The sequence below is a fragment of the Virgibacillus sp. DJP39 genome, from assembly GCF_049310925.1.
Taxonomy (GTDB): domain Bacteria; phylum Bacillota; class Bacilli; order Bacillales; family Amphibacillaceae; genus Virgibacillus_F.
The window spans coordinates 1-54,147 of sequence record NZ_JBMERP010000021.1; the positions used below are offsets into that span (position 1 = coordinate 1).

Consider the following 54,147-nt stretch of genomic DNA (forward strand, 5'->3'; position numbering starts at 1 on the left):
TCCAAATAAAACCAAATTGACACCTGTAAAAAATTGTGATAGAATCTTAAGTTTGCCAAATTGACTGAAAATGGTAGGTATGCTATTCTTTATGGGAAGAAAAGTCTAAATAAAGCTTTATATATGGTTATTTTTTTAAAAAAATAGGTAATACTAGAAGACAGGAGGTGAATATGGTGCTGAAAAAAATTGTGCATTTATTTTTTCTTATTGCAGGTGGTACCATTGGATATTTATATATTCCAGAAATCATTAAATTGTTAAACTTCACGGATGCGAAGTGGGCAGCGTCCCCGTATTTAGGTTTAATCTTAGGTGCAATCATTATATTTCTTGTAACGTACTGGATAGCAGATTATATTGTGGAATTCCTGCGATGGACAGAGGATACGCTAATCAAGGTGCCTGTTGGTGATTTATTGTTTGGTAGTCTGGGATTAATCATTGGTTTGGTAGTTGCATATTTAGTTAATATTTCATTAAAAGATATTGAGATTCAACTGGTTTCACAGGTGATACCGATATTCTTAACGTTTTTCTTGGGATATATAGGGTTTCAAGTTGGATTTAAACGTCGTGATGAGTTTTTAAACTTGTTAATGATGAATAGAAAAGAACGTGATCGCAGGAAAACTGATGATACCGATACTTCTTCTGAGGACATTCAATCGAAGCCTAAAATACTGGACACAAGTGTAATTATTGATGGACGTATAGCAGATATATGTCAAACCAGCTTTCTAGAAGGAACTATAGTTATTCCAGAGTTTGTTTTAGGTGAGCTCCAGCATATTGCAGATTCATCAGATGTATTAAAAAGAAACAGAGGACGACGTGGACTAGACGTATTAAACAGAATTCAAAAAGAAATAGCGGTAAATGTAGAAATTTACGAAGGTGACTTTGAAGAAATTCAAGAGGTTGATAGTAAGCTAATTAAACTTGCAAAGGTTATTAATGGCGTGGTTGTTACGAATGATTTTAACCTGAATAAAGTTTGCGACTTTCAAGGGGTCCATGTTCTAAACATAAATGACTTAGCAAACGCTGTTAAACCAGTTGTGTTACCGGGTGAAGAGTTGATGGTTCAAGTAATTAAGGATGGTAAGGAACAGAATCAGGGAATAGCCTATCTAGATGACGGCACGATGATTGTGGTTGAAGAAGGACGTAATTATATAGGTAAGACTATTGAAGTGTTAATTACAAGTGTTCTTCAAACATCTGCAGGTAGGATGATATTTGCAAAACCAAAATTACTTGAAAAAGCGCAGTAAAAAGGGTATAACTTAAAAAGAAACTAAAAGTGATAACAATCATGTTATCGCTTTTTGCTGTAAAAGAGAAAAGCGGAGGCGACTGTTATGAAGCGGAAGCATAAACAAGAGGCCGTAAAACGCCTGGTTTTTGGCGTTTGGAGTGTCAATTGCTTATGACGGCAGCTACAAGGAGGCGCAACTAGACAGAACGAAAAGCGGAGTGGGGTTTTCCCCATCGTATGACTCGACTGCTAGAAGCTGCAACCAGCCAAGATAAGGGGAAGCAACTGCTCTGAGGGAAACGTTTCCCATTGGTTAAATATAATTAATTAAGCTGTTTTCTAAAAAAAATTGTTGTTTTGACACAAAATGTATAAACTGCGACGTAACTGCTGGATTTATTTTCTACCATCCTTTATTAGATTGGTGCTGATCCAGCGCTGCGGAAAAACACTCGCTTTCCGTGGGGAACGCTTCAGCCTCCTCGGAGCAAAAACCGCTCACTGCGGGGTCTTCAGACTGTTCCTTTCCCACTGGAGTCTCGCATTTTTCCGCAGCTTAGATAGTTTTCTGTTGAAAGGAGAAGAATCCCGTAAAGGCACAGAATTCATGCGTAACTCTCTATCCTAGTGGAGGCAGAATACGAAGACTCCTGCGGGAACAGCGCGAGTCCGAAGGCCCCGGAAGAAGCGCTCTTTGCTTCTGAGGAGACTGAGGCCGTGCCCGCGGAAAGCGAAGTATTCTGCCGGAACGGCGGAGAGAAAGTTTTCACTACGTCTCAGTTTTAAAGCAACACAACTAAACAGCCAAAAATAAAGAGTTTACGGAAGGGGTATCACCATGACTAACGAAGTTCGTGTACGTTATGCACCAAGTCCAACTGGTCATTTACATATTGGAAACGCACGTACAGCATTGTTTAACTTTTTATATGCCAAGCATTTTGATGGGAAATTTATCATCAGAACAGAAGATACTGATGACAAGCGAAATGTAGTTGGAGGCGAAGAAAGTCAGCTGGAATTCTTGAAATGGTTAGGTATTGAGTGGGATGAAGGTGCTGATGTTGGTGGGGATTATGGACCTTACAGACAAATGGAGCGTTTGGATTTATATACTAAATATGTAAACGAGCTTCTTGAGAAAGGGCTTGCCTACAAATGTTACATGACTGAAGAAGAACTGGATGCGGAACGGGAAGAACAAAAAGCTAATGGACAAGTTCCTAAGTATTCTGGAGCACATTGTGACCTCTCAGAAGAACAAATCGCTGCATTCGAACGAGAAGGACGCAAACCAAGCATTCGAATGCGTGTTCCTAAAAATAAAACATATAAATTTAATGATATTGTACGTGATGATATTACTTTTGAATCAAGTGATTTTGGCGACTGGGTGATTGTGAAGAAAAACGGTATCCCTACGTATAATTTTGCTGTTGCCATTGATGATCATTTAATGCGCATTTCCCATGTTTTACGGGGTGAAGAACATATTTCGAATACACCGAAACAAATGATGATTTATGATGCATTTGGTTGGGAAGCGCCAACTTTCGGTCATATGACATTAATCTTAAACGAAGAGCGCAAGAAACTTAGTAAACGAGATCAGCATATTCTACAATTTATCGAGCAATATCATAACTTAGGATATTTACCTGAGGCTATGTTTAACTTTATTACATTACTAGGGTGGTCACCAGTTGGTGAAGAAGAAATTTTTGACAAAGACAAATTAATTGAAATATTTGATCCTGAGCGGTTGTCGACATCAGCGGCCATTTTTGATCCACAGAAGTTGAAATGGATGAATAATCAATATATTAAAACCCTTGACCACGACACAATTGTAGGATTAACATTACCACATTTAATTGAATCTGGTCGCCTTTCTTCGGATATGGATGACGAAAAAAGATCCTGGGTTGAAGATGTGATTTCACTTTATGAGGAGCAGTTGCGATATGGTGCAGAAATCGTAGAGCTAACGGAATTGTTTTTCAACGAAAAGATTGAGTATGATGAAGATGCAATGGAAGTTCTTAAAGGCGAACAGGTTCCTGAAGTGCTGCAGGTTTATACGGATAAACTAATACACCTGGAGGAATTTAATAAAGATACAATTAAAGCTGCTATTAAAGAAACACAGAAAGAGACAAAGCAAAAAGGCAAGAATTTATTTATGCCAATTCGTGTGGCGACTACTGGTCAAACACACGGTCCAGAGCTTCCAATGGCTATACAACTTCTGGGTAAAAAGCTAATTATTAAGCGTCTTGATGAACTTTTAAGTGAATTAAAAGCTTAATTTGTTCACTTTCAGCTGATTATGTAATATAGTAATACTATAATATCGAACGTTGATAAGGAGAAGTAGAAAACCTCTGGCTTATTTAGAGAGAATCATCATCGGCTGCAAGTGATTCTGGGCTACGTTTTTGAAATGCACCTTTGAGTCTGTTATGGAATTTAGTATATAACAGCGGTACTCTGCCGTTATAGAGTAAGTTGGGAGTTTGTTTTTTACTCCAAACAGAGTGGAACCGCGCCAAAAGCGTCTCTGTGTAGTTAATACACAGGGGCGCTTTTTGTATTTGTAAAGTATCAAGAAAAGGGAAGGTATTCATAAGGGGAGGTGTCGGTTTTTGGGTATATTTAAAAGGATGAAATCAGACATGGATGTAGTGTTTGAACAAGATCCAGCTGCTCGTACTTATATAGAAGTAGGATTGACTTATTCAGGTCTGCATGCCATTTGGTCACACAGAATTGCACATGCTTTTTTTAAGAGGCACTTATTTTTTATTGCTCGTGTCATTTCACAAATCAGTCGTTTTTTTACAGGAATAGAAATACACCCTGGGGCTAAAATTGGTGAGCGTTTCTTTATTGATCATGGTATGGGTGTGGTTATTGGTGAAACGTGTGAGATTGGGGATAATGTTACTATCTATCAAGGTGTGACCTTAGGTGGCACAGGGAAGGAAAAAGGAAAACGACACCCTACGGTAAAAGATAATGTTCTAATTGCAACCGGGGCAAAGGTACTGGGGTCAATTGTAATTGGTGAAAATTCTAAGGTTGGCGGTGGATCGGTGGTATTACATGATGTGCCCGCTAATTCTACAGTAGTTGGAATACCTGGCCGTGTCGTAGTGCAAAACGGGGAGAAGGTAAGACGTGATTTGGATCATCATAAATTGCCTGATCCTGTCTCAGATCGCTGCAACGAGTTAGAAACGGAAATACACTTATTAACTGCTGAACTAGCCAAGTTGAAAGAGGGGAATACGAATGACGATCACAATTTATAATACACTAACACGACAAAAGGAAGCTTTTATACCACTTGAAAAAGGAAAGGTCAGCATGTATGTCTGTGGCCCAACAGTGTATAACTATATTCATATTGGAAATGCTCGCCCGGCCATTGTGTTTGATTCAGTAAGAAGATACCTGGAATACAGAGGCTATGATGTAAACTATGTACTGAATTTTACCGATGTCGATGACAAAATTATTAAAGTTGCTAATGAATTAGGTGAGGAAATACCAGATTTGACTAACCGTTTTATCGATGCCTATCAAAAAGATGTCGCTGCACTTGGTGTAAAAAAGGCCACGCATAATCCACGTGTTACAGAGACAATGGATGATATTATATCCTTTGTTGAGACGCTAATTGAAAAAGGTTTTGCTTACGAAGTTGAAGGCGACGTTTATTTTAAACCACGTTCTTTTGATAATTATGGAAAACTCTCGCATCAATCAATTGATGAATTGCGCTCTGGTGCACGAATTCAAATTGGTGAGAAAAAAGAAGATCCACTTGATTTTGCCTTATGGAAAAATGCTAAGAATGAGGAAATTGCCTGGGATTCCCCTTGGGGACAGGGTAGACCCGGATGGCATATTGAATGTTCTGCAATGGCTAAGAAATACCTTGGAGAAACAATTGATATTCATGCTGGTGGTCAGGATTTAACCTTTCCCCACCATGAAAATGAAATTGCGCAATCTGAGGCAATGAATGGCCAGTCTTTTGCCAGGTACTGGATGCACAATGGATATATTAATATTGATAACGAGAAGATGTCAAAATCACTCGGTAACTTTGTATTAACCAAAGAACTAATTGAACAACACGATCCACAAATTATCCGGTTTTTCATGCTAAGTGTTCATTATCGGAATCCGATTAACTTTAGTGAAGAGTTATTGGAAGGTGCTAAAAACAGTTATGTTCGAATCAAAAACGCTTATGACAACTTAGAGCATAGAAAGAAAACAAGTACAGATTTTGATCAGGATACTGATCAATGGAAAGCCAAAATAACACAACTTAAACAAAGCTTTGAAGAGGCTATGGATGATGATTTTAATACAGCGAATGCGATTTCCGTTTTATTTGACCTGACAAAGGAAGCGAATCTTTATTTAAAGTCCAAACATACATCTACAGAAGTTATTCAGTTGTTTAAAGATGCTATATCAACTATTCTCTCTGTGTTGGGAATTCAGATTGATCAGGAGAAAGAGTTGCTGAATGCAGATATTGAAGCATTACTTCAGGAACGGATTGAGGCTCGTAAAAACCGTGATTTTAATCGTGCAGATGAAATCCGCGATACATTAAAGGACAAAGAAATCCTGTTAGAGGACACTCCTCAAGGAACTAGATGGAAAAGAGGTTAAGTGTTATGGGTATGGATGTTAAACAGCTTAAAAGTCTTGCCATGGCATACATGGGGGATGCTATTCATGAGGTGAGTGTTCGTGAACACTTGATTCGTTCCGGACAGGTAAAGCCAAACGACCTTCATAAACAGGCTGTCGCTTTTGTATCTGCAAAAGGTCAGGCAAAGGTTATCAGAAGTTGGTTAGAAGAGAAGGTTTTAACGGATGAAGAAGAACGAATTGTGGCGCGGGGCAGGAATGCTAAGTCAGGGTCAGTACCAAAAAACAGCAGTGTGCAGACATATCGTTACAGCACTGCTTTTGAGGCACTGATTGGCTATCACTATTTACAAAAGAATGAAGAACGCTTAGATCAATTGCTTAAACAAGCAATCTACTTTATCGAGGAAGGGAGTGTCTAAATTGGATCATGAAATCATTATTGGAAAGAACCCGGTATTTGAGGCTTTAAAATCGGGACGCTCTGTAAATAAAGTGCTAATCACAGAGCAATTGAACATTAATGCAAGTAAAAAGGTGAATGAATTGGCAAAGGCAGCCAATACCATCGTTCAAAAGGTACCTAAAAGTAAGCTTGATCAATTGGTAGATGGCAGTCATCAAGGAATTATTGCATACGTGGCTTCTTATCAGTATGCTGACATAGATGACTTGTTCAACGTGGCTTCAGAAAGAAATGAAGCACCATTTTTCGTTATTTTGGACGAGCTGGAGGATCCACATAATTTGGGTTCCATTTTACGTACTGCCGATGCAACAGGAGTACACGGAGTTATTATCCCTAAAAGAAGGTCTGTGGGCCTAACGGCTACCGTTGCTAAAACTTCAGCTGGCGCAATTGAGCATATTCCAGTTGCACGTGTAACCAATATTGCAAACACAATCGAGGAGCTTAAGGAGCGTAATGTGTGGGTTGTTGGAACCGCAGCAGACGGGACAGAAGATTATCGTGCACTGGATGGGACAATGCCACTTGCGTTAGTAATTGGAAATGAAGGAAAAGGGATGAGTCGCCTGGTTCAGGAAAAATGTGACTGGACAGTTAGCTTGCCGTTAAAAGGAAAGGTATCCTCGTTAAATGCATCGGTAGCTTGCAGTTTATTGCTCTATGAAGTATTCCGTAAAAGGTTTCCTTTAGGGGAATAGGTGATGGATGTACTAGTTGTAGACGGATATAACATCATAGGTGATTGGGATGAACTGAAGCGGTTAAAAGACGTTGATCTTGAACAAGCCCGCAACCGCTTAATTGAAAAAATGGCTGAATATAAGGCCTTTAGTGGTTGCCGGGTTATCATTGTTTTTGATGCATATTATGTTCCAGGTACCGTAAACAAATTCAGGGAGTATAAGGTAGAGATAATCTACACCAAAGAAAAGGAAACTGCAGACGAGAGAATTGAAAAACTTGTAAAGGAATTAAAAAATGTAGTAAATCAAGTATATGTTGCCACTTCTGATTACGCAGAACAGCGCACTATTTTTGGTAGAGGCGCATTAAGAAAATCAGCGAGAGAATTATATATTGAATTAATTGATATGGAAAGAGAAATCGAAGAAAGTGTTAAAAAGCATAAAAGGGTAAAGAAACACAGTAAGATCCCATTGAATGATGATGTATTAGAAAAATTTGAAAAATGGCGCAGGGGTAATGGGTAAAGGTGTTAAACGCCGATATAATGCGTTGTCCATCCGATTTCATGTTGACGATATGGAAATGTTTACTGTATAATAATTCTATATATTGACAGTTTTGTGTCGGGAGGTATTTTTGTGAAAATCAAGCAGCTAGAGACAGAAAGCGATCATTTAAATTTGCTTGACGATGATGCTATCATTCATTTGATCCACCAGGGTAACAGTCGTGCGCTTGATTTCTTGATTCACAAATATAAAAACCTTGTTCGAGCAAAAGCGCGCACCTACTTTTTAATTGGTGCTGACAGAGAAGATATAGTTCAAGAAGGTATGATTGGGCTTTATAAAGCTATTCGAGATTTTGATGCGGACAAGCTGTCATCGTTTAAAGCCTTTGCTGAATTGTGTATTACCAGGCAGATAATTACTGCGGTGAAGACCTCGACACGTCAAAAACATATACCGTTAAATTCTTATGTATCACTTGATAAACCAGTTTACGATGAAGAATCAGACAGAACGTTGCTTGACATTATTGCAGGGTCAAGAGCTATTGATCCACAAGAACTACTTGTCAATCGTGAAAAATACAACGATATGGAATCAAAATTGACTGAATTATTGAGCGACTTAGAAAAACAGTCGTTGAATTTATACCTGGATGGTCAATCCTATCAGGAGATTTCGGTAGAATTACAAAGACATGTAAAATCAATTGATAATGCGCTGCAACGAGTAAAGCGTAAGTTTGAACAATTGATAGAATCTCGCGAAATAACTCTGTAAACAAGTATTACGCAAGACGAGCCACTTACAGACTATTGACACATTAATTTAACAATGCTACATTAGTAGAAGTGAAAATACCCTAGTTTGGGGTGGTAGAATGAATAAAAAGGTAACGTTAGCGTGTGCAGAATGTTCGAGTAGGAATTATACAACTAATAAAAACGTATCCACAAAACCTGAGCGGCTTGAAGCCCGGAAGTACTGTAAGAATTGTGGAAAACATACACTGCATCGTGAAACTAAATAAGACGCATCCTTCGGGTATAGTTTGGGGGTCAAACCATGAAGCTTTTCCAATTTTTTAAGAACGTATCACGTGAGATGAAAAAGGTTAGCTGGCCAAAAGGGAAAGAGCTAACAAGTTATACAATTACTGTAATTGCAACTGTAGTATTTGTAGCGGTGTTTTTTGCGGTGATTGATCAACTAATTACGTTGGTATTAAATAGTTTTTAATGATATTGTTGAATAAGAAAGCTTGAGTTATGTTATAATGAAAATAAATAGCGTTTCTTTAAAAAAACCCGACATAGCGGGTTTTTTAATGTTGTAGAAATATTCACTATTTCACCTTTAGAAGATGTATAGGTTAAGGTCAGAGTTACTCAGTTCATTAGGTTTTTGATTTGGTAGATTGTTATAACCCTGCAGGGTGTAACTTCATATAAGGGAGGGAAGGGCAGCTAAGTTGTCCTGTTCAAATGGAGAAAAATTGGTACGTTGTTCATACATACTCAGGGTATGAAAACAAAGTGAGAATGAATTTAGAGAAACGCGTGGAAACAATGGGGATGGAAGACAAGATTTTTCGTGTCATTGTTCCTGAAGATGAAGAAACAGAAATCAAAAACGGCAAAAAAAAGATTGTCAAAAAGAAATTTTTCCCTGGTTATGTTTTAACAGAGATGATTATGACAGATGACTCTTGGTATGTAGTTCGTAATACACCTGGCGTAACAGGATTTGTTGGATCTAGTGGGCACGGTTCTAAACCGACCCCATTGTTGCCTGACGAAGTTGAAACGGTGTTGAAGCGTATGGGTGTTTCGGAGGCGGTTACACAACTTGATTTTGACCTGAAAGAAAGTGTACGAGTTAATGAGGGGCCGTTTGCAAACTTTACCGGTACAATTGAACATATCGATCTTGATAAACAAAAAGTGAAGGTGCATGTAAATATGTTTGGCAGAGAAACACCTGTTGAACTTGAATTCTCGCAGATTGAAAAGCTTTAATGAGGAGAATTCCCGTTTTTCTTGATCCGGTTGCGGCTCCTAACGACTAGCAAATAGTTAGTCCTGATGAACATACGTAAAGATCAACGTACTGTTCCCAGTCCTATCTATTTGTACGTCGCTAATCAGTCGCCTCCACTTTTCTTTTGTCTAGCTGCGAGGGCTAGAGACTCGAGACATAGTCAATAGACACTTCGAGTAAAAAGAGCATTACTCTACGGTCTCTTGTCTATGCTTGTCGTCTCTAAGCAAGCCCTCTTCGCTTTTCTTTTTCACTATGGCTTGCGTTTTTTTTTTGTATATGCTAAAATTCTATTGTTATTTATGTTCTCTTTATATAGAGGAAAATGGCTAATAATGAGTGGGAGGGTGAATACACCCTATTACCACATCACGGACTTTAAGGAGGTGTGTCTCGTGGCTAAAAAAGTAATTAAGATTGTAAAACTACAAATTCCAGCTGGTAAAGCAAACCCAGCGCCGCCGGTAGGACCAGCATTAGGTCAAGCAGGTGTAAATATTATGGGATTCTGTAAGGAATTTAATGCTCGTACGCAAGATGAAGCAGGTATGATTATCCCGGTTGAAATTTCGGTATTTGAAGACCGTTCATTTACGTTTATTACCAAAACTCCACCCGCTGCAACATTGTTGAAGAAAGCAGCAGGTATCGAATCGGGTTCTGGTGAACCTAACCGCAACAAAGTCGCTACTGTTAAACGCGATAAAGTTAAAGAAATTGCGGAAACAAAAATGCCTGACTTAAACGCCGCTGATGTAGAAGCAGCGATGCGCATGGTAGAAGGAACTGCACGTAGCATGGGTATTACAATCGAAGACTAATACCTTTACGCTTTTTAGATACGAGCTGGGTTGCGATAGTGGGATTCCATTTCTCGCAACCTTTTTCGTGAAAAAGCGAAGTTATTAAAGTCTGGGTATGCTTTATAAAAGGTGTTCTTTGCTTTTTATAAGTGGGAGGTATTACCGCTATAACCACAATCGAGGAGGAAACAAAATGGCTAAAAAAGGTAAAAATTATCAAGAATCTCTGAAGCTTGTTGACCGTACTAAATCTTATGATGTTAAGGAAGCTATCACATTGCTTAAAGAAGCTTCTCGTGCAAAATTTGATGAAACAGTAGAAGCAGCTTTTCGTCTGGGTGTTGACCCTAAGAAAGCTGACCAACAAATTCGTGGGGCTATGGTATTACCACACGGAACTGGTAAAACTCAACGTGTACTTGTATTCGCTAAGGGTGAAAAGGCTAAAGAAGCAGAAGCGGCAGGAGCTGATTTTGTTGGAGATCAGGAAATGATTAACAAAATTAACCAAGGTTGGTTTGATTTTGACGTAATCGTTGCTACTCCAGATATGATGGCTGAGGTAGGTAAATTAGGTCGTGTTTTAGGACCAAAAGGACTTATGCCTAACCCTAAAACTGGTACAGTAACATTTGAGGTTGAAAAAGCAGTTAACGATATTAAAGCTGGTAAAGTTGAGTATCGTATTGATAAATCGGCAAACATTCACGTTCCAATCGGAAAAATTTCTTTCGATGATGCAAAACTTATCGAGAACTTTGTAGCAATCACAGAAACACTTGTAAAAGTTAAACCACAAGCTTCAAAAGGTGTTTACATGCGCAATGTATCTGTAACGTCTACCATGGGACCTGGTGTAAAAGTTGATGTTTCAGATTATACGCGTCGTTAAATTTCTTGTTCAATAGGGCTTGACTTTTAATAGACGATTCGATATACTATGTTTTGATATAAATATGAATACGTTGTACCGTAGACAGCAGGTGCGAGAGATCGCTTAATTTCCTGCCGAGGTGTTTAAAAGCAAATGATTTATTCATTTGTTATAAAAAACCTCCATGTCTTCATGGAGGTTTTTCTTATCTTAGACACTAAGTTATGTTTAGTTACAGTGGAACATCCGGTCCGGTTGGGAAGCTTGTGCTTTTCTCTTTTCGGTATACTTATTTTACTAGGAGGTGGAACAATGTCAAATGTTATTGATGCAAAAAAACAGGTAGTTCAGGAAATTGCTGATAAATTCCAAAATAGCCAATCAACTGTACTTGTTAATTATCGCGGCCTTGATGTTGCTGCGGTTACAGAACTTCGTAAACAGCTTCGAGAGGAAAACATCGACTTCAAAGTGTACAAAAACACAATGACACGTCGTGCTGTTGAACAAGCAGAGCTAAATGAATTAAGCGATTCGCTAATTGGGCCTACTGCTATCGCATTTAGTAAAGATGATGTTATTGCACCAGCTAAGATTTTGAGTAAATTTGCGAAGTCTCACAAAGAACTTGAAATTAAAGGTGGCGTAATTGAAGGTAAAATAGCATCACTTGAACAACTGAACGAACTTGCAGAATTGCCAAATTACGACGGTCTAGTATCTATGCTTTTAAGTGTGCTTCAAGCACCTATTCGCAACTTGGCTTACGCAACAAAAGCTATCGCAGAACAAAAGGAAGAGCAAGGAGCATAATATTGCTTCAACGCGATTTTGTGTTTTAAATCTAAATTACATGTAAAATAGGAGGAAATAAAATGACTAAAGAACAAATTATTGAAGCAGTTAAAGAAATGTCAGTTTTAGAATTAAACGATCTTGTTAAGGCTATCGAGGAAGAATTCGGCGTAACAGCGGCAGCACCAGTTGCAGCAGCAGGTGGAGCTGGAGCGGAAGAAGCTGAAGAACAAACTGAATTTGATGTAGTACTTACAAGTGCTGGAGCATCAAAAATTAAAGTTGTTAAAGCAGTACGTGAGATCACTGGTCTTGGTCTTAAAGACGCAAAAGACTTAGTTGATAACGCACCTAAAGCTATTAAAGAAGCTGTATCTAAAGACGACGCTGAAGAAGTTAAAGGTAAACTTGAAGAAGCGGGCGCATCAGTAGAAGTTAAGTAATTGTATATGGGGAGCTCGTCGTTATACGGCGGGCTCTCAATATTATCTTCTGTAATATAAAACACAACAAAGTAGGTGCTGGAATGTCCGAGCATTACTTTTCACAAAAACCCCAATCTAAAAGTTCACCCAAGACATGGAGCTATCAGTTACGAGAAAAAGAGTATACATTTACTAGTGACTATGGTGTTTTTTCCAAAAATGAAATTGATTATGGTTCACGGTTGTTAATAGACCATTTTGTGGAACCAAATAAATCTGGTAGCGTGCTAGACCTTGGCTGTGGCTATGGTCCAATAGGTATTACTATAGCAGATACGTATCCGGATCGAAAAGTGGTTTTCGCTGATGTCAACGAGAGAGCAATTAAGCTTGCTGAACAAAACGCGGAACAAAATAAGGTAAGAAATACGGAGTTTGTAAAGAGCGATCGTTTTTCAAACCTAGCCGACTATACATTTGCATCAATCGTTACGAACCCTCCGATCAGAGCTGGCAAACAGGTTGTTCATGCTATGATAGAAGAAAGCAGGCGGGTATTAGATGAAAGTGGTGAATTTTGGATAGTTATTCAAAAAAAGCAAGGTGCCCCTTCAGCTAAAGAAAAGGTAACAAGTGTATTTGGGAATGTGGAAGTCGTTGCAAAAGATAAAGGATACTTTCTATTTAGAGCCATTAATATTTGACCTTGCAAATTACTTATGATAACATAATAAAATGCTAAGATGGACTTTCTTTGTCAAGAAGAATTTTCATTATATAAGAAACGTATATTTCATCGGTATTCGGAGACAATGGTAAAGAAAAAAACTAAATACACATAAGGTTTTTTCTAGAAAAACCTTTTTTCTTTTTACTTAAGTTAGAAAGAAATAACTAGATCAATTGTGGAAGAATCCTACTTAAACAGTTGATTTTTTGTGCCGATGAAGGATTGTGCCATAAAAGTATGATCTTTACTTTCCGTAAGGTTTAAAAGAGAAAGACTTGTGATTATTTATATTACAAGTTTGTTCAGTATGTGTATAGGGATAGATTGCTTTGCCAAACTAGAGTTCAAAGCAATACATCACATGACATTGTTAAGATCTGAAAAACATTACTAATATATTACTATAACTTTAGTGTGTTTTTCTAATATAATAATCATTTTTCAGCAATGTACCCTGTAAAGGGGAAGGTTGAAGAATGCTTGATTTGAGGGGTGAAGCAGTTGACAGGTCAACTAGTTCAGTATGGACGGCACCGCCAACGCAGAAGTTACGCGCGTATTAGCGAGGTGTTAGAATTACCAAATCTAATCGAAATTCAAACCGCTTCTTATCAGTGGTTTTTAGAAGAAGGTTTGAAAGAAATGTTCAAAGACATTTCACCAATTGAAGATTTTACAGGTAATCTATCACTAGAATTTGTTGATTATAGTTTAGAGGATCCAAAGTATCCTGTAGCTGAATCAAAGGATCGAGACGTTACGTATAATGCTCCACTTCGCGTGAAGGTTCGTTTAATAAACAATGAAACTGGTGAAGTGAAGGAACAAGAAGTGTTTATGGGAGACTTTCCTCTTATGACAGACACAGGGACATTTGTTATTAATGGAGCCGAGCGTGTTATCGTATCGCAACTCGTTCGTTCGCCTAGTGTTTATTATAATGAAAAAATCGATAAAAACGGTAAGCGTGGTGTTACTGCAACCGTGATTCCAAACCGTGGAGCATGGCTTGAATTTGAAACAGATGCTAAAGACGTTGCTTATGTCCGTATCGATCGAACACGTAAATTACCTATCACAGTACTTCTGCGTGCTCTCGGCTTTAGTACAGATCAAGAAATTATTGATTTGCTAGGCGAAAATGAATACTTAAAAAACACCTTAGACAAAGACAATACAGAAACTACTGAAAAAGCATTATTGGAAATTTATGAGCGACTTCGTCCAGGAGAACCGCCTACCGTTGAAAATGCTAAAAACCTGTTAGTTTCACGTTTCTTTGATCCTAAGCGATACGACTTAGCTCGTGTTGGTCGTTATAAAATGAATAAAAAGTTAAATATTAAAAACCGTTTGTTTAACCAGGTGCTTGCTGAACCGATTGTCGATAAGGAAACTGGTGAGGTTCTTGCACAAAAAGGTGATAAATTAGAACGTAGATTATTAAATAAGATTATTCCGTACTTGGAGCAAGAAGAGGATAAAGTTGGCGGGCACGAAGTTGAGCTGCAAGAGGGTGTTATAGATAACCCTATCAAGCTACAAACAATTAAAATTGTTGATCCTACCGACCCAAGTGGAGAACGTGTATTGAATGTAACAGGAAACGCAAATGTAGATAAGAAGATTAAGAACATAACACCAGCCGACATTTTATCGTCTGTTAGTTATTTCTTTAACTTACTACATCGCGTAGGGGATACTGATGATATTGACCATTTAGGTAATCGTCGCTTACGTTCAGTTGGGGAATTATTGCAAAATCAATTCCGTATTGGGCTATCCAGGATGGAACGTGTTGTTCGTGAACGTATGTCAATTCAGGACACTTCAAGCGTTACACCACAACAACTAATAAATATTCGTCCGGTAATTGCTTCAATAAAAGAGTTTTTTGGAAGTTCACAGCTTTCGCAGTTTATGGATCAAACAAACCCATTGGCAGAGCTAACACACAAGCGTCGTCTATCTGCCTTAGGACCAGGTGGTTTAACGCGTGAACGTGCTGGATTTGAAGTGCGAGACGTTCATTACTCACATTATGGTCGTATGTGTCCGATTGAAACGCCTGAGGGACCAAACATCGGACTGATCAACTCGCTATCAAGCTATGCAAAAGTTAATGCATTTGGCTTTATTGAAACACCATATCGTCGGGTTGATCCTGACACGGGATTAGTAACAGCCCAAATTGATTATTTGACAGCTGATGAAGAAGATAATTATGTGGTTGCACAGGCTAATGCTAGGTTAGATGAAACTGGTCACTTTATTGATGATGAAGTAATTTCACGTTTCCGCGGGGAAAACACTGCTGTACCACGAGTAAACGTTGATTATATGGATGTATCACCTAAGCAGGTTGTTTCAGCTGCAACGGCTTGTATTCCATTTTTAGAGAACGATGACTCCAACCGTGCATTGATGGGTGCTAACATGCAACGACAAGCAGTTCCATTAATGCAACCAGAAGCTCCAATTGTTGGAACAGGAATGGAATACGTTTCTGGTAAGGATTCAGGGGCTGCCGTTATCTGTCAAAACCCAGGTATTGTGGAGCATGTTGAAGCAAAAGAGGTTCACATCCGTCGAATATCTGAAGTGGACGGTAAAGAGGTAAAAGGCGATCTAGAACAATATCGCTTACAAAAATATATACGTTCTAACCAAGGTACTTGTTATAATCAACGGCCAATCGTAAGTAAAGGTGACCGTGTAACAAAAGGCGAAATCCTTGCTGATGGACCATCAATGGAAGACGGCGAACTAGCACTAGGCCGCAACGTTCTTGTTGGTTTCATGACATGGGAAGGGTATAACTATGAAGATGCGATTATCATGAGCGAACGATTGGTGAAAGATGATGTATATACTTCGATCCATATTGAAGAATACGAATCAGAAGCCCGTGATACAAAGCTTGGACCTGAAGAAATCACACGTGATATTCCAAATGTTGGGGAAGAAGCATTGAAGGATCTTAACGAACAGGGAATTATACGTGTTGGTGCAGAAGTAACTGATGGTGATATTTTAGTTGGAAAAGTAACACCAAAAGGGGTTACCGAGTTATCTGCAGAAGAAAGGTTATTGCATGCTATCTTTGGCGAAAAAGCCCGTGAAGTCCGTGATACGTCTCTTCGTGTGCCGCATGGCGCAGGAGGAATTGTCTTAGATGTTAAGATCTTCAATCGTGAAGATGGAGATGAGCTGCCACCAGGTGTGAATCAGCTAGTTCGTGCTTATATTGTGCAAAAGCGTAAAATACACGAAGGTGACAAAATGGCTGGACGTCATGGTAACAAAGGTGTTATTTCAAAAATATTACCTGAAGAAGACATGCCGTTTATGCCAGATGGAACTCCAGTTGATATTATGCTTAACCCACTTGGGGTACCATCACGAATGAACATCGGACAAGTGTTTGAGTTACACTTAGGAATGGCTGCACGCGCATTGGGCATACATGTTGCAACTCCTGTATTTGATGGTGCAGGTGAAGAAGATGTATGGGAAACACTGCAAGAAGCAGGCATGCCAAAAGATGCGAAAACAATCTTGTATGACGGAAGATCCGGTGAACCATTTGATAACCGTATATCTGTAGGTGTCATGTATATGATCAAACTTGCACACATGGTAGATGATAAGCTTCACGCACGTTCAACAGGACCATATTCATTAGTTACGCAACAACCACTTGGTGGTAAAGCACAATTTGGTGGACAGCGTTTTGGTGAAATGGAAGTATGGGCTCTTGAAGCATATGGTGCAGCATACACTTTACAAGAAATTCTTACTGTTAAATCAGATGACATCGTTGGTCGTGTGAAGACGTATGAAGCTATTGTGAAAGGCGACAATGTTCCGGAGCCAGGAGTTCCAGAATCATTTAAAGTATTAATTAAAGAGCTTCAAAGTCTTGGTTTAGATGTGAAAATGTTATCAAGTGATGAAAAAGAAATAGAGTTACGTGAGTTAGAGGAAGAAGAAACAGAAGCGGCAAGCAAACTTAACTTAGAAATAGAAGAAAAGTAATAGAAGCAATGGAGCGTTAATCTCTGTAAAATGGCAAGTTTTATAGAGGATAACATCTCCGGCTTTATCATATTATTCTGTTCACCGAAAGTGCAGCTTAAGAAATACCTCGTCATCTATCATTTAAGACAAAGTTAGTGGCGGGTTATTTCTAATAAATGGTAAATTCGGACACTAAAAGGGAGGTTGGCCCCTTGCTAGATGTAAATAACTTTGAGTATATGAAAATCGGTTTAGCTTCACCAGAAAAAATTCGCTCGTGGTCATACGGCGAGGTAAAGAAACCTGAAACTATTAACTACCGTACATTAAAACCAGAGAAAGACGGCTTATTCTGTGAGCGTATTTTCGGACCACAAAAGGACTGGGAATGTCATTGCGGTAAGTACAAACGTGTACGTTATAAAGGCGTTGTCTGTGATCGATGTGGAGTGGAAGTTACAAAAGCGAAAGTGCGGCGTGAACGTATGGGTCATCTTGAGCTCGCAGCTCCAGTTTCACACATTTGGTATTTTAAAGGGATTCCAAGTAGAATGGGACTTGTTTTAGACATGTCTCCACGTGCATTGGAAGAGGTTATCTATTTTGCGGCGTATATCGTTACGGAATCAGGTAATACCCCTCTTGAGAAAAAACAGTTGCTATCAGAAAAAGAATACCGCGCATATTACGATAAATACGGTAAATCCTTTAAAGCTCAAATGGGTGCTGAAGCAATTCGTAAACTTCTACATGATATCGACCTTGAAAAAGAGGTTGTTGGATTAAAAGAAGAATTAAAGACTGCAAAGGGACAACGAAGAACACGTGCAATCAAGCGCTTAGAAGTATTAGAATCATTCCGTAATTCTGGTAATGATACTTCATGGATGGTACTTGATGTGTTACCAGTTATACCTCCGGAAATTCGTCCGATGGTACAGCTCGATGGTGGGCGTTTTGCAACGTCTGATCTTAATGATCTTTATAGACGTGTTATTAACCGCAACAATCGTTTGAAGCGCTTATTGGATTTGGGTGCTCCAAGCATTATTGTGCAAAACGAAAAACGTATGTTACAAGAAGCTGTTGATGCTTTAATAGATAATGGTCGTCGAGGACGTCCGGTAACAGGTCCGGGAAATAGACCATTAAAGTCACTTTCACACATGCTGAAAGGGAAACAAGGTCGTTTCCGTCAGAATCTATTGGGTAAACGTGTTGACTATTCTGGCCGTTCCGTTATCGTTGTAGGACCAAGCTTGAAAATGTATCAGTGTGGACTGCCAAAAGAAATGGCGCTTGAATTATTCAAACCATTTGTAATGAAAGAATTGGTAGGACGTGGATTAGCGCACAATATTAAGTCTGCTAAACGTAAAATTGAACGTGTTCATCCAGAGGTGTGGGATGTTTTAGAAGAAGTAATTCGTGAGCATCCAGTTTTATTAAACCGTGCACCTACATTGCATAGATTAGGTATTCAGGCATTTGAACCAACATTAGTAGAAGGCCGTGCAATTCGTTTGCACCCACTAGTTTGTACAGCATATAACGCTGACTTCGATGGTGACCAAATGGCTGTACACGTACCATTATCTGCAGAAGCGCAAGCTGAAGCACGTATTTTAATGTTAGCTGCTCAAAATATACTAAATCCAAAAGATGGTAAGCCAGTTGTTACGCCATCACAGGATATGGTTTTGGGTAACTATTATTTGACATTGGAACGCGAAAAAGCTGTTGGTGAAGGTAGTGTCTTTAAGGATACAAGCGAAGCATTAATTGCATACCAAAATGGTTATGTTCATCTTCATACTAGAGTTGCTGTTCAAGCAAGTAGCTTAAACAACAAAACTTTTACGGAAGAACAGCAAAACCAACTATTGCTAACCACGGTAGGAAAGTTAATTTTTAATGAGATTTTACCAGAGTCATTCCCTTATATTAATGAACCAACTAAAAGTAATCTTGAGGTTCGTACACCGCCCCATTACTTTGTTGAAAAGGGAACTAACATTAAAGAAGAAATCCAAAAACGCGACACTATTTTACCGTTTAAAAAAGGTATTTTAGGGGATATAATCGCAGAGGTATTTAAACGATTTAAAATCAGCGAGACTTCTAAAATGCTTGACCGCATGAAGGATCTTGGCTTTAGTTACTCAACAAAAGCTGGTATGACAGTTGGTATTTCCGACATTGTGGTACTAAAGGAAAAAGAAGTAATCGTTGAGGAATCACAGATAAAAGTTGATAATGTTCAGAAGCAATTCCGTAGAGGTCTTATAACAGAAGAAGAACGTTATGACCGAGTGATTGCTATATGGTCACAAGCAAAAGACGATATTCAGTCTAAATTGATGAAATCCCTTAACCCGAGAAACCCTATCTTTATGATGAGTGACTCTGGAGCACGGGGTAACGCATCTAACTTTACACAGCTTGCTGGTATGCGTGGACTAATGGCTAACCCGGCTGGACGTATTATCGAGTTACCGATTAAATCAAGCTTCCGTGAAGGCTTAACTGTACTTGAGTACTTTATTTCTACTCACGGTGCTCGTAAAGGTCTTGCCGATACAGCACTTAAGACAGCTGACTCAGGTTACCTAACTCGTCGTTTGGTTGACGTTGCACAGGATGTTATTGTTCGCGATGCAGATTGTGGTACAGATAGAGGACTAAAAGTTTCTGCAATTAGAGACGGCGCGGAATTGATTGAACCACTGATTGACCGCTTGATTGGTCGTACTATATTTGAAACTGTTCGCCACCCAGAGACAGGCGAAGTGATTATAGAAGATGACAACGTGATTTCAGAAGATCAGGCAAAAACTATTGTTGACTCTGGAATTGAGGAAGTAACAATACGTTCTGCATTCACTTGTAATACGAAGCACGGCGTATGTCAGAAATGTTACGGACGTAACCTTGCAACAGGTGATGAAGTTGAAGTAGGAGAAGCAGTAGGTATTATTGCTGCTCAATCTATCGGTGAGCCTGGTACACAGTTAACCATGCGTACTTTCCACACAGGTGGAGTTGCCGGAGACGATATCACACAAGGTTTACCGCGTATCCAAGAGATATTTGAAGCGCGTCACCCTAAGGGTCAGGCTATTATTAGTGAACTTCAGGGTACCGTACATGAAATTAAAGAAGTTAAAGATAAGCAGGAGATCATTGTTCAGGGTGAAGTTGAGCAACGGGCGTATGCAGTTCCGTACAATGCCCGAGTCAAAGTAGCTGAAGGCGATAAAGTTATCGCTGGGCAAGCACTAACTGAAGGCTCTATTGATCCAAAAGAGCTTCTTCAAGTGCAAGGCGTTGATGGAGTGCAAACCTATCTACTACGTGAAGTTCAACGTGTATACCGCATGCAAGGTGTGGAAATCGGTGATAAGCACGTCGAGGTTATGGTTCGCCAGATGCTACGTAAAGTACGTGTAGTTGAATCAGGAGATACAGCTGTTCTTCCAGGATCATTACTGGAGATCCATCAATTTAAGGAAGCAAACCACAGTATCATAGTTGATGGAAAGCAGCCTGCTGTAGGTAAACCGGTATTACTTGGTATTACAAAAGCATCTCTTGAAACAGATTCATTCTTATCAGCAGCCTCGTTCCAGGAAACAACACGCGTCCTAACAGATGCAGCGATAAAAGGTAAACGAGATGAACTGTTAGGTTTGAAAGAAAATGTTATTATTGGTAAACTTGTTCCTGCTGGTACGGGAATGCAACGCTACCGTAAAATTGAAGCTTCATTAGACGATTTACAAGAAAAAGCAGATGAAAATCAAGAAGCAGAAACTGAAACAGTAAACTAAATTAAAGTTAAACAAGTGTTGTAATGATCAGAAGCACATAAATAGTAAAATTTGAGTTGACATAAAAAAACTGGGATGATACTATATTCAGGGTGCTTCTGATTATACTTGTTGCTTTGGAGGATATATGAATGTCTTATGAAAAAGTAACCCAAGGACAGTCACGTCTAATAATCGGAACGAAGCAAACACTTAAAGCCATGAAAAATGGACATGTAAGTGAAGTGTTTCTTGCTGATGACGCTGATAAACAACTAACTCAAAAGGTAGCTGATTTAGCAAAAGAGCTAGACATTATGTGTCACCACGTAGATTCCATGAAAAAGCTAGGAACCGCTTGTGGCATTGACGTTGGCGCATCTACTGTAGCAATTAAAAAAAATTAGTTTTGGCGGTGAAATATCGCGAAGGCTTTGTTTTTTGCTAAATGATGAACCACCTGGATATGTGGTATTACAGGATGGATTTATTACGGTGGTTGTTAGTCGTTATTTTTACCAGTAATTTTGTAAATAAGAAGGGAGGATAATCAAATGCCTACTATAAATCAACTTGTACGTAAAGGCCGTGTAAACAAACCAAGAAAGTCTGACTCTCCAGCACTTAATAGAGGGTACAACAGCTTTAAAAAGAAATTCACGAATGAAAACTCACCACAAAAACGTGGCGTGTGCACTCGTGTTGGTACACTAACACCTAAGAAGCCAAACTCTGCACTTCGTAAATACGCACGTGTACGTTTGTCAAACAACATGGAAGTAACAGCATATATTCCTGGGATTGGACACAATCTACAAGAACACAGTGTTGTATTGATCCGTGGTGGACGTGTAAAGGATTTACCAGGTGTTCGCTACCATGTTATACGTGGAGCTTTAGACACTGCTGGTGTTCAAGGACGCGCTCAAGGCCGTTCAAAATACGGTACAAAACGCCCTAAAAAGTAAAGAAAAGTTTCAGCGCCCATAAAGCAGTTTAGCTGCGGTGCATGAGCAACAAAGGTTAATCACTACCATTCAGAGAAAGGAGGAGGACATATGCCACGTAAAGGACCAATACCTAAACGCGATGTCTTGCCGGATCCACTTTATAATTCAAAACTAGTTACTCGTTTAATCAACCAAATCATGATTGACGGGAAACGAGGAAAAGCGCAAAAAATTCTTTATAATGCATTTACACTAATTGCAGAACGTAGTGGACAAAACGCAATGGAAGTTTTTGAACAAGCAATGAAAAACGTAATGCCAGTATTAGAAGTACGCGCACGTCGTGTTGGTGGATCAAACTACCAAGTACCGATGGAGGTTCGCCCAGAACGTCGCCAAGCACTTGGCCTGCGCTATGTTGTGAATTATTCACGACTACGCGGAGAAAAGACAATGGAAGAACGCCTTGCTAACGAAATTCTAGATGCTTCAAACAACACTGGAGCTGCTGTTAAGAAGAGAGAAGAAATGCACAAAATGGCGGAAGCAAATAAAGCATTCGCTCACTACCGCTGGTAGGATAAAACAAATAACATTTTCTTAGGAAGGAGAAGAATACATGGCTAGAGATTTCTCCTTGGAAAAGACACGCAATATTGGTATTATGGCGCATATTGATGCAGGTAAAACCACTACTACTGAGCGTATTCTTTTCTATACAGGACGTATTCATAAAATTGGTGAAACCCATGAAGGTGCCTCTCAAATGGACTGGATGGAGCAAGAGCAGGAGCGTGGAATCACAATTACGTCTGCTGCAACTACTGCTGCATGGAAAGAGCACCGTATAAACATCATTGATACACCAGGACACGTGGACTTCACAGTTGAAGTAGAACGTTCATTACGTGTACTTGATGGAGCGGTAACAGTACTTGATGCACAATCAGGTGTAGAACCACAAACAGAAACAGTGTGGCGCCAAGCTACAACATACGGCGTACCTCGTCTTGTGTTTATTAACAAAATGGATAAACTTGGTGCAGACTTCATGTATTCCACAGGAACTCTCACTGAACGTTTAGGTGCAAATGCACACCCGGTTCAATTACCGATAGGTGCTGAAGATGACTTTGAGGGAATTATTGATCTTGTTACAATGACTGCTTTTTATTATGAAGATGACTTGGGAACTCGCGCTGAAACACGTGAAATCCCTGCTGATTTATTAGAACAAGCACAAGAGTTACGTGCAGGATTGATTGAAGCAGTTTCTGAACTAGATGAAACTTTAATGATGAAGTTCCTTGAAGGTGAAGAGGTTTCAAACGATGAGCTTAAAAAAGCAATTCGTGAAGCTACCTTGAATGTTGAGTTTTACCCAGTATTTTGTGGGTCAGCATTTAAAAACAAAGGTGTTCAATTAATGCTTGATGGTGTTATTGATTACTTGCCTGCACCAACTGATGTACCACCAATCGAAGGTATCATACCAGGTACTGAAGAAAAAGTGGAACGTAAAGCTGATGACAGTGCTCCTTTCTCTGCGCTAGCATTTAAAGTAATGACAGACCCATTCGTTGGTAAGTTAACATTCTTCCGGGTATATTCTGGAACTTTAGATTCTGGTTCATATGTAAGAAACTCTGTAAAAGATAAGCGCGAGCGTGTTGGGCGAATCCTACAGATGCATGCGAATTCTCGTCAAGAGATTTCAACTGTTTATTCTGGTGAGATAGCTGCAGCGGTTGGCTTAAAAGATACTACTACAGGGGATACACTTTGTGATGAGAAAGAACTTGTTATCCTAGAAGCTATGGACTTCCCAGAACCGGTTATCGGTGTAGCTATTGAACCTAAAACAAAAGCTGACCAAGACAAAATGTCAATTGCTTTAGGGAAACTCGCTGAAGAAGATCCTACTTTCAGAACTGAAACTAACGTAGAAACTGGTCAAACAATTATTTCTGGTATGGGCGAGCTTCACTTAGACATTATTGTTGATCGTTTGAGACGTGAATTCAAGGTAGATGCAAACGTGGGTGCACCACAGGTTGCTTATCGTGAAACGTTCCGTGGATCTGCTGAAGTCGAAGGTAAATTTGTTCGTCAGTCAGGTGGACGTGGACAGTACGGACACGTTTGGGTTAAATTTGAGCCAAACGAAGAAGGTGCTGGATTTGAATTCCAAAACAAAGTTGTCGGTGGTTCAGTACCAAGAGAATACATTGGTTCAGTTGAAGCCGGTATTAAAGAAGCGACACAAAATGGTGTATTAGCTGGTTATCCATTAATAGATATCAAAGCGACACTATATGATGGTAGCTATCATGATGTTGACTCGAACGAGATGGCATTTAAAATAGCAGGATCAATGGCACTTAAGGCTGCAAAAACAAAATGTAAAGCAGTTCTTCTTGAGCCACTTGAAAGAGTAGAAATCGTAATTCCAGAAGAATACATGGGAGATATCATGGGAGATGTAACATCTCGTCGTGGCCGTGTAGAGGGTATGGAAGCGCGTGGACCTGCTCAAGTAATTAAAGCATTTGTACCGCTATCTGAAATGTTTGGTTACGCAACAGCATTGCGTTCAAACACACAGGGCCGTGGAACATTTACAATGCACTTTGATCATTATGAAGAAGTGCCAAAAAGCATTTCTGAAGAAATTATCAAAAAAAATGCTGGTGAATAATTGATTTTTCAAAGATTCTCAAGTATAACTCTAATTATAGGCTAAGAAATTAGCGCTGTATGAATCTAAAATTTACTTTTATTTATTTGAAGGAGGAACTATAAATGGCTAAAGAAAAATTTGACCGCTCGAAAGCCCATGTAAACATTGGTACTATTGGACACGTTGACCATGGTAAAACAACATTAACAGCTGCAATCTCAATTGTAATGCACAAGAAATCTGGTAAAGGTACAGTAATGGCTTATGACCAAATTGATGGTGCTCCAGAGGAAAAAGAACGTGGAATTACAATCTCCACTTCACACGTTGAGTACGAAACAGATGCTCGTCACTATGCGCACGTTGACTGTCCAGGTCACGCTGACTATGTTAAAAACATGATCACTGGTGCTGCACAAATGGACGGCGCTATCTTAGTAGTATCATCTGCAGATGGTCCAATGCCACAAACTCGTGAGCACATCTTGCTTTCACGTAATGTTGGTGTTCCGTCAATCGTAGTATTCCTTAACAAAACTGACATGGTAGATGACGAAGAACTTCTTGAACTAGTAGAAATGGAAGTACGTGATCTATTAACTGAGTATGACTTCCCTGGTGATGACGTTCCAGTTATTAAAGGTTCTGCTTTGAAGGCAATCGAAGGCGTTGAAGAATACGAAGCAAAAATCATTGAATTGATGGATGCTGTTGATGAGTATATTCCAACTCCTGAACGTGATACTGACAAACCATTCATGATGCCTGTTGAGGATGTTTTCTCAATTACAGGCCGTGGTACAGTTGCAACGGGTCGTGTTGAGCGTGGTGTAGTTAGAGTCGGTGATGATGTTGAAATTATCGGACTTAACGAAGGACCAGCTAAAACAACTGTAACTGGTGTTGAAATGTTCCGTAAGCTTCTTGATTATGCTGAAGCTGGTGATAACATTGGTGCACTACTACGTGGTGTATCCCGTGATGATATCGGACGTGGTCAAGTACTTGCTAAGCCAGGTACAATCACTCCACATACAACCTTTAAATCTGAAGTTTACGTATTATCAAAAGAAGAAGGTGGACGTCATACTCCATTCTTCGGAAACTATCGTCCGCAGTTCTATTTCCGTACTACTGACGTAACTGGCGTAATCCAGTTACCAGAGGGCGTTGAAATGGTTATGCCTGGCGATAACATTGAAATGAGTGTAGAACTTATTTCACCAATCGCAATTGAAGACGGTACACGTTTCTCTATCCGTGAGGGTGGACGTACAGTTGGATCTGGCGTTGTATCAAATATCCAAAAGTAAGTTATAGATAAAAAAGCAGGTAGCGTGACGACGCTACCTGCTTTTTTTAATGGGTAAGTACAACTAGCTTTCTCGTCGCAAATCTTGATGATAATCCGACTGTTTCTAAAAATCGAGCATCAACCGGAAGAAATCGAGCACCAAATCAAAATTTCGAGCATCGATCAGTAGAAATCGAGCACCAAATGTTCAGTGCTCGACTTTCATACAACAATGCTCGAATTCTGCAATATGCTGCTCGAATTTTAATCACCAAACTCGAGTGAATACTAAGTCGCTACTTCTAAGCAACACGTTTAGAAAGGTGCTTTCTAAACGTGTTAATCATCACTTATTTTCATTTACTAAAACAAGTCCCAAAAAAATATGCCTAACCTCTTGCATTCTATTAAAAAACTTTGTATAATACATAGATGTGCGAATACGTTATTTAAAAAATGTATTGCATCGGCCGCGTTTATTCTATATAATGAGAATGTTGGTCATAAAAGGCGATGAAGTGAAAGGTTGTTGATACACCCGGCCCCTTTGCCATGGCGGGTGATTGAGAAATTTTCACGGAGAATGTCTATTAGAAAATGGACGAAAAGGAGGGAAAATAATGGCAAAAGAGAAGATTAGAATTCGTTTAAAGGCTTATGATCACCGTATTCTAGATCAATCAGCTGAGAAGATTGTAGAGACAGCTAAGCGTTCTGGTGCTAATGTTTCAGGACCTATTCCACTGCCTACTGAAAAATCTATTTATACTGTATTACGTGCGGTGCACAAATACAAAGATTCTCGCGAGCAATTCGAAATGCGTACACATAAGCGTTTAATCGACATTGTTGATCCAACACCGCAGACTGTTGATTCGTTAATGCGTCTTGACTTACCGTCGGGTGTGGATATTGAAATCAAATTATAAAAATAATGTATTTACTATAGGAGGTGTAACGGATGACGAAAGCAATCTTAGGTCGTAAAATCGGCATGACTCAATTATTTTCTGAAAACGGTGAACTGGTTCCAGTAACTGTAATCCAAGCTGAGGCTAACGTGGTTTTACAAAAAAGAACTTTAGAGAATGATGGTTATGAAGCAATTCAACTTGGTTTTGCAGAAGCAAAAGGCAAGCACGTCAATAAAGCTAAGCAAGGTCATGCTGAAAAAGCAAGCACTAGCACTAAGCGCTACGTTCGTGAATTCCGTGACGCGAAACTTGATGAGTATGAAGTAGGTCAAGAAGTAAGCGTTGATGTTTTCAAAGCAGGCGACAAAATTGATGTATCTGGTAAATCAAAAGGTAAAGGATTCCAAGGGGCGATTAAACGCCACAATTTCCATCGTGGTCCAATGTCACACGGTTCCCACTTCCACAGATCTCCAGGTTCATTAGGCGCAGTTGACCCAATGCGGGTTTTCAAAGGTAAAAAAATGCCAGGTCACATGGGTAGCGAAAACGTAACTATCCAAAACCTAGAGGTAGTCAATGTTGACACCGAACGCAACCTTCTATTAATTAAAGGTAACGTTCCTGGTGCAAAAAAATCATTCGTGAAAATTACGAGTGCAATAAAGGCTAACTAATCACATAAACGAAGGGAGGATATGTCATGCCTAAAGTAGCACTATTAAAACAAGATGGTTCACAAGCTGGAGAAGTAGAATTGAATGATTCTGTATTTGGTATTGAGCCAAATGAACATGTATTACATGATGCGGTAGTTATGCAACGTGCATCTATGCGTCAAGGTACACACGCAGTTAAAAATCGTTCCGATGTACGTGGCGGTGGTCGTAAACCATGGCGTCAAAAGGGTACTGGTCGTGCTCGTCAAGGTACGATTCGTGCACCACAATGGGTTGGTGGCGGAGTAGTATTCGGACCTACACCACGCAGCTACAGCTATAAGCTTCCAAAAAAAGTTCGTCGTTTAGCACTTCAATCAGCTTATTCTTCTAAAGTAAAAGAGGATAACTTAGTTGTTTTAGAAAGTTTAGCAATTAACGCTCCTAAAACGAAGGAAGTAGTAAGTTTGCTTGCGGCACTTAACGTTGATACAAAAGTGTTAATCGTAACAGCAGATAAAGATGAGAACGTAATTCGTTCTGCAAATAACCTTCAATCAGTAAAAGTACTTACTGTTGAACAGGTTAACGTCTTAGACTTGCTTTTGCATGACAAGCTGATCTTAACGAAGGATGCAGCTGAAAAAGCAGGGGAGGTGCTTGCATAATGAAAGATCCACGTGATATTATTAAGCGCCCTGTCATTACAGAAAACACTGCTGATTTAATGTCAGACAGAAAATATACTTTCGAAGTATACCCAAAAGCAAATAGAACAGAGATCAAAGATGCTGTTGAATTAGTTTTTGGTGTTAAAGTCATAAAAGTAAATACAATGAATCTAAAAGGTAAGTTCAAGCGCATGGGTCGTTACGGCGGATACCGTTCCGATCGCAAAAAAGCTATTGTACAGCTTTCAGAGGATAGTAAAGAACTAGACTTTTTCGAAGGCTAAAAACTAGAAACATGTGAAGGAGGGAAAAAAGATGGCGATTAAGAAGTACAAACCTACCACTAACGGTAGACGAGGAATGACAACTTCTGATTTTGCGGATATTACAACTAATAAACCAGAGAAATCCTTGTTAAGCCCGCTCCACAACCGTGGCGGACGTAATAACCAAGGTAAATTAACCGTTCGTCATCAAGGTGGTGGCCATAAACGTCAGTACCGTCTGATTGACTTCAAACGTGATAAAGATGGTATACGTGGACGCGTTGCTACGATTGAGTATGATCCAAACCGTTCTGCTAACATTGCATTAATTAATTACATTGATGGAGAGAAAAGATATATTTTAGCTCCTAAAGGAATTAAAGTTGGTCAGGAAATCGAGTCTGGTAAAGAAGCGGACATTAAAGTCGGCAATTCACTTCAACTTCAAGACATTCCAGTGGGTACTATAATTCACAATGTAGAATTGAAGCCTGAACGTGGCGGACAACTCGCAAGGTCTGCTGGTGCTGAAGCACAAATTCTTGGACGCGAAGAGAAATATACGCTAGTGCGTTTATCATCTGGAGAAGTACGTTTAGTGCTTTCGACTTGTCGTGCTACAATTGGTCAAGTTGGTAACATCGAACACGAGCTTATCAAAATTGGTAAAGCAGGACGTTCCCGTTGGTTAGGCAAGCGCCCAACTGTACGTGGTTCTGTAATGAACCCTAACGATCACCCACACGGTGGTGGTGAAGGACGCGCTCCAATCGGACGCAAATCACCAATGTCTCCTTGGGGTAAACCAACTCTTGGGTACAAAACTCGTAAACGTAACAAACCTTCTAGTAAATTTATCGTTCGTAAGCGTAAAAAATAACGGAATAATAGAACGGATATTAACTCCGTTCCTCAATTGCGAAAGGAGGTTTATCCATGGGTCGTAGTTTAAAAAAAGGACCTTTTGCAGATGACCATCTAATGAAAAAGATCGACAAATTAAATGAAGATGACAAGAAACAGGTAGTAAAAACTTGGTCTCGTCGTTCAACTATTTTCCCTACATTTATAGGTCATACTGTAGCAGTATACGACGGACGTAAACACGTACCGGTTTATGTTACAGAAGATATGGTCGGACATAAATTAGGTGAATTCGCGCCAACACGTACGTATAAAGGACACGCTGGCGATGATAAGAAAACAAAACGCTAATGAGAGGAGGCACTCAACATGCAAGCTAAAGCCGTTGCAAAATCTGTTCGTATTGCTCCTCGTAAAGTACGTTTAGTAGTAGATTTAATTCGAGGAAAAAAAGTTGGGGAAGCGGTAGCTATTTTACGCCTTACTCAACGTGGTGCATCTCCAGTCGTAGAAAAAGTTCTTAATTCTGCCATTGCAAATGCAGAGCATAACTACGAAATGGATCCAGATAACCTAATTGTTTCAGAAGCATTCGTAAATGAAGCAGCAACTTTAAAACGTTTCCGTCCACGTGCTCAAGGACGTGCAAGTAAAATCAATAAACGCTCAAGCCATGTAACAGTGGTTGTATCAGAAAAGAAGGAGGGATAGTCAGTGGGTCAAAAGATAAATCCAATAGGTCTTCGTGTCGGTGTCATTCGTGACTGGGAGTCAAAATGGTATGCTGGCAAAGACTATGCAGACTTACTTCACGAAGATATTAAAATAAGAGAATATCTGGAGAACCGTTTACGTATTGCTGCTGTTTCTTCTATTGAAATCGAACGTGCAGCAAACCGTGTAAACATCACTATTCATACTGGTAAGCCTGGTATGGTAATTGGTAAAGGCGGTTCCGAGGTTGAAGCTCTTCGTAAATCATTAAACAGTCTAACTGGCAAACGTGTTCACATCAATATCGTTGAAGTTAAAAAGGTAGATTTGAACGCTAAGCTAGTCGCAGATAATATTGCTCGTCAATTAGAAAACCGTATTTCATTCCGTCGTGCTCAAAAGCAATCTATTCAACGCGCTATGCGTGGTGGAGCAAAAGGAATTAAAACACAAGTTTCCGGACGTTTAGGTGGAGCAGATATCGCTCGTGCGGAACATTATAGTGAAGGAACAGTACCACTACACACATTGCGTGCTGATATCGATTATGGTACAGCAGAAGCAGATACTACTTATGGTAAGTTAGGTATTAAAGTGTGGATCTATCGTGGAGAAGTCCTTCCAACTAAAAACACAAAATAAGGAAGGGGGATATGCATTATGTTAATGCCCAAGCGTGTTAAATATCGTAAACAACATCGTGGTAAAATGAGAGGTCAAGCAAAAGGTGGCACAACTGTAGCTTTTGGTGAGTATGGTTTGCAAGCACTTGAAGCATCATGGATTACCAACCGTCAAATTGAAGCTGCACGTATCGCAATGACTCGTTACATGAAACGTGGCGGTAAAGTTTGGATTAAGATTTTCCCAGATAAACCATATACTGCAAAACCCCTTGAAGTTCGAATGGGTTCCGGTAAAGGTGCTCCTGAAGGATGGGTAGCAGTAGTTAAACCAGGTAAAATTTTGTTTGAAATTGCGGGTGTTAGTGAGGAAGTTGCACGTGAAGCTTTACGTCTTGCTTCTCATAAACTACCGATTAAAACTAAGTTCGTAAAACGTGAAGAAATTGGTGGTGAAATCAATGAAGGCTAATGAAATCAGAGAACTAACCACTGCCGAAATTGAACAAAAGGTAAAAACGCTAAAAGAAGAACTATTTAATTTACGCTTTCAGTTAGCAACAGGATCTTTGGAAAACACTGCACGTATTCGTGAAGTTCGTAAGTCCATTGCTCGCTTAAAAACAGTTGCTCGTCATCGTGAACTAAGTGTAAATAACTAGAAACTTAGAGAGGGGGTTAGCCTCATAATGAGTGAACGTAATAATAGAAAAGAGTACACAGGTCGTGTAGTGTCAGATAAAATGGATAAAACTATCACCGTATTGATTGAAACGTATAAATTTCATAAATTATACGGTAAGCGTGTAAAGTATTCTAAGAAATTCAAAACACATGATGAAAATAACCAGGCTAAAACTGGCGATGTGGTACGTATCATGGAAACTCGTCCATTGTCATCCACAAAGCGTTTTCGTTTAGTTGAAGTAGTCGAAGAAGCAGTAATTATTTAATTAAAGTTCGGGTTCGCTCGGAAGGTATCCGAAGGGAGGTCACAACGACATGATTCAACAAGAGACTCGTTTAAAAGTAGCAGATAACTCGGGAGCGCGCGAAGTACTTACTATTAAGGTACTAGGAGGTTCTGGACGCAAGACTGCTAACATCGGTGATGTAATTGTTTGTACTGTGAAACAAGCAACACCTGGTGGCGTTGTCAAAAAAGGTGAAGTAGTTAAAGCAGTAATTGTACGTACGAAGAGTGGTATGCGTCGTAAAGATGGATCATATATTCGTTTCGATGAAAATGCTGCAGTCATCATTCGTGATGATAAAGGTCCAAGAGGGACTCGTATTTTCGGACCAGTAGCACGTGAATTACGCGATGCAAAATTCATGAAAATCGTATCTCTAGCACCAGAAGTATTATAAGTAGTAATGAAAAGCCTTATAGGGAGGTGCGCTAAGCATGCATGTAAAAAAAGGTGATAAAGTAAAAGTGATTTCCGGTAAAGACCGTGGAAAACAAGGCACTATATTAGAAGCATATCCAAAAAAAGATCGTGTGCTTGTTGAAGGAATTAACATGGTTAAGAAACACGCCAAGCCTTCACAAGATAATCCACAAGGTGGAATTTTAAACCAAGAAGCGCCAATTCATGTTTCTAACGTAATGCCAATTGATCCTAAATCCGGAGAGCCAACTCGTGTTGGATTCGAAGAACGTGATGGAAAGAAAGTCCGCATCGCTAAAAAATCCGGTGAAGCATTAGATAAATAATTTAGCGACGAAAGGAGGGCGACATGATGAATGAATTAAAACAAACATATCAGGATGACGTAATGCCATCTTTGATGAATAAATTTAATTATAAATCCGTAATGGAAACACCTCGTGTTGAGAAAATCGTTATAAACATGGGTGTCGGTGATGCAGTTCAGAACACGAAGTCTTTAGACAGTGCTGTTGAAGAATTAGCATTAATTTCTGGACAAAAACCAATGGTAACTCGCGCGAAAAAATCAATCGCTGGATTCCGTTTACGTGAAGGAATGCCAATCGGAGCAAAAGTAACCCTTCGTGGTGAACGCATGTACGAATTTCTACAAAAACTTGTGCAGGTTTCACTTCCACGTGTTCGTGACTTCCGTGGGATTTCTAAAAAGGCTTTTGATGGCCGCGGAAACTATACTTTAGGTGTTAAAGAACAACTAATTTTCCCAGAAATCAACTACGATAACGTAAATAAAGTGCGTGGTATGGATATTGTAATTGTAACAACATCAAATACTGACGAAGAAGCACGTGAACTTTTAGCTCAGCTAGGCATGCCTTTCCAAAAATAAGCTTAGAAGCTAATACAAGGAGGGAAAATTTGTGGCTAAAAAATCGATGATTGCGAAACAAAAACGCACACAGAAATATAAAGTGCAAGAGTACACGCGTTGTGAACGCTGTGGCCGTCCACATTCAGTAATTCGTAAATTTAAACTATGCCGTATTTGTTTCCGAGAACTTGCCCATAAGGGTCAAATTCCTGGTGTCAAAAAAGCAAGCTGGTAAAACCCGATTTGGGAAGGAGGTAATAAGTAATGGTTATGACAGATCCAATCGCAGATATGCTTACTCGCATTCGTAATGCAAACATGGTACGCCATGAAAAACTAGAGCTTCCGGCTTCTAAAATGAAAAAAGAAATTGCTGATATATTAAAACGTGAAGGTTTTGTACGTGATTATGAATTCATTGAAGATAATAAGCAAGGTGTTCTGCGTATTTTCCTTAAGTACGGTGTAAGTAGCGAACGAGTAATAACAGGTATCAAACGTATAAGCAAACCAGGACTACGTGTTTATGCAAAGGCTGATGAGGTGCCACGTGTACTAAACGGTTTAGGTATAGCTATTGTTTCAACATCTAAAGGTGTGTTATCTGATAAAGAAGCACGTACTCAAGCTGTTGGCGGCGAAGTTCTAGCATATGTTTGGTAATTAACATTTTAAGACAGGAGGTGCACGTAAATGTCTCGTATAGGACTTAAGCCAGTTGAAATTCCAGATGGTGTGGAAGTTAAGGTAGATGGAAATATTGTTAAAGTTAAAGGCCCAAAAGGCGAACTATCAAGACCTATTCATGTTGATATGAAGGTTGTTATTGAAGGTAATGTATTAACTGTTGAACGTCCAAGTGATAACAAGGACCACCGCGCTTTACATGGCACAACTCGCAGTATTATCAACAATATGGTTGTAGGAGTTCACAAAGGATTTGAAAAGAACCTTGAACTTGTCGGGGTTGGTTACCGTGCGCAGAAACAAGGCGATAAAGTCGTTGTTAACGCTGGTTATTCACACCCAGTTGAACTTGAATCTAATGAAGGTATTGATATAGAAGTTCCTAAAAACACACAAATGATTGTTAAGGGAATAGATAAAGAATTAGTTGGTGCAGTTGCTGCTAAAATCCGTGCAATTCGCCCACCTGAGCCTTATAAAGGTAAAGGGATTCGTTACCAAGGTGAATTTGTACGCCGTAAAGAAGGTAAAACTGCTAAGTAATAGTGGTTAGGGAGCAGAAAGGAGTGACCTAGATGATCACAAAGCCTGACAAAAATAGATTGCGTAAAAAGAGACAAAAGCGTGTTCGTAAAAACCTTTTTGGAACAGAACAACGCCCGCGTTTAAATGTATATCGTTCAAATAAGAACATTTATGTACAATTAATTGACGATGTTAACGGAGTAACACTTACAAGTGCTTCTGGTACAGATAAAGAATTGACAGTTGAAGCTGCTGGTAACGTTGAAGCCGCTAAGAAAGTCGGAGAATTAATCGCTAAACGTGCCCAGGATAAAGGTTACAAATCGATCGTCTTCGATCGTGGAGGCTACCTTTATCATGGACGTGTAAAAGCATTGGCAGATGCTGCCCGCGCGGCAGGTCTTGAATTTTAATCGATAGATAAAGGAGGGACATACATGCGTACAAGCATAGATCCGAACAAATTAGATCTTGAAGAACGTGTTGTAACGATTAACCGTGTTGCAAAAGTTGTTAAAGGTGGACGTCGTTTCCGTTTTGCTGCATTGGTAGTAGTCGGAGATAAAAATGGTCACGTAGGCTTCGGTACTGGTAAAGCACAAGAGGTACCAGAAGCAATTAAAAAAGCAGTTGATGACGCTAAGAAAAACTTAATCACTGTACCAATTGTTGGAACTACAATACCACATCAGATTAATGGTAGGTTTGGCGCAGGTAATGTATTAATGAAGCCTGCTGCAGAAGGTACTGGAGTTATCTCTGGTGGACCTGTACGTGCGATTTTAGAACTTGCTGGTGTTGGTGATATTTTGACTAAATCACTTGGATCCAATACCCCAATTAATATGATTCGTGCTACATTAAATGGACTTACAAACTTGAAACGTGCAGAAGAAGTTGCAAAACTACGCGGAAAGTCTGTAGAAGAACTGTTAGGATAAGGAGGGAAATACTATGTCTAAAAAATTAGAAATCACCCTCACGCGCAGTGTTATTGGAAGATCAGAAGTGCAAAAGCACACTGTTCAATCATTAGGACTAAAAAAGATTCGTCAATCCGTAGTTCGTGAAGATACTCCAGCCGTGCGCGGTATGGTTAACAAAGTATCTCATCTAGTAGCGGTTAAAGAAGTTTAATTATCACAAGCGTAAAGAGGAGGTGCTCGTATGAAACTTCATGAAATGAAGGCAGCAAAAGGAAGTCGTAAAGAACGTAATCGTGTAGGTCGCGGAATGTCATCTGGTAACGGAAAAACTTCCGGTAGAGGAACTAAAGGTCAGAATTCACGTTCAGGTGGTGGAACTCGTCCGGGCTTTGAAGGTGGACAAATGCCATTATTCCAACGTTTACCAAAACGTGGATTTACGAATATTCATCGTAAAGAATTTGCTGTAGTTAATCTTGACACTTTAAACCGATTTGAAGATGGTACAGAAATTACACCAGAACTTCTTCTTGAAGAGGGTGTAGTTAGTAAACTAAAAGCAGGTATTAAAATACTTGGTAATGGTACTGTTGAGAAGAAGTTTACTGTAAAAGCTCATAAGTTCTCTGCTTCAGCTAAGGAAGCAATTGAAGCAGCGGGCGGTCAAACAGAGGTGATTTAATGTTCCGTACAATTTCCAATTTTATGCGCGTGGCTGATATCAGACGGAAAATCATATTCACATTATTAATGCTGATTGTATTCCGTCTAGGCACTTTTATTCCCGTGCCATATACCGATAAAGATGCAATTGAACACATTATGGGTCAAGGAAATGTATTTGGGTTTCTAAACACATTTGGTGGTGGGGCATTACAAAACTTTTCTATTTTCGCAATGGGAATTATGCCTTATATCACAGCATCAATCATCATGCAATTACTTCAAATGGATGTTGTACCGAAATTTACCGAGTGGAAGAAACAAGGAGAAATGGGTCGTAAGAAATTAGCCCAAATCACAAGATATGGAACAGTTGCACTTGCATTTGTTCAAGCTATTGCCATGTCTATTGGTTTTAATGCAATGGCAGGCGGGCAACTAATCATGAATCCAGGCGTTCTTACATTTCTAGTTATTGCCATTGTTCTAACAAGTGGAACAACTTTTCTAATGTGGCTTGGTGAACAAATAACTGCAAATGGTGTTGGGAATGGTATATCCATATTAATCTTTGCTGGTATCGTAGCTGCAGTTCCGAATGGTGTTAACCAATTATATAGTCAGTATTTTGTTAATCCTGGTGATGAATTGTTTATCAATATCGTAATTGTAGCAATGATTGCCTTAGTTGTAATCGCGGTCGTTGTTGGAGTGATATTCATTCAACAAGCATTGCGGAAAATACCTGTTCAATATGCAAAAAAATTGGTCAACCGTTCACCGGTGGGTGGTCACTCTACTCATTTACCGTTAAAGGTTAATGCTGCAGGAGTTATCCCAGTAATTTTTGCTATTGCATTTATTATTGCACCAAGAACAATTGCTGGTTTCTTCGAAGGTAATGAAATTGCGGAAACTATTGTAACTGTTTTTGATTATACGCAACCAATCGGAATGGTTATATACGTCGCATTAATTATTGCTTTCACCTATTTTTATACATTTGTTCAGGTCAATCCAGAACAAATGGCTGAGAATTTACAAAAACAGGGTGGATATATTCCGGGGATTCGTCCAGGGAAGAATACAGAAACCTATCTAACACGAGTTATGTATCGTCTTACTTTTGTAGGATCTATATTCCTCGCAGCAGTTTCTGTACTACCTATCGTATTAGGCGGTTTGGCAAAACTACCTACCGCTATACAGATCGGCGGAACAAGTTTACTAATCGTTGTAGGTGTTGCGTTGCAGACAATGAAACAATTAGAAAGCCAACTGGTGAAACGCCATTACAAAGGTTTTATAAAGTAATACTTGTTACCAATGAGAGCGAGGGGAAAATTGTTGAATTTAATTTTAATGGGTCTACCAGGTGCTGGTAAAGGTACCCAGGCAGAGAAAATAAGTAACAAATATAACATCCCTCATATCTCGACAGGAGATATGTTCCGTTTAGCAATTAAAGAAGGAACAGACCTTGGAATAAAAGCGAAAGAATTTATGGACCAAGGTGATCTTGTTCCTGATGAAGTAACAATCGGTATAGTTGAAGAGCGCTTGGGTAAGGATGATTGTCAAAATGGTTTCTTATTAGATGGGTTTCCACGAACAATCGCTCAAGCTGAGGCTTTACAAGCGCTTTTGACCAACATGGACGAGGACATAGACTATGTACTGCATGTAGATGTTCCAGAAGAACAATTAGTGAAACGTCTTACTGGTCGTAGAATCTGTCCGACATGCGGGTCTACCTACCATGTCATGTATAACGCTCCTAAAGAGGAAGGTATATGTGACAAGGATGGCAGCGAGCTGATCCAACGTAAAGATGATACGTCGGAAACGGTAAAAACTCGTTTGAATGTTAATATCAAACAAACGAAACCACTTCTAGACTTTTACCAGGAAAAAGGATATCTTGTGAGCATTAATGGAGACAAGGATATTGATGTAGTATTCCAGGATATTCAAGCAAAGTTAGAAAAGTTAGCATTGTAAACTGTATAATTCTACAGGATGTGTGCATTTCTGTTTGTTAAAAGGTATAATATATGTCGTGGTAAAAGATAAACGTATACTGATAGTAAAGTGGCACAGGATGTTACTAGTCTTTTGAAATATAGCCTTAAATAAAGGTAGCATTTAAACTATAGCCTAAGTGAAGGTGATCGTTGTTGAGCGAAGCTGATTCGGTTCCGCAAGTAGGTCAAATTGTTCGTATTAAACAAGGCCGTGAGATGGGTCAATATGCGGTTGTTATTAATATGGTAGACAACGGGTATGTCATGCTAGCAGATGGGGAAAAACGAAAGTATGATCGACCAAAGAAAAAGAATATGCATCATATTGAAGTTATGGATTATATTTCCCCTGAAGTCCAAAATAGCCTTCTAGAAACTGGTCGTGTCACAAATGGTAAGTTGAGATTTGCCATATCTAAATTTGTCAATGAAGTTGTGACTGATTTGAAGAAGGGAGACCAACACGATGGCGAAAGAAGATGTAATTGAAGTAGAAGGTACAGTAATGGATACATTGCCAAACGCAATGTTTAAAGTTGAGCTTGAAAACGGTCATACGGTTTTGGCACATGTTTCAGGTAAAATTCGCATGCATTTCATTCGTATTTTACCTGGTGACAAAGTGACAGTAGAACTCTCACCGTATGATTTAACTAGAGGACGGATTACGTACCGTTATAAATAACCGAGAGAGCTCCGATTATAAAGGAGGTAAAGATGATGAAGGTAAGACCATCTGTTAAACCAATTTGTGAAAAATGTAAAGTTATCAAGCGTAAAGGCAAAGTAATGGTGATTTGTGAAAATCCTAGACACAAGCAAAAACAAGGCTAATAAACAAGGAGGTGCATCGGGCATATGGCACGTATTGCAGGTATAGATATTCCACGTGATAAACGTGTAGTTATTTCCTTAACCTACATTTATGGTATTGGAAAAAACACTGCACAGGAAGTCCTTAAAGAAGCAGGCGTTTCAGAAAACACTCGTGTACGCGATTTGACTGAAGATGAATTAAGCAAAATTCGTAAAGCAATTGATGAATTTACGGTTGAAGGTGATCTTCGTCGTGAAATATCACTAAACATTAAAAGATTAATTGAAATTGGATCCTATAGAGGAATCCGTCATCGTCGTGGGTTACCGGTTCGTGGTCAAAAGACAAAAAACAATTCACGTACTCGTAAGGGTCCACGTCGTACAATGGCTAACAAGAAAAAGTAACGTGAAGGAGGTAAGCTAATCAATGGTTCGTAAAACTAATACGCGAAAGCGTCGTGTGAAAAAGAATATTGATACTGGTATTGCGCATATTCGTTCTACGTTTAACAATACAATTGTTACGATTACGGATACACAAGGTAATGCTATTGGCTGGAGCTCAGCAGGTTCACTTGGCTTTAAAGGGTCACGTAAATCGACACCTTTCGCAGCTCAGATGGCAGCTGAAGCAGCAGCAAATACAGCAGTAGAAAACGGCATGAAAACACTAGAAGTTACTGTTAAAGGACCTGGTGCAGGTCGTGAAGCAGCAATTCGTTCCTTGCAAGCAGTAGGTCTAGAAGTAACAGCTATTCGTGATGTAACACCTGTTCCTCACAATGGTTGTCGCCCGCCAAAACGTCGTCGCGTATAATTGTACCGTATATAATTTGTCACCCTGTCTATAATGGGTTATGATAGCTAAAAGTGTGGATCGTAAGAGGGCACTGCCTTTTCGGCCATCCAAACCGACCAGCATCAATGAACGACATAAAATACGAAAGTAATACAATAGTGCAGAAACGCCAACTGCCTATTTGGGGAATTTCGGTTAGACCAGTTATGTCTAGCCGGGGTTTCGACGTTTTTAAGGAGGGTTTTGTTGAATGATCGAAATTGAAAAACCAAAAATAGAAACAGTAGAGATCAGCGATGATGCCAAATTTGGTAAATTCGTCGTCGAACCGCTTGAACGTGGATATGGTACTACTCTAGGAAACTCCTTGCGTCGTATCCTACTATCCTCACTTCCGGGCGCTGCTGTAACGGCAGTTCAAATCGATGGAGCACAGCATGAATTTTCAACAATTGATGGTGTTGTAGAAGATGTAACAACAGTCATTTTGAATTTGAAAAAGCTAGCTCTTAAAATTTACTCTGATGAAGAAAAAACACTAGAGATTGATGTGCAGGGAGAAGGAAAAGTTACGGCTGCAGATCTAACGTATGATAGTGATGTTGAAGTATTGAACCCTGAACTTCCAATTGCTACGATTAATAGCAAAGGAAGCTTGCATATGAAAATAACTGCTGAACGTGGTCGCGGTTATCGTCCTGCTGAAGGAAATAACCATGATGATCAACCAATTGGCGTTATTCCAGTCGACTCTATCTTCACACCAGTATCACGCGTAACTTACCAAGTTGAAAACACTCGCGTCGGGCAGATTGCAAACTTTGATAAGTTAACATTAGATGTGTGGACAGATGGAAGCATTCGCCCTGAAGAGGCCGTTTCTTTAGGTGCAAAAATATTTACTGAACATCTTAATATTTTTGTAGGTTTAACAGATGAAGCGCAAAATGCCGAAATAATGGTGGAAAAAGAAGAAGATCAGAAAGAAAAAGTAATGGAAATGACAATTGAAGAGTTAGATCTATCTGTTAGATCCTACAATTGTTTGAAACGTGCTGGTATCAATACAGTTCAAGAACTTGCAAATAAGTCTGAAGAAGACATGATGAAAGTTCGTAATTTAGGTCGTAAATCTCTAGTTGAGGTAAAAGTAAAACTTGAAGATTTGGGTTTAGGATTACGTAACGACGACTGATAAAAATTAGATTGATTAGAATATAGTTGTTGTATCGTCTGTTAACAGACATACGCAATATATTTTAATTAATGTTACTAAATTACAATCGCCCATGAATCATAATAAGGGAGGGATAGTCCATGGCTAGAAAGTTAGGTCGTACAACCGATGTACGTATGGCACTACTTCGCAATCTTGCAACTGACTTAATCATTCACGAACGAATTGAGACAACAGAAGCAAAAGCGAAAGAATTAAAATCAGTAACTGATAAAATGATTACACTAGGCAAACGTGGAGATTTACATGCACGTCGTCAAGCTACATCATTCTTATACAATCAAGCAGCTAATGAAAATGAAAATGTTATTCAAAAGCTTTTTGGAGAAATAGCAGAACGTTATGAGGAACGCCAAGGTGGATATACTCGTGTTCTTAAGCTAGGAGCTCGTCAAGGTGACGGAGCTAAAATGGCAATTATCGAACTAGTATAATGCAACTTTTGCGCGTTAGGGGCAGGACTGAATCTCTTCCACGAGGTGAAGCCAAGCCCTTTTTTTGTAGAAAATTAATATTTGAAAATGCAGGTAATTGTAATGCGTTGTTCAATAAGTACATTCCGACAGTTGATAAAGCGGGTTAACGGTTGATAACTGCGCCCGACGGGTTGATAATAAAGAAAACAACTTAGTAATTAAATAAATATGCAATCCCAGGGCCAATGAGAAGAGCTAGAGGAGGTAATACCAATGCGAGATAAATTAGTTGAGTTTAGAGATGTATCATTTCGATACGGAGAAGATGAGCCTTGGGTATTAAAGAATTGCAGCTTTCATATTTTCATAAATGAATGGGTGGCTATTATAGGTCATAATGGTTCGGGTAAGTCAACAATTGCTAAGCTTATGAATGGCTTGCTTTTTCCGCAAGAAGGAGAAATACTGATCAACGGATTACGTGTTACCGAGGAATCCATTTGGGATATACGTAAGGATGTTGGCATGGTGTTTCAAAATCCGGACAATCAGTTTGTTGGGACAACTGTTCAGGATGATGTTGCATTTGGCATGGAAAACCGTGGCATACCTCGTACTGAAATGATAAAACGAATTGACGCTAATTTGAATGCTGTTGGTATGCAGGATTATAGGATGACTGAGCCACATCGTCTTTCCGGTGGCCAGAAGCAGCGTGTGGCCATTGCTAGTGTTCTAGCAATTTCTCCACAGGTGCTTATTTTGGATGAAGCTACAGCTATGCTTGACCCTAAGGGACGTAAAGAAATTATGCATACTGTTTCAAATTTGCAAAAGAAAGACCACCTTTCTTTGATTACCATTACACACGACCTTCAAGAGGTTACACTGGCAGAACGTGTTATTGTAATGAATAATGGAGAGATTTGGGACGAGGCTACTCCCCGTGAAATCTTTTCAAAGAAGGCGGAACTACGTAAAATTGGTTTAGACGTTCCTTTTGTGGCTATTCTGTCTGATGAACTTAAACAATTGGGTATACCAATGACTGATGAAGCACTAAATCAAGAGGAATTGCTGGAGGATTTATGGACATTACATTCAAGAACGTAAGCTATATATACCAAAGAAAAACACCATTTTCTCATAAAGCAATAGATGATTTATCCTTTCATATACCATCGGGTTCATTCGTTGCGATAGTTGGCCACACGGGTTCAGGTAAGTCGACCTTGATTCAACACTTAAATGGTCTGGTGATGCCAAGTGAGGGTGAAGTGACCATCGGGAACTTCCATTTAAAAGATGGTGAAAAGCCTAAGAATATGAAAGAACTGAGAAGTCGTGTTGGGGTCGTTTTTCAGTATCCAGAACACCAGTTGTTTGAGGAAACGGTTGAAAAGGACATTGCATTTGGTCCAGATAACTTTGATGTTCCAGCTGATGAGATTAAAGATCGAATTAAACAGATTGCACCTTCAGTAGGTTTGAATGATGAGTTACTAATGCGTTCGCCTTTTGAACTTAGCGGGGGACAAATGCGAAGAGTGGCTATCGCAGGGGTGCTTGCAATCAAACCGGAAGTACTTGTGCTAGATGAGCCAACTGCAGGATTAGACCCTCGTGGACAACAAGAAATAATGGATATGTTTCTAAAATTGCATCACGAACAGAACCTTACGACTGTTCTTGTCACACATAGCATGGAAGATGCAGTTAAATATGCTGACCATGTGATTATTTTAAACAAAGGCAAGAAGTATATGGAAGGTAAACCTGAAGATGTATTCGTTCAGCAGGACGCCCTAAGAGAAGTTCAACTTGATGTTCCTGAAGCAGTTCAATTCTTAAAGTCTTTTGAAAAAAAATTCGAGTTATCTATTCCCTACAATCGGCAATCAACTAAGGAAATTGCTCAATCGATTCAGCAGTTATTAAAGGGGGCTGATTCAAATGAATAATGCAATGATTATCGGTCAGTATGTGCCCGGTGAATCGCTTGTTCATAAATTGGATCCACGCTCTAAAATAACGATTATATTCTTTTTTGTTTTTGTCGTTTTTTTAGCCAACTCGTTATTAAGTTATGGGATTCTTACCTTATTTGCATTAGCAAGTATGTTTACTACCAGAATACCGATTAGCTATATTATCAAGGGTTTGACTCCAGTATGGTTTCTAATTATATTTACGTTCTTCCTGCATCTTTTTGTGACAAAAGAAGGTACAGTTTTATTTGAAATTTTTTCTTTTAATATATACTCTGGTGCACTTATCCAAGGTTTCTCTATTTCTATGCGTTTTTTTCTATTAATTTTGGTTACATCCTTGTTAACACTTACGACTACACCAATTGAAATTACAGACGCAATAGAAGATATGCTACATCCATTAAAGAAGGTTAGATTTCCTGTTCACGAATTAGCACTGATGATGTCTATTTCACTTCGATTTATTCCAACATTAATGCAAGAAACAGATAAAATCTCACGGGCACAAGCCTCACGAGGTGTGGATTTTCGTACAGGTAAAATAAAAGAACGAGTAAAGGCGGTTGTACCCCTATTAGTACCCCTTTTTGTAAGTGCCTTTAAACGAGCAGAGGAATTAGCAATGGCAATGGAAGCACGTGGGTATCAGGGTGGAGAAGGACGTACAAAGTTAAGAGAATTGAAAATAGAAAAGCGTGATGTCGCTATATACCTGCTTTTTGTGTGCGTACTTGCAGGTTTGTTGCTGACTAGGAACTATTAACTTGGGGAAGTGCTGGATTAGACATGGAAAAAATTAAATGTATTATTAGCTATGATGGTACCAATTTTTCAGGTTTTCAAATACAGCCTAAAAAAAGAACCGTTCATGGTGAACTAGAAAAGGCATTGCAGACGATCCACAAAGGTGAGCATATTCGTATTCATGCATCTGGTAGAACGGATACAGGTGTGCATGCGATAGCTCAGACAATCCACTTTGACACACCCTATGATATACCACTGGAAAACTGGAAACGTGCGCTTAACACACTGCTGCCTGACGATTTATACGTACGTGAGGTAGAAGGAGCACCAACTTCTTTCCACGCGCGCTATGATGTATTGGAAAAAGAGTATCGCTATTATGTTTGGAATGAAAGAGAAAAGGATGTTTTCAAGCATAATTATGCTTATCAGTTTCCTTATGATTTAGATTTAGATGAGATACAAAGGGCTTGTAGATATTTGGAGGGCGAGCATGATTTTACTACCTTTTCTTCGGCAAAAGCTACTACAAAAGGCAGCAAAATTAGAACGCTCTACCAAGTAACCTGTACTAAACGGGGTAGTGAGCTTGAATTTATTTTCAGAGGGAGCGGCTTTTTGTACAATATGGTCCGGATTATTGTTGGAGCGATGCTTGATGTCGGCCAAGGAAGGCGGCACCCCGAAGATATGGTTCAGCTTTTGGAACAGAAGGATCGTCAGCTTTTAGGCGAAACAGTTCCACCTCAGGGACTTTATTTATGGAATGTTAGATATAAGTAATCATGTCTAGTTTTAAAGGAATGCTCTTTTCGTAAGTTTTGTTGTTCTTTAACCACCGCAGTTGATAAAAACTGCGACGTAAATGCTATATTTATTTTTAACACTCTTTATTAGATTGGTGTTGATCCAGCGCTTCGGAAAGCGAAGTATTCTGACGGAACGGCGTCGGAGATATTTTCATTACGTCGCAGTTTATAGATTTTGTGTTAAAGACAACAATCTTTTTGAAAACTGCTTAAAGGAAAAACATCCTTTTCTACTTGACAATTAACTAGTATCTAGTATATGATGATATATGGCATTTTATTTCAAAACCATGATTAGCCCCGGAATCTAATTATGATGAAATAAACGAAAAAGATTGATGTAAATTAGGAGGGAAACTATCATGCGTACAACGTTCATGGCTAATGAAAGTAACATTGAACGCAAATGGCTTGTTGTAGATGCTGAAGGTAAACGTTTAGGTCGTCTAGCAAGTGAAGTTGCGACATTGTTACGTGGAAAGCATAAACCTACGTATACACCACATAATGATTCTGGTGATAACGTTATTATTATTAATGCAGAGAAAATTGAACTTACTGGAAATAAAATAAACGATAAAATGTATTATCGTCACTCAAACTACCCAGGTGGTTTGAAATCACGTAATGCTGACGAAATGCGTACAAAGTATCCACAGCAAATGCTTGAACTTGCTGTTAAGGGTATGCTACCAAAAGGTCCTTTAGGCCGTAAAATGGGTAAAAAATTGCACGTATATAAAGGTTCGGAACATAATAACCAAGCACAAAAACCAGAAGTTTACGAACTTCGCGGATAATTAAAAGGAGGTCAACCGAATGGCACAAGTACAATACTACGGCACAGGTCGTCGTAAAAAATCAACTGCACGTGTACGTCTAGTTCCAGGTAGTGGTAAAGTTGTTGTAAACGGTCGTGAAGCTCAGGCTTATTTCCCGTATGAAACACAGCTTCTTATCCTAAACCAACCACTTGCTACAACAGAAACAGAAGGCACATATGACGTTTTAGTAAACGTTCATGGTGGAGGATTCACTGGTCAAGCTGGTGCTATCCGTCATGGTGTTGCTCGCGCTCTATTAATAGCGGATCCAGAATATCGCGCTTCTCTAAAACGTGAAGGATACCTAACTCGTGATGCCCGCATGAAAGAACGTAAGAAATACGGTCTTAAAGGCGCTCGTCGTGCACCACAGTTCTCAAAACGTTAATATATACGTTAAAAGGCTCTCAACTATTTGGTTGGGAGTCTTTTTTTGTGCGCAAAAATAACCTTAAACCTAGCAATTAGAGTTACTAAATCAGTGATCAAGAACTACTTAAGTTTTCTATTTCAATCTGTCTATTTAAAAATACTTGTACAACTCTAGTTATACAATGAAGAGTAGATACATAAATTTAATTAAAGGTAACTAATTAATTAAAGGAGAGATGCAATATGTATTGTACTCAATGCGGTTCTACAATTGAAAAAAACGCTAGATTTTGTGGTGGATGTGGTACAAGTTTAGCTTCTATAATAGAGGACAAAGGCAGCAAGGAAAATAACTATCAGGACTACTCTATACAAACGGTTAATAATAATAAAGGGATGATCATAGAAAACAATGAATTTCTTGAACAAGGAAACACAGTTATGAAAGGGTTTATCAGATTTGTCTCAGAGAGTGTTAAAGGTCCTATGAAAGCAAGTAGAAGGGTAACTGAGGCAAGTTTGATGAGTGTTGCTATTACCCATATTCTTTTTGCACTGACTGTATCACTACTTATTTATTTTATGTCTAAGAGCTTTACAGATACCTTCTTTCTGGGCCTTGGTGAGATACCGTTCATCTTTGTTGTGGTGACATTATTCTTTTTTACATTGATCTATCTTGCAGTATACACAGGGATTGTCTTTGGAATTGCAAAAGTAATGCGTGCAAAAACCAGTTACAAACAAGTTCTGATTAGATTAGGTGTATTTATCGTAATTCCAGTAGTTCTACTGTTGTTTGCGATTCTTTTTTACTTCATATCTGCCACGACCTTTAGTTTTGCTCTATTCGGTGTTGGTATTGGTTTATTCTTTGTTTCAAGTTTTTTAACTATATTCTCGGTAATGGAGGACTCATCCGTAGGGTTGGATGTATACTATGGTCTAATTCTTACCATTATAGCAATTGCAATTATTTTATTTATTTTAAGTGACAGCGTCATGGGGAATTTAATCAATCAAATACTTGAGGTATTGCTGAATTAAATCCAGTTTAGCTAAATAATTCACGATAAATAACTTTGCTTCTTATATTTTAAAGCTTAATAGCATGGAAAGCCTGAATGTTCTTGTCCTTTAAACCTGATCAATTTATCAACAGGTGTTTGGCAACCCAAATGCTTGTTTTCCTCTGCCAACTTGTCTTTGAATTTTAGGTGCGCGGTTTACCTTGCATCTATATACTTATGTACAAATAAATTCAAAACTTCTAAATACAAATAATGATAGAATATTACCGAATATTACGTTAAGATTGAAATAGAATTGAAAACTGTTTGTGAAGAGATAAAGAAAAGAGTTGTATCTTATGACATATCATTTTAATTTAATGAAATTTTTCTTTCCGATAGATGATCATTTATATCGAATCAATAAGGCAGAAAAGGTCCATAACCTTTGGAAGGTAAGTGTTTTACTTGTTCTCTGTAGCATGCTTATTTATGGCTGGGCGGCATCCTTTGGAATGGGGACGGACTTACTATCTAAAGGTGCGGTTGGGTTAAGTGAACTTCAATATGAACGAAATAAACTGTGGTTTGTTTTAGGACGTACAGGATATGGTATGGTCTTGGCTTTATTTATTTTATTCTTACCTACACTTATCTTTCAACTAGTTACAGATATACCTTATCGAAAAGTGCTAGTTATGCAGCAAATCGTTTTATTCGCAATGCTCCTTGAGCGGGTTATTTGGGTACCGATATTTGTTAACTTTGGGCTGGATTGGTATGTGTCACCGTTGTCGTTTGGAATAATCTTCTCCTATCTTACTGAAGCGGAATGGCCAGTTTACTTTTTTGGAGCTGTGTCACTTTTTCAGTTATGGATTATCTGGTTTCAAATAAGGTATTTAAGCTATCTGTCTTCTATTAAAATTCGTTGGGTCTATATAAATGTACTATCATTACATATTTTATATTGGTTAATTGCAGCATTTATTGCGTACTTTGACAGTTTTATGATAAGTGGGTGGTTTAAATGAAAAGAAATAGACTTTTAATTGCTGGTGTCATTTTATTTATTGGAGTCAATATATTGCTCGTCTATTTGGATGAAGATCAAACAATAAAGAAAAAGTCGTATGTAAGTGAGTGGTCAGAAGTTTTTACAGCCAATTTATATAATAAAACTAATAAACCGGGGGTGCTTTCTGCAACAGCATCTAATGACGTCTATTTTGACAAAAGTTTAGGTGGATTTCAGGAATTCCTGGTTGAAAAAGGGACGCAGGTCAAAAAAGGTGACGACCTTTATACGTATCGTGTACACAGTTTTTATGAAACAAAGACTTACTTAACTAGTGAATTGTCCAGGCTGGATGGCGAAATTGAAGCTATTGAGGAAGCCATTAATGATATATCTTCCTATCGTATTCGTAATGTTCCTGTACATATTATTACAGAGAATGAAAATAAAGAGAATGGTGAAATTATCATACCTGCAAGGCAATCAGCTGAAGCAGAATACATGAAGGAGCAGTATTTAACAGAAAAGGAAAAGGAATTAGCAAAAGTTGAAGCAGAAAAAAGAAGTGTTGAGACACAATTAACTGAGTTGGAATCTGGAGGGAATACCATAACCGTCGAAAGTCCTTACCAAGGAAAGGTATCATTGGTATCAGAAGCTTTAGGTGACCCGATCATTACTATAAGTTCGAGAACGTTACGTGTAATTGGTGAGTTGACGGAAAAAGAGAGCACAGTAATAAAAGAGGGAATGCCAGTAGAGGTTGCGATCAATGAGAGCAATGCCATGGTAAAAGGCCAAATTTCAAATATAAGCGAATTACCAAATGAAATTGATTTGCATGAGGAAAGTGATTATCCATTTAGCGTTTCATTTGCTGAGGGCTCTGAAGTTGAAAACCTGTTACCTGGGTATCATGCAAACTTAGCAATCATTACTAAACAGTCCGAGGATGCTACCGCTTTATTTGAGGATTCGATATTCAGTGGATCTGTATGGAAAATGACGATCGACGGGGAATTAGACAATCAGAAGATTGAAACAGGCCTTGAAATGGGGAGTATACAGGAAATAACGAAAAACGCTAAACCTGGTGAATGGGTAGCAAAGAAACCCAAAGAAGCTTTCCGGTACAATACCACTTTTGTGACACCATTAAAATTTAATAAAATCCAAGTGAATGATATTTTTAACATAGAACATAAAGGTTGGTCGGAGTTAGTAGTAACTGGACTTTTATCTAGATAACCAGTCATAATGCATAACCTTGTCCCATACAATAGTGTGAGCAGATTGATAAGGGGCGAGGGCATATGAAACGACTTGGAAGTGTGTTAATTTGGAGTTTCGGATTTGTATTATTAATCATATTGATTCAGGAGCCAGTGGGAAGTCCTGTAAGCACATGGAACACATGGTCATTGCCACTTGCAGGAAAAACCATTGTTCTGGACCCTGGACACGGGGGTGTTGATGGTGGTGCAGTTGGTGCGGATGGAACCCTGGAAAAAGGGATATCACTTACTGTAGCAAAAAAAATTAAAAACTATTTGCAACAGACGGGTGCCGTCGTTTATTTGACACGAGAAAAGGATGCTGATTTAGCGGCTCCGGAGACGAAAGGCTTGTCGCGAAGAAAAGCAGAAGATATTCGGAAACGCCTTGAATTTATCAAGGATAAAAAGGCTGACTTTTTTCTCTCTATCCATTTAAATGCGTTGCCATCTACTAAATGGAGTGGAGCACAGACTTTCTATTATCCTAAATCAGACAATAGTGAACATCTAGCCAAAATGATTCAAGCTGAAATCATTAGAAATCTGGGTAACACCACTCGTACTGCATTGCCGTTAACGGGGATGTATTTGTTGAAGCATGCGGAATCACCAGGCGCACTTGTTGAAATAGGGTTTTTATCTAATGAACGCGAAAGAGAATTACTAAAACAGACAAGTTATCAGAATCAAGTTGCTGCAAGCATTTATGAGGGGATTCTTAGGTATGTTACAGAAGATGTAGAAAAAGACAAAGAGAAATAAATGGAAAGTTGTTCCCGTGACGCTTATCACTTAGATTTTAGCTGATTTGTGTTATACTAGCGTTGTAAATCAATGCTAGCAAAGGGAAGGTGACATATTTTGTTAACGAATGAAGAAATAGTAACATTACTAAACCCTGTAAAGGATCCATTTTTACATAGAACGCTAGAGGAAACCGGTGGCGTGAAAGAAATAACGATAAAAGAAGAGAAGAAACATGTAAGTGTAAAGATAGGAATTGGAAAAACAAACACGGGCGAACAGATGCAATTGCAACAGGAAATTGTAGGTATATTGAAGAAGAATGGCGCTACAACTGTTGGACTACGGTTTGAACAATTACCAGAAGAAATCATTAAAAAATATCAGCCAGCCGCTGAAGAAGATCAAGAAGCTACCTTAATGGGTGGAAGCAATGGCACAAAATTTATTGCAATCGCAAGTGGTAAAGGTGGAGTAGGTAAATCTACTGTTACCGTAAACCTTGCTATGTCACTTAAGCGTCTTGGGAAAAAGGTTGGAATTATTGATGCTGATATTTACGGTTTTAGTATTCCTGACATGATGGGGGTAGAAAACCGTCCGGCCGTTCGTGGGGAAAAAATAATCCCTGTTGAACGTTTCGGTGTCAAGTTAATTTCGATGGGCTTTTTTGTAGAGGACAACTCTCCGATTATTTGGAGGGGACCGATGCTCGGTAAGATGTTAAGTAGCTTTTTTAAAGAGGTTGAATGGGGCGATCTTGACTATCTTTTACTTGATTTACCACCAGGAACAGGAGATATTGCAATGGACGTTCACGAAATGCTTCCTACCTGTAAAGAAGTAATTGTAACAACTCCACACCCAACTGCTGCATTTGTAGCGGCTCGTGCTGGTCAGATGGCATTGAAAACCGATCATGAAATATTAGGTGTTGTAGAAAATATGGCATATTTTGAAAGTAAGAAAACTGGAGAAAAAGAATTTGTTTTCGGTCAAGGTGGGGGTCAGAAACTAGCTGAGGTACTAAACACGAAGGTACTTGGTCAGCTTCCACTTCAACAGCCTTACGAGGAAGAGGATGAGTTTGCGCCTTCTATTTATCAAGAAGACCATCCTCTAGGGAAAGAGTATCATAAAATTGCGGCAAAAATAGTAGCTAAATTAGAGGATTAAAACAAGAGGTGGCTGGTTAAGTCACCTCTTTTTCTTCGTATTTTATGTTGAATGGTTGCTAACTGCCACCACCGCCCCCGCCTTCCTCACCTTTTTTGCCTTTTTGCTGCTCAGCAGCGGCTTTTAAAAGGATATCTTGGATTTTGGCTTGAAATAAAGGGCTTTCTAATGTTTTTTGTATTGACTTTTCTAATTGTGCGGTGAATTCCTGGCTTTTCATTGCTTCAATCATCTGTTTGGTGATTTCAGGGTCTTTCAATAGTTCAAGCATTTGCTTTTGATATTCTGAGTCGTTCATAAGCGATTTTATTAATTTTTTATGTTGATCCGCCATAGACTTTGCATAAGTTTCCACAAATTTTGGGTCCTCAAATAGCTTAGTCCACATTTCTTTGCTTTTTTCAGAGGAGAGAACATTACTTATGGCACTTTTTACAACGTCAGCATTTATAACTAAGTTTTCTTTCATTTTCTCATCTTTTAATATTTCCTGTAGCGCTTTTTTTCCATCTTCGGTTTGTAGAATGTCAACAACCATTTTCTTTGTTGTTTCGTAATCGATTTCTTTAGCTGCTGCGCCTTCATTCGAACAAGCACTGAGGGTTAAACATGCAAGTATAATACCTACTGTAAAGTACAACCGGAACATCTTTATCCTCCTTCCTCTTAACTGTTAATATGCGAGGATACGGAGGAAAATATGCACTTTGTTAAGGAAAAAAGAGTGCTTTCATGATAAAATACGGGTTGAATGTAAACGCACCTATAGTAAATATGATTTGTTTTTGGCAGGAGGATATAATAGTGAATAGTCGCAAGTGGGTAGGATTGTTTGTTAGAACATTATTAATTGGAGGATTAGCTGGTTTAATTACGAGCTTTTTTGTAAAGACAGCATCCTATACAAGAGTATTGGATCCAATTGATTTTTTCGAATTATTAGGCGTCGTTCTTTTTTTTCTAGGGTTGGGTTTTGTATTTAGTTTAATAAGTCAAACCGGATTTTTTGCCTATTTGTTTGTTAATCAGTTTGGTTTAAGCTTTTTTCGGTCTTATTGGCCAAGTGTACAGGTGCTTTTTGTTGTATTTGTTGTATTTGATTTAGTTTACTTCCCTTATAAAGCTTCAGACGGGGAAGGTTCGTTAATGTCTTACATTTTGTTGTCAGGTGCAATTTTGATATATGGATTAATTATTGCAAAAGTTAAGGCCAAGCAGACGAATAATAGTGCATTTGTACCGGCATTGTTTTTAATGGTGGTAATAACAACAATTGAATGGGTGCCAGGGCTCAGAACAGCTGGAACTGATTATGCGTGGTTAATGATTGTGCCGTTGCTTGTTTGTAACACATATCAATTACTGGTTTTGCATCGATTAACAAATTCTGATCAAAAAGCAACAACAAACTAAAAAACGGAATTATATTAAAAAAAGACCAGCAAACAATTATTGTTTGCTGGTCTTCTATCTCAGTAATTGTTTTTAATTTGAGGGACCTTATAAAATTATTTTTATTCGGCAAGCTTTGATTCAGCATGTGCCTGGTTATATAATTCCGAAACAGGAACAAAATTAAATCCCTTTTCCTTAAGTCCAGGTAAGATTTCAGAAAGAGCTTCAGCGGTTTGTTTAACGGAATCGGATGCGTGCAATAGTATAACGTCACCATTCGAAGTTTCTTCCATTATGGTATCAACAATCTTTTGCGTTCCCGGGTTTTCCCAGTCATCTGCATCTACTCTCCAATGTACAACCTTCAGGTCAAGTCCTTCTATTAATTTAATGATTTCTTTATTAATATGCCCACTTGGCGCACGCATAAGAGTAATTTTGTCATATCCAAGTTTTTTAAAAATTTCCTTTGCGTAAAGTATATCCTTCCTAACTTTAGCTATTTCCTGATCAAGGTAACTTTTGTAGCGATAGCCAAGCATACCAATCTCATGGTTGTCTTTTTTGATTTTTTCTAGTATTTCGGGGTGTCGCTCAGCCCATTCTCCACTAACGAAAAAAGTAGCTTGGACTTTATTCGATTTCAATTGTTTAAGGATATCGTGAACTTTTTCTTCTCCCCAGCTTATGTTAAACGTTAAGGCAATATTATTTTCATTTGAATTTCCTTTTACAAACGCAGAAGGCTCATCTGAAGATGAAAATACAGAAAAGCTATTGTTGCTTTCAGACCATATTAAAATGGCTGCAATAAGTGCGAACAGTGTAATATAAAAAAATCTCTTCCATCTTGAAAGGCGCCAGGCATAAAAGTAACTCATTCAACTCCCCCTATTCTCTTGTAACTAGTCTATGAATGAGATTGAATAATATGAACAAGCTATTGCAAAAAGGTATAGATATGTTTTAAACGAGTTTGTTATTAGAAGAGATTACTATTAAGATTTCTTACTTTAACCCACTAACTCCCGCGAATTTTGACGAAACATGTGATTAACAGGTAATTAGAAAACTGGGCTTATCGCTAAGCCTTAATGACGAAAGCCTTAGTTGCACTTATGCATTTAGAAAGGATTTATACTTTCTTACCTGCTAAATAAAGATACGAGGTGAAATAATGATAGGATTATTAGTTAACGATATGGAAAAAATGGAAATTGAATATCTTGTAAGACGTGAAATGGAAGAGCTACTAATGGATTTAGACGATCATCGTATTGATCAAGTAATAAAACATTCAATGAAAGAAAGGTATTCATTATTATTTAAGTTATTTCAGCGGGTTGCCAGTGAAAAGGATTGTTTTAAGTATATGCCAAAGCGCTCAAAATACGAATAAAATCACTCATTTCACGTGGTTTAGCGGTGGTGTTTGCTATAAAAACCATCAGCTAGCTCTAATGTTTTAGGCACAAATGTAATGACTATTACAATAAAAATTAGCGGTTTTTTGTGTATTGTGTTGAAATCATGTGAGGAATATGCTATATTATTTCTTGTTGTTAGCAAGTTTTATAAACAAAATAGGTTTTGGTAAAAAGAATTTAATTGATTTTAAAAACCTGTTGACAATTAATCAAATGCATGATAAATTATATCTTGTCGCCAAAAACGACAAAGGATGAA

General features: G+C 38.7%; 68 protein-coding genes and 2 other annotated features. Of the genes, 66 read left to right on the forward strand and 2 right to left on the reverse strand.

From position 1 onward, the window contains the following. The first annotated feature begins 176 nt into the window (after positions 1 to 176). From ACOI1D_RS08935 to ACOI1D_RS09250, 64 genes are all read left to right on the forward strand, one after another. Positions 177 to 1,277 carry a PIN/TRAM domain-containing protein gene (locus tag ACOI1D_RS08935; protein WP_422500932.1) on the forward strand — a complete coding sequence of 367 codons (1,101 nt, stop codon included), beginning with the start codon at positions 177 to 179 and terminating at the stop codon, positions 1,275 to 1,277. A gap of 822 nt (positions 1,278 to 2,099) precedes the next feature. Beyond that, the gene (gene gltX, locus ACOI1D_RS08940) at positions 2,100 to 3,569 is read left to right on the forward strand and encodes a glutamate--tRNA ligase (protein WP_422500933.1); all 1,470 of its coding nucleotides are present in this window, start codon (positions 2,100 to 2,102) and stop codon (positions 3,567 to 3,569) included. 43 nt (positions 3,570 to 3,612) lie between these two features. Then, positions 3,613 to 3,826, forward strand: a binding site (T-box leader). An 80-nt stretch (positions 3,827 to 3,906) separates the two neighbouring features. Continuing rightward, complete coding sequence (gene cysE / locus ACOI1D_RS08945; RefSeq protein ID WP_422500934.1) at positions 3,907 to 4,575, forward strand: serine O-acetyltransferase; 669 nt, start codon at positions 3,907 to 3,909, stop codon at positions 4,573 to 4,575. Then, positions 4,556 to 5,956, forward strand: coding sequence for a cysteine--tRNA ligase (gene cysS / locus ACOI1D_RS08950; RefSeq protein WP_422500935.1), 1,401 nt, complete (start codon positions 4,556 to 4,558; stop codon positions 5,954 to 5,956). Before cysE ends, cysS begins: the two co-directional genes overlap by 20 nt. 5 nt (positions 5,957 to 5,961) lie before the next feature. Further along, positions 5,962 to 6,360, forward strand: coding sequence for a Mini-ribonuclease 3 (locus tag ACOI1D_RS08955; RefSeq protein WP_422500936.1), 399 nt, complete (start codon positions 5,962 to 5,964; stop codon positions 6,358 to 6,360). Position 6,361: 1 nt separating this feature from the next. Continuing rightward, entirely contained in the window at positions 6,362 to 7,105 is a 744-nt protein-coding gene (gene rlmB, locus ACOI1D_RS08960) for a 23S rRNA (guanosine(2251)-2'-O)-methyltransferase RlmB (protein WP_422500993.1), read from the forward strand. A 3-nt stretch (positions 7,106 to 7,108) separates the two neighbouring features. After that, entirely contained in the window at positions 7,109 to 7,618 is a 510-nt protein-coding gene (locus ACOI1D_RS08965; protein ID WP_422500937.1) for an NYN domain-containing protein, read from the forward strand. A gap of 114 nt (positions 7,619 to 7,732) precedes the next feature. Continuing rightward, entirely contained in the window at positions 7,733 to 8,383 is a 651-nt protein-coding gene (sigH, locus tag ACOI1D_RS08970) for an RNA polymerase sporulation sigma factor SigH (protein WP_422500994.1), read from the forward strand. A gap of 100 nt (positions 8,384 to 8,483) precedes the next feature. Further along, the gene (gene rpmG / locus ACOI1D_RS08975; RefSeq protein ID WP_422500938.1) at positions 8,484 to 8,633 is read left to right on the forward strand and encodes a 50S ribosomal protein L33; all 150 of its coding nucleotides are present in this window, start codon (positions 8,484 to 8,486) and stop codon (positions 8,631 to 8,633) included. Between the two features lie 35 nt (positions 8,634 to 8,668). Next, entirely contained in the window at positions 8,669 to 8,842 is a 174-nt protein-coding gene (secE, locus tag ACOI1D_RS08980; protein WP_422500939.1) for a preprotein translocase subunit SecE, read from the forward strand. A gap of 245 nt (positions 8,843 to 9,087) precedes the next feature. Then, positions 9,088 to 9,621 (forward strand): transcription termination/antitermination protein NusG, encoded by a 534-nt coding sequence (gene nusG, locus ACOI1D_RS08985; protein WP_422500940.1) that lies wholly within the window; start codon positions 9,088 to 9,090, stop codon positions 9,619 to 9,621. A 417-nt stretch (positions 9,622 to 10,038) separates the two neighbouring features. Further along, entirely contained in the window at positions 10,039 to 10,464 is a 426-nt protein-coding gene (gene rplK / locus ACOI1D_RS08990) for a 50S ribosomal protein L11 (RefSeq protein ID WP_422500941.1), read from the forward strand. 175 nt (positions 10,465 to 10,639) lie between these two features. After that, a complete protein-coding gene (gene rplA, locus ACOI1D_RS08995; protein ID WP_422500942.1) occupies positions 10,640 to 11,338 on the forward strand; it encodes a 50S ribosomal protein L1 in 699 nt (232 codons plus the stop codon). A gap of 60 nt (positions 11,339 to 11,398) precedes the next feature. Further along, positions 11,399 to 11,535 (forward strand) — a sequence feature (ribosomal protein L10 leader region). Between the two features lie 97 nt (positions 11,536 to 11,632). Next, positions 11,633 to 12,133: a 50S ribosomal protein L10 gene (gene rplJ, locus ACOI1D_RS09000; protein ID WP_422500943.1), complete on the forward strand. Its 501-nt coding sequence runs from the start codon at positions 11,633 to 11,635 to the stop codon at positions 12,131 to 12,133. A 62-nt stretch (positions 12,134 to 12,195) separates the two neighbouring features. Then, on the forward strand, positions 12,196 to 12,558 hold the full coding sequence (gene rplL, locus ACOI1D_RS09005) for a 50S ribosomal protein L7/L12 (RefSeq protein WP_422500944.1): 363 nt from the start codon (positions 12,196 to 12,198) through the stop codon (positions 12,556 to 12,558). Positions 12,559 to 12,641: 83 nt separating this feature from the next. Then, positions 12,642 to 13,244, forward strand: coding sequence for a class I SAM-dependent methyltransferase (locus ACOI1D_RS09010; protein ID WP_422500945.1), 603 nt, complete (start codon positions 12,642 to 12,644; stop codon positions 13,242 to 13,244). A gap of 527 nt (positions 13,245 to 13,771) precedes the next feature. Further along, entirely contained in the window at positions 13,772 to 17,308 is a 3,537-nt protein-coding gene (gene rpoB / locus ACOI1D_RS09015; protein WP_422500946.1) for a DNA-directed RNA polymerase subunit beta, read from the forward strand. Positions 17,309 to 17,502: 194 nt separating this feature from the next. Next, entirely contained in the window at positions 17,503 to 21,120 is a 3,618-nt protein-coding gene (gene rpoC, locus ACOI1D_RS09020; RefSeq protein ID WP_422500947.1) for a DNA-directed RNA polymerase subunit beta', read from the forward strand. Positions 21,121 to 21,251: 131 nt separating this feature from the next. Beyond that, positions 21,252 to 21,506 carry a 50S ribosomal protein L7ae-like protein gene (locus ACOI1D_RS09025; protein WP_422500948.1) on the forward strand — a complete coding sequence of 85 codons (255 nt, stop codon included), beginning with the start codon at positions 21,252 to 21,254 and terminating at the stop codon, positions 21,504 to 21,506. 147 nt (positions 21,507 to 21,653) lie between these two features. After that, entirely contained in the window at positions 21,654 to 22,067 is a 414-nt protein-coding gene (gene rpsL / locus ACOI1D_RS09030; protein ID WP_422500949.1) for a 30S ribosomal protein S12, read from the forward strand. 90 nt (positions 22,068 to 22,157) lie between these two features. Beyond that, positions 22,158 to 22,628 (forward strand): 30S ribosomal protein S7, encoded by a 471-nt coding sequence (rpsG, locus tag ACOI1D_RS09035; RefSeq protein ID WP_089530259.1) that lies wholly within the window; start codon positions 22,158 to 22,160, stop codon positions 22,626 to 22,628. 40 nt (positions 22,629 to 22,668) lie between these two features. Further along, positions 22,669 to 24,747, forward strand: a complete 2,079-nt coding sequence (fusA, locus tag ACOI1D_RS09040) for an elongation factor G (RefSeq protein WP_422500950.1) — start codon at positions 22,669 to 22,671, stop codon at positions 24,745 to 24,747. A 104-nt stretch (positions 24,748 to 24,851) separates the two neighbouring features. Continuing rightward, on the forward strand, positions 24,852 to 26,042 hold the full coding sequence (gene tuf / locus ACOI1D_RS09045; RefSeq protein WP_422500951.1) for an elongation factor Tu: 1,191 nt from the start codon (positions 24,852 to 24,854) through the stop codon (positions 26,040 to 26,042). A gap of 601 nt (positions 26,043 to 26,643) precedes the next feature. After that, positions 26,644 to 26,952 (forward strand): 30S ribosomal protein S10, encoded by a 309-nt coding sequence (gene rpsJ, locus ACOI1D_RS09050; RefSeq protein WP_422500952.1) that lies wholly within the window; start codon positions 26,644 to 26,646, stop codon positions 26,950 to 26,952. A 32-nt stretch (positions 26,953 to 26,984) separates the two neighbouring features. Next, complete coding sequence (gene rplC / locus ACOI1D_RS09055) at positions 26,985 to 27,614, forward strand: 50S ribosomal protein L3 (protein ID WP_422500953.1); 630 nt, start codon at positions 26,985 to 26,987, stop codon at positions 27,612 to 27,614. A gap of 26 nt (positions 27,615 to 27,640) precedes the next feature. Then, a complete protein-coding gene (gene rplD, locus ACOI1D_RS09060) occupies positions 27,641 to 28,264 on the forward strand; it encodes a 50S ribosomal protein L4 (RefSeq protein WP_422500954.1) in 624 nt (207 codons plus the stop codon). Beyond that, complete coding sequence (rplW, locus tag ACOI1D_RS09065) at positions 28,264 to 28,551, forward strand: 50S ribosomal protein L23 (protein WP_422500955.1); 288 nt, start codon at positions 28,264 to 28,266, stop codon at positions 28,549 to 28,551. Before rplD ends, rplW begins: the two co-directional genes overlap by 1 nt. A gap of 31 nt (positions 28,552 to 28,582) precedes the next feature. Next, positions 28,583 to 29,413 carry a 50S ribosomal protein L2 gene (gene rplB, locus ACOI1D_RS09070; protein ID WP_422500956.1) on the forward strand — a complete coding sequence of 277 codons (831 nt, stop codon included), beginning with the start codon at positions 28,583 to 28,585 and terminating at the stop codon, positions 29,411 to 29,413. A gap of 56 nt (positions 29,414 to 29,469) precedes the next feature. After that, complete coding sequence (gene rpsS, locus ACOI1D_RS09075) at positions 29,470 to 29,748, forward strand: 30S ribosomal protein S19 (RefSeq protein WP_422500957.1); 279 nt, start codon at positions 29,470 to 29,472, stop codon at positions 29,746 to 29,748. Between the two features lie 18 nt (positions 29,749 to 29,766). Further along, positions 29,767 to 30,108 (forward strand): 50S ribosomal protein L22, encoded by a 342-nt coding sequence (rplV, locus tag ACOI1D_RS09080; RefSeq protein WP_422500958.1) that lies wholly within the window; start codon positions 29,767 to 29,769, stop codon positions 30,106 to 30,108. 3 nt (positions 30,109 to 30,111) lie between these two features. After that, positions 30,112 to 30,753 (forward strand): 30S ribosomal protein S3, encoded by a 642-nt coding sequence (rpsC, locus tag ACOI1D_RS09085; RefSeq protein ID WP_422500959.1) that lies wholly within the window; start codon positions 30,112 to 30,114, stop codon positions 30,751 to 30,753. 18 nt (positions 30,754 to 30,771) lie between these two features. Continuing rightward, positions 30,772 to 31,206 (forward strand): 50S ribosomal protein L16, encoded by a 435-nt coding sequence (rplP, locus tag ACOI1D_RS09090; RefSeq protein ID WP_422500960.1) that lies wholly within the window; start codon positions 30,772 to 30,774, stop codon positions 31,204 to 31,206. Further along, positions 31,196 to 31,396: a 50S ribosomal protein L29 gene (gene rpmC, locus ACOI1D_RS09095; protein ID WP_422500961.1), complete on the forward strand. Its 201-nt coding sequence runs from the start codon at positions 31,196 to 31,198 to the stop codon at positions 31,394 to 31,396. The genes rplP and rpmC overlap by 11 nt, the downstream gene beginning before the upstream one ends. 27 nt (positions 31,397 to 31,423) lie before the next feature. After that, positions 31,424 to 31,687, forward strand: a complete 264-nt coding sequence (gene rpsQ, locus ACOI1D_RS09100) for a 30S ribosomal protein S17 (protein WP_422500962.1) — start codon at positions 31,424 to 31,426, stop codon at positions 31,685 to 31,687. Positions 31,688 to 31,736: 49 nt separating this feature from the next. Beyond that, positions 31,737 to 32,105: a 50S ribosomal protein L14 gene (gene rplN, locus ACOI1D_RS09105; protein ID WP_404450873.1), complete on the forward strand. Its 369-nt coding sequence runs from the start codon at positions 31,737 to 31,739 to the stop codon at positions 32,103 to 32,105. A 37-nt stretch (positions 32,106 to 32,142) separates the two neighbouring features. Continuing rightward, positions 32,143 to 32,454 (forward strand): 50S ribosomal protein L24, encoded by a 312-nt coding sequence (gene rplX / locus ACOI1D_RS09110; protein ID WP_422500963.1) that lies wholly within the window; start codon positions 32,143 to 32,145, stop codon positions 32,452 to 32,454. A 26-nt stretch (positions 32,455 to 32,480) separates the two neighbouring features. Beyond that, complete coding sequence (rplE, locus tag ACOI1D_RS09115; RefSeq protein WP_422500964.1) at positions 32,481 to 33,020, forward strand: 50S ribosomal protein L5; 540 nt, start codon at positions 32,481 to 32,483, stop codon at positions 33,018 to 33,020. 31 nt (positions 33,021 to 33,051) lie between these two features. Further along, on the forward strand, positions 33,052 to 33,237 hold the full coding sequence (locus ACOI1D_RS09120; protein WP_003322624.1) for a type Z 30S ribosomal protein S14: 186 nt from the start codon (positions 33,052 to 33,054) through the stop codon (positions 33,235 to 33,237). A gap of 29 nt (positions 33,238 to 33,266) precedes the next feature. Beyond that, positions 33,267 to 33,665 carry a 30S ribosomal protein S8 gene (rpsH, locus tag ACOI1D_RS09125; protein ID WP_089060904.1) on the forward strand — a complete coding sequence of 133 codons (399 nt, stop codon included), beginning with the start codon at positions 33,267 to 33,269 and terminating at the stop codon, positions 33,663 to 33,665. Positions 33,666 to 33,695: 30 nt separating this feature from the next. After that, positions 33,696 to 34,232 (forward strand): 50S ribosomal protein L6, encoded by a 537-nt coding sequence (gene rplF / locus ACOI1D_RS09130; protein ID WP_422500965.1) that lies wholly within the window; start codon positions 33,696 to 33,698, stop codon positions 34,230 to 34,232. 32 nt (positions 34,233 to 34,264) lie between these two features. Beyond that, positions 34,265 to 34,627 (forward strand): 50S ribosomal protein L18, encoded by a 363-nt coding sequence (gene rplR, locus ACOI1D_RS09135; RefSeq protein ID WP_422500966.1) that lies wholly within the window; start codon positions 34,265 to 34,267, stop codon positions 34,625 to 34,627. A gap of 24 nt (positions 34,628 to 34,651) precedes the next feature. Beyond that, entirely contained in the window at positions 34,652 to 35,155 is a 504-nt protein-coding gene (gene rpsE / locus ACOI1D_RS09140; RefSeq protein ID WP_422500967.1) for a 30S ribosomal protein S5, read from the forward strand. Between the two features lie 13 nt (positions 35,156 to 35,168). Continuing rightward, positions 35,169 to 35,351, forward strand: coding sequence for a 50S ribosomal protein L30 (rpmD, locus tag ACOI1D_RS09145; RefSeq protein ID WP_422500968.1), 183 nt, complete (start codon positions 35,169 to 35,171; stop codon positions 35,349 to 35,351). Between the two features lie 30 nt (positions 35,352 to 35,381). Further along, positions 35,382 to 35,822 carry a 50S ribosomal protein L15 gene (gene rplO / locus ACOI1D_RS09150; RefSeq protein ID WP_422500969.1) on the forward strand — a complete coding sequence of 147 codons (441 nt, stop codon included), beginning with the start codon at positions 35,382 to 35,384 and terminating at the stop codon, positions 35,820 to 35,822. Continuing rightward, the gene (gene secY, locus ACOI1D_RS09155) at positions 35,822 to 37,117 is read left to right on the forward strand and encodes a preprotein translocase subunit SecY (RefSeq protein ID WP_422500970.1); all 1,296 of its coding nucleotides are present in this window, start codon (positions 35,822 to 35,824) and stop codon (positions 37,115 to 37,117) included. Before rplO ends, secY begins: the two co-directional genes overlap by 1 nt. A 33-nt stretch (positions 37,118 to 37,150) precedes the next feature. Next, on the forward strand, positions 37,151 to 37,804 hold the full coding sequence (locus ACOI1D_RS09160) for an adenylate kinase (protein WP_422500971.1): 654 nt from the start codon (positions 37,151 to 37,153) through the stop codon (positions 37,802 to 37,804). Between the two features lie 176 nt (positions 37,805 to 37,980). Then, entirely contained in the window at positions 37,981 to 38,316 is a 336-nt protein-coding gene (locus ACOI1D_RS09165) for an RNA-binding protein (RefSeq protein ID WP_422500972.1), read from the forward strand. Then, positions 38,294 to 38,512: a translation initiation factor IF-1 gene (gene infA, locus ACOI1D_RS09170; RefSeq protein WP_422500973.1), complete on the forward strand. Its 219-nt coding sequence runs from the start codon at positions 38,294 to 38,296 to the stop codon at positions 38,510 to 38,512. The genes ACOI1D_RS09165 and infA overlap by 23 nt, the downstream gene beginning before the upstream one ends. 35 nt (positions 38,513 to 38,547) lie before the next feature. After that, on the forward strand, positions 38,548 to 38,661 hold the full coding sequence (gene rpmJ / locus ACOI1D_RS09175; RefSeq protein ID WP_006310559.1) for a 50S ribosomal protein L36: 114 nt from the start codon (positions 38,548 to 38,550) through the stop codon (positions 38,659 to 38,661). A gap of 24 nt (positions 38,662 to 38,685) precedes the next feature. Then, on the forward strand, positions 38,686 to 39,051 hold the full coding sequence (gene rpsM, locus ACOI1D_RS09180) for a 30S ribosomal protein S13 (protein ID WP_422500974.1): 366 nt from the start codon (positions 38,686 to 38,688) through the stop codon (positions 39,049 to 39,051). A 22-nt stretch (positions 39,052 to 39,073) separates the two neighbouring features. Beyond that, entirely contained in the window at positions 39,074 to 39,463 is a 390-nt protein-coding gene (gene rpsK, locus ACOI1D_RS09185) for a 30S ribosomal protein S11 (protein WP_422500975.1), read from the forward strand. A 232-nt stretch (positions 39,464 to 39,695) separates the two neighbouring features. Then, positions 39,696 to 40,640 carry a DNA-directed RNA polymerase subunit alpha gene (locus tag ACOI1D_RS09190; RefSeq protein WP_422500976.1) on the forward strand — a complete coding sequence of 315 codons (945 nt, stop codon included), beginning with the start codon at positions 39,696 to 39,698 and terminating at the stop codon, positions 40,638 to 40,640. A 122-nt stretch (positions 40,641 to 40,762) separates the two neighbouring features. Then, positions 40,763 to 41,116 (forward strand): 50S ribosomal protein L17, encoded by a 354-nt coding sequence (rplQ, locus tag ACOI1D_RS09195; protein WP_422500977.1) that lies wholly within the window; start codon positions 40,763 to 40,765, stop codon positions 41,114 to 41,116. A 255-nt stretch (positions 41,117 to 41,371) separates the two neighbouring features. Then, the gene (locus ACOI1D_RS09200; RefSeq protein WP_422500978.1) at positions 41,372 to 42,211 is read left to right on the forward strand and encodes an energy-coupling factor ABC transporter ATP-binding protein; all 840 of its coding nucleotides are present in this window, start codon (positions 41,372 to 41,374) and stop codon (positions 42,209 to 42,211) included. Next, positions 42,187 to 43,059 carry an energy-coupling factor ABC transporter ATP-binding protein gene (locus ACOI1D_RS09205; protein ID WP_422500979.1) on the forward strand — a complete coding sequence of 291 codons (873 nt, stop codon included), beginning with the start codon at positions 42,187 to 42,189 and terminating at the stop codon, positions 43,057 to 43,059. Before ACOI1D_RS09200 ends, ACOI1D_RS09205 begins: the two co-directional genes overlap by 25 nt. Next, positions 43,052 to 43,852: an energy-coupling factor transporter transmembrane component T family protein gene (locus ACOI1D_RS09210; protein ID WP_422500980.1), complete on the forward strand. Its 801-nt coding sequence runs from the start codon at positions 43,052 to 43,054 to the stop codon at positions 43,850 to 43,852. Before ACOI1D_RS09205 ends, ACOI1D_RS09210 begins: the two co-directional genes overlap by 8 nt. A gap of 23 nt (positions 43,853 to 43,875) precedes the next feature. Beyond that, complete coding sequence (truA, locus tag ACOI1D_RS09215) at positions 43,876 to 44,619, forward strand: tRNA pseudouridine(38-40) synthase TruA (protein WP_422500981.1); 744 nt, start codon at positions 43,876 to 43,878, stop codon at positions 44,617 to 44,619. A 388-nt stretch (positions 44,620 to 45,007) separates the two neighbouring features. Next, entirely contained in the window at positions 45,008 to 45,445 is a 438-nt protein-coding gene (gene rplM, locus ACOI1D_RS09220; protein WP_422500982.1) for a 50S ribosomal protein L13, read from the forward strand. A 19-nt stretch (positions 45,446 to 45,464) separates the two neighbouring features. Next, positions 45,465 to 45,857 (forward strand): 30S ribosomal protein S9, encoded by a 393-nt coding sequence (rpsI, locus tag ACOI1D_RS09225; RefSeq protein WP_422500983.1) that lies wholly within the window; start codon positions 45,465 to 45,467, stop codon positions 45,855 to 45,857. A gap of 227 nt (positions 45,858 to 46,084) precedes the next feature. Beyond that, entirely contained in the window at positions 46,085 to 46,888 is an 804-nt protein-coding gene (locus tag ACOI1D_RS09230; protein WP_422500984.1) for a zinc-ribbon domain-containing protein, read from the forward strand. 322 nt (positions 46,889 to 47,210) lie between these two features. After that, positions 47,211 to 47,885 (forward strand): hypothetical protein, encoded by a 675-nt coding sequence (locus tag ACOI1D_RS09235; protein ID WP_422500985.1) that lies wholly within the window; start codon positions 47,211 to 47,213, stop codon positions 47,883 to 47,885. Continuing rightward, positions 47,882 to 49,117, forward strand: coding sequence for an HlyD family efflux transporter periplasmic adaptor subunit (locus tag ACOI1D_RS09240; protein WP_422500986.1), 1,236 nt, complete (start codon positions 47,882 to 47,884; stop codon positions 49,115 to 49,117). Before ACOI1D_RS09235 ends, ACOI1D_RS09240 begins: the two co-directional genes overlap by 4 nt. 65 nt (positions 49,118 to 49,182) lie before the next feature. Further along, on the forward strand, positions 49,183 to 49,908 hold the full coding sequence (gene cwlD / locus ACOI1D_RS09245; RefSeq protein ID WP_422500987.1) for an N-acetylmuramoyl-L-alanine amidase CwlD: 726 nt from the start codon (positions 49,183 to 49,185) through the stop codon (positions 49,906 to 49,908). 99 nt (positions 49,909 to 50,007) lie between these two features. Beyond that, positions 50,008 to 51,066 (forward strand): P-loop NTPase, encoded by a 1,059-nt coding sequence (locus tag ACOI1D_RS09250; RefSeq protein ID WP_422500988.1) that lies wholly within the window; start codon positions 50,008 to 50,010, stop codon positions 51,064 to 51,066. A 58-nt stretch (positions 51,067 to 51,124) separates the two neighbouring features. Here ACOI1D_RS09250 and gerD read toward each other — a convergent pair whose 3' ends face one another. Then, a complete protein-coding gene (gene gerD, locus ACOI1D_RS09255; RefSeq protein ID WP_422500989.1) occupies positions 51,125 to 51,715 on the reverse strand; it encodes a spore germination lipoprotein GerD in 591 nt (196 codons plus the stop codon). Positions 51,716 to 51,870: 155 nt separating this feature from the next. Here gerD and ACOI1D_RS09260 point away from each other — a divergent pair, with 155 nt between their 5' ends. Then, entirely contained in the window at positions 51,871 to 52,479 is a 609-nt protein-coding gene (locus tag ACOI1D_RS09260) for a KinB-signaling pathway activation protein (protein ID WP_422500990.1), read from the forward strand. Between the two features lie 101 nt (positions 52,480 to 52,580). Here the strand turns inward: ACOI1D_RS09260 and pdaB are convergent, their stop codons facing one another. After that, a complete protein-coding gene (pdaB, locus tag ACOI1D_RS09265; protein ID WP_422500991.1) occupies positions 52,581 to 53,342 on the reverse strand; it encodes a polysaccharide deacetylase family sporulation protein PdaB in 762 nt (253 codons plus the stop codon). Between the two features lie 296 nt (positions 53,343 to 53,638). Here pdaB and ACOI1D_RS09270 point away from each other — a divergent pair, with 296 nt between their 5' ends. Further along, a complete protein-coding gene (locus ACOI1D_RS09270) occupies positions 53,639 to 53,860 on the forward strand; it encodes a hypothetical protein (protein ID WP_422500992.1) in 222 nt (73 codons plus the stop codon). Positions 53,861 to 54,147: the final 287 nt, after the last annotated feature.

Excerpts from the sequence above, each read along its gene's own strand:
- rpsS (WP_422500957.1), top strand. The coding sequence starts at position 29,470 with ATGGGTCGTAGTTTAAAAAAAGGACCTTTTGCAGATGACCATCTAATG.
- fusA (WP_422500950.1), top strand. The coding sequence starts at position 22,669 with ATGGCTAGAGATTTCTCCTTGGAAAAGACACGCAATATTGGTATTATG.
- rpsG (WP_089530259.1), top strand. The coding sequence starts at position 22,158 with ATGCCACGTAAAGGACCAATACCTAAACGCGATGTCTTGCCGGATCCA.
- rplF (WP_422500965.1), top strand. The coding sequence starts at position 33,696 with ATGTCTCGTATAGGACTTAAGCCAGTTGAAATTCCAGATGGTGTGGAA.
- ACOI1D_RS09240 (WP_422500986.1), top strand. The coding sequence starts at position 47,882 with ATGAAAAGAAATAGACTTTTAATTGCTGGTGTCATTTTATTTATTGGA.
- tuf (WP_422500951.1), top strand. The coding sequence starts at position 24,852 with ATGGCTAAAGAAAAATTTGACCGCTCGAAAGCCCATGTAAACATTGGT.
- rplN (WP_404450873.1), top strand. The coding sequence starts at position 31,737 with ATGATTCAACAAGAGACTCGTTTAAAAGTAGCAGATAACTCGGGAGCG.
- ACOI1D_RS09230 (WP_422500984.1), top strand. The coding sequence starts at position 46,085 with ATGTATTGTACTCAATGCGGTTCTACAATTGAAAAAAACGCTAGATTT.
- rpsK (WP_422500975.1), top strand. The coding sequence starts at position 39,074 with ATGGTTCGTAAAACTAATACGCGAAAGCGTCGTGTGAAAAAGAATATT.
- truA (WP_422500981.1), top strand. The coding sequence starts at position 43,876 with ATGGAAAAAATTAAATGTATTATTAGCTATGATGGTACCAATTTTTCA.
- rplL (WP_422500944.1), top strand. The coding sequence starts at position 12,196 with ATGACTAAAGAACAAATTATTGAAGCAGTTAAAGAAATGTCAGTTTTA.
- secY (WP_422500970.1), top strand. The coding sequence starts at position 35,822 with ATGTTCCGTACAATTTCCAATTTTATGCGCGTGGCTGATATCAGACGG.
- rpmD (WP_422500968.1), top strand. The coding sequence starts at position 35,169 with ATGTCTAAAAAATTAGAAATCACCCTCACGCGCAGTGTTATTGGAAGA.
- ACOI1D_RS09270 (WP_422500992.1), top strand. The coding sequence starts at position 53,639 with ATGATAGGATTATTAGTTAACGATATGGAAAAAATGGAAATTGAATAT.
- rplJ (WP_422500943.1), top strand. The coding sequence starts at position 11,633 with ATGTCAAATGTTATTGATGCAAAAAAACAGGTAGTTCAGGAAATTGCT.
- ACOI1D_RS08955 (WP_422500936.1), top strand. The coding sequence starts at position 5,962 with ATGGGTATGGATGTTAAACAGCTTAAAAGTCTTGCCATGGCATACATG.
- rplM (WP_422500982.1), top strand. The coding sequence starts at position 45,008 with ATGCGTACAACGTTCATGGCTAATGAAAGTAACATTGAACGCAAATGG.
- rplA (WP_422500942.1), top strand. The coding sequence starts at position 10,640 with ATGGCTAAAAAAGGTAAAAATTATCAAGAATCTCTGAAGCTTGTTGAC.
- ACOI1D_RS09205 (WP_422500979.1), top strand. The coding sequence starts at position 42,187 with ATGGACATTACATTCAAGAACGTAAGCTATATATACCAAAGAAAAACA.
- rplO (WP_422500969.1), top strand. The coding sequence starts at position 35,382 with ATGAAACTTCATGAAATGAAGGCAGCAAAAGGAAGTCGTAAAGAACGT.
- rplD (WP_422500954.1), top strand. The coding sequence starts at position 27,641 with ATGCCTAAAGTAGCACTATTAAAACAAGATGGTTCACAAGCTGGAGAA.
- rplX (WP_422500963.1), top strand. The coding sequence starts at position 32,143 with ATGCATGTAAAAAAAGGTGATAAAGTAAAAGTGATTTCCGGTAAAGAC.
- rpsI (WP_422500983.1), top strand. The coding sequence starts at position 45,465 with ATGGCACAAGTACAATACTACGGCACAGGTCGTCGTAAAAAATCAACT.
- cysS (WP_422500935.1), top strand. The coding sequence starts at position 4,556 with ATGACGATCACAATTTATAATACACTAACACGACAAAAGGAAGCTTTT.
- rplR (WP_422500966.1), top strand. The coding sequence starts at position 34,265 with ATGATCACAAAGCCTGACAAAAATAGATTGCGTAAAAAGAGACAAAAG.
- rpsJ (WP_422500952.1), top strand. The coding sequence starts at position 26,644 with ATGGCAAAAGAGAAGATTAGAATTCGTTTAAAGGCTTATGATCACCGT.
- cwlD (WP_422500987.1), top strand. The coding sequence starts at position 49,183 with ATGAAACGACTTGGAAGTGTGTTAATTTGGAGTTTCGGATTTGTATTA.
- rpsH (WP_089060904.1), top strand. The coding sequence starts at position 33,267 with ATGGTTATGACAGATCCAATCGCAGATATGCTTACTCGCATTCGTAAT.
- gerD (WP_422500989.1), bottom strand. The coding sequence starts at position 51,715 with ATGTTCCGGTTGTACTTTACAGTAGGTATTATACTTGCATGTTTAACC.
- rplQ (WP_422500977.1), top strand. The coding sequence starts at position 40,763 with ATGGCTAGAAAGTTAGGTCGTACAACCGATGTACGTATGGCACTACTT.
- rplB (WP_422500956.1), top strand. The coding sequence starts at position 28,583 with ATGGCGATTAAGAAGTACAAACCTACCACTAACGGTAGACGAGGAATG.
- ACOI1D_RS09200 (WP_422500978.1), top strand. The coding sequence starts at position 41,372 with ATGCGAGATAAATTAGTTGAGTTTAGAGATGTATCATTTCGATACGGA.
- rpsL (WP_422500949.1), top strand. The coding sequence starts at position 21,654 with ATGCCTACTATAAATCAACTTGTACGTAAAGGCCGTGTAAACAAACCA.
- rplC (WP_422500953.1), top strand. The coding sequence starts at position 26,985 with ATGACGAAAGCAATCTTAGGTCGTAAAATCGGCATGACTCAATTATTT.
- rpsQ (WP_422500962.1), top strand. The coding sequence starts at position 31,424 with ATGAGTGAACGTAATAATAGAAAAGAGTACACAGGTCGTGTAGTGTCA.
- ACOI1D_RS09210 (WP_422500980.1), top strand. The coding sequence starts at position 43,052 with ATGAATAATGCAATGATTATCGGTCAGTATGTGCCCGGTGAATCGCTT.
- rplP (WP_422500960.1), top strand. The coding sequence starts at position 30,772 with ATGTTAATGCCCAAGCGTGTTAAATATCGTAAACAACATCGTGGTAAA.
- rpmC (WP_422500961.1), top strand. The coding sequence starts at position 31,196 with ATGAAGGCTAATGAAATCAGAGAACTAACCACTGCCGAAATTGAACAA.
- rpsE (WP_422500967.1), top strand. The coding sequence starts at position 34,652 with ATGCGTACAAGCATAGATCCGAACAAATTAGATCTTGAAGAACGTGTT.
- rpmG (WP_422500938.1), top strand. The coding sequence starts at position 8,484 with ATGAATAAAAAGGTAACGTTAGCGTGTGCAGAATGTTCGAGTAGGAAT.
- ACOI1D_RS09010 (WP_422500945.1), top strand. The coding sequence starts at position 12,642 with ATGTCCGAGCATTACTTTTCACAAAAACCCCAATCTAAAAGTTCACCC.
- ACOI1D_RS09190 (WP_422500976.1), top strand. The coding sequence starts at position 39,696 with ATGATCGAAATTGAAAAACCAAAAATAGAAACAGTAGAGATCAGCGAT.
- secE (WP_422500939.1), top strand. The coding sequence starts at position 8,669 with ATGAAGCTTTTCCAATTTTTTAAGAACGTATCACGTGAGATGAAAAAG.
- rpmJ (WP_006310559.1), top strand. The coding sequence starts at position 38,548 with ATGAAGGTAAGACCATCTGTTAAACCAATTTGTGAAAAATGTAAAGTT.
- rplW (WP_422500955.1), top strand. The coding sequence starts at position 28,264 with ATGAAAGATCCACGTGATATTATTAAGCGCCCTGTCATTACAGAAAAC.
- ACOI1D_RS08965 (WP_422500937.1), top strand. The coding sequence starts at position 7,109 with ATGGATGTACTAGTTGTAGACGGATATAACATCATAGGTGATTGGGAT.
- nusG (WP_422500940.1), top strand. The coding sequence starts at position 9,088 with ATGGAGAAAAATTGGTACGTTGTTCATACATACTCAGGGTATGAAAAC.
- ACOI1D_RS09235 (WP_422500985.1), top strand. The coding sequence starts at position 47,211 with ATGACATATCATTTTAATTTAATGAAATTTTTCTTTCCGATAGATGAT.
- rplE (WP_422500964.1), top strand. The coding sequence starts at position 32,481 with ATGAATGAATTAAAACAAACATATCAGGATGACGTAATGCCATCTTTG.
- rpsM (WP_422500974.1), top strand. The coding sequence starts at position 38,686 with ATGGCACGTATTGCAGGTATAGATATTCCACGTGATAAACGTGTAGTT.
- pdaB (WP_422500991.1), bottom strand. The coding sequence starts at position 53,342 with ATGAGTTACTTTTATGCCTGGCGCCTTTCAAGATGGAAGAGATTTTTT.
- infA (WP_422500973.1), top strand. The coding sequence starts at position 38,294 with ATGGCGAAAGAAGATGTAATTGAAGTAGAAGGTACAGTAATGGATACA.
- gltX (WP_422500933.1), top strand. The coding sequence starts at position 2,100 with ATGACTAACGAAGTTCGTGTACGTTATGCACCAAGTCCAACTGGTCAT.
- rplV (WP_422500958.1), top strand. The coding sequence starts at position 29,767 with ATGCAAGCTAAAGCCGTTGCAAAATCTGTTCGTATTGCTCCTCGTAAA.
- ACOI1D_RS09025 (WP_422500948.1), top strand. The coding sequence starts at position 21,252 with ATGTCTTATGAAAAAGTAACCCAAGGACAGTCACGTCTAATAATCGGA.